Source organism: Lysinibacillus sp. FSL M8-0134 (assembly GCF_038069745.1).
In the GTDB taxonomy this organism is placed as follows: domain Bacteria; phylum Bacillota; class Bacilli; order Bacillales_A; family Planococcaceae; genus Lysinibacillus; species Lysinibacillus irui.
Genome location: NZ_JBBPAJ010000001.1, coordinates 1 through 57,671 on the forward strand (window position 1 = coordinate 1; position 57,671 = coordinate 57,671).

Annotated in this window: 56 protein-coding genes, 3 tRNA genes and 2 rRNA genes (1 of these 61 running past the window's edge); 56 read left to right on the forward strand and 5 right to left on the reverse strand. The window is 37.8% G+C overall.

From position 1 onward, the window contains the following. Positions 1 to 200 precede the first annotated feature (200 nt). The 11 genes from MKY49_RS00005 (at position 201) to rsmI (ending at position 8,330) form a co-directional block, all read left to right on the forward strand. Complete coding sequence (locus tag MKY49_RS00005; RefSeq protein WP_274795141.1) at positions 201 to 638, forward strand: SRPBCC family protein; 438 nt, start codon at positions 201 to 203, stop codon at positions 636 to 638. 268 nt (positions 639 to 906) lie between these two features. Then, the gene (locus tag MKY49_RS00010; RefSeq protein ID WP_445928398.1) at positions 907 to 2,331 is read left to right on the forward strand and encodes an aminotransferase class I/II-fold pyridoxal phosphate-dependent enzyme; all 1,425 of its coding nucleotides are present in this window, start codon (positions 907 to 909) and stop codon (positions 2,329 to 2,331) included. Between the two features lie 17 nt (positions 2,332 to 2,348). Continuing rightward, positions 2,349 to 2,978 carry a dTMP kinase gene (tmk, locus tag MKY49_RS00015; RefSeq protein ID WP_274795142.1) on the forward strand — a complete coding sequence of 210 codons (630 nt, stop codon included), beginning with the start codon at positions 2,349 to 2,351 and terminating at the stop codon, positions 2,976 to 2,978. A gap of 158 nt (positions 2,979 to 3,136) precedes the next feature. Beyond that, positions 3,137 to 3,466: a cyclic-di-AMP receptor gene (locus tag MKY49_RS00020; protein WP_155594094.1), complete on the forward strand. Its 330-nt coding sequence runs from the start codon at positions 3,137 to 3,139 to the stop codon at positions 3,464 to 3,466. A 141-nt stretch (positions 3,467 to 3,607) separates the two neighbouring features. Then, complete coding sequence (locus tag MKY49_RS00025) at positions 3,608 to 4,048, forward strand: YaaR family protein (protein ID WP_274795143.1); 441 nt, start codon at positions 3,608 to 3,610, stop codon at positions 4,046 to 4,048. 156 nt (positions 4,049 to 4,204) lie between these two features. Next, the gene (gene holB, locus MKY49_RS00030; protein ID WP_274795144.1) at positions 4,205 to 5,209 is read left to right on the forward strand and encodes a DNA polymerase III subunit delta'; all 1,005 of its coding nucleotides are present in this window, start codon (positions 4,205 to 4,207) and stop codon (positions 5,207 to 5,209) included. Beyond that, positions 5,202 to 6,017, forward strand: coding sequence for a PSP1 domain-containing protein (locus MKY49_RS00035; RefSeq protein ID WP_274795145.1), 816 nt, complete (start codon positions 5,202 to 5,204; stop codon positions 6,015 to 6,017). Before holB ends, MKY49_RS00035 begins: the two co-directional genes overlap by 8 nt. Before the next feature lie 27 nt (positions 6,018 to 6,044). Further along, positions 6,045 to 6,401 (forward strand): DNA replication initiation control protein YabA, encoded by a 357-nt coding sequence (gene yabA, locus MKY49_RS00040; RefSeq protein WP_274795146.1) that lies wholly within the window; start codon positions 6,045 to 6,047, stop codon positions 6,399 to 6,401. A 63-nt stretch (positions 6,402 to 6,464) separates the two neighbouring features. Next, entirely contained in the window at positions 6,465 to 7,214 is a 750-nt protein-coding gene (locus MKY49_RS00045; RefSeq protein ID WP_322605669.1) for a tRNA1(Val) (adenine(37)-N6)-methyltransferase, read from the forward strand. Beyond that, on the forward strand, positions 7,198 to 7,461 hold the full coding sequence (locus MKY49_RS00050) for a GIY-YIG nuclease family protein (protein ID WP_274795148.1): 264 nt from the start codon (positions 7,198 to 7,200) through the stop codon (positions 7,459 to 7,461). The genes MKY49_RS00045 and MKY49_RS00050 overlap by 17 nt, the downstream gene beginning before the upstream one ends. Continuing rightward, complete coding sequence (gene rsmI, locus MKY49_RS00055) at positions 7,458 to 8,330, forward strand: 16S rRNA (cytidine(1402)-2'-O)-methyltransferase (RefSeq protein ID WP_274795149.1); 873 nt, start codon at positions 7,458 to 7,460, stop codon at positions 8,328 to 8,330. Before MKY49_RS00050 ends, rsmI begins: the two co-directional genes overlap by 4 nt. 226 nt (positions 8,331 to 8,556) lie before the next feature. Here the strand turns inward: rsmI and MKY49_RS00060 are convergent, their stop codons facing one another. Continuing rightward, a complete protein-coding gene (locus tag MKY49_RS00060; protein WP_274795150.1) occupies positions 8,557 to 8,835 on the reverse strand; it encodes an AbrB/MazE/SpoVT family DNA-binding domain-containing protein in 279 nt (92 codons plus the stop codon). A gap of 334 nt (positions 8,836 to 9,169) precedes the next feature. Between MKY49_RS00060 and metG the strand changes: the two genes are divergently transcribed. The 25 genes from metG (at position 9,170) to MKY49_RS00185 (ending at position 33,636) form a co-directional block, all read left to right on the forward strand. Next, positions 9,170 to 11,161, forward strand: a complete 1,992-nt coding sequence (gene metG, locus MKY49_RS00065; RefSeq protein ID WP_431811635.1) for a methionine--tRNA ligase — start codon at positions 9,170 to 9,172, stop codon at positions 11,159 to 11,161. 253 nt (positions 11,162 to 11,414) lie between these two features. Next, positions 11,415 to 12,185, forward strand: coding sequence for a TatD family hydrolase (locus MKY49_RS00070; RefSeq protein ID WP_341385368.1), 771 nt, complete (start codon positions 11,415 to 11,417; stop codon positions 12,183 to 12,185). 135 nt (positions 12,186 to 12,320) lie between these two features. Then, positions 12,321 to 13,532, forward strand: coding sequence for a G5 and 3D domain-containing protein (locus MKY49_RS00075; RefSeq protein WP_274795153.1), 1,212 nt, complete (start codon positions 12,321 to 12,323; stop codon positions 13,530 to 13,532). Between the two features lie 410 nt (positions 13,533 to 13,942). Continuing rightward, on the forward strand, positions 13,943 to 14,509 hold the full coding sequence (gene rnmV, locus MKY49_RS00080) for a ribonuclease M5 (protein WP_274795154.1): 567 nt from the start codon (positions 13,943 to 13,945) through the stop codon (positions 14,507 to 14,509). Next, the gene (gene rsmA, locus MKY49_RS00085) at positions 14,502 to 15,383 is read left to right on the forward strand and encodes a 16S rRNA (adenine(1518)-N(6)/adenine(1519)-N(6))-dimethyltransferase RsmA (RefSeq protein WP_274795155.1); all 882 of its coding nucleotides are present in this window, start codon (positions 14,502 to 14,504) and stop codon (positions 15,381 to 15,383) included. The genes rnmV and rsmA overlap by 8 nt, the downstream gene beginning before the upstream one ends. A gap of 156 nt (positions 15,384 to 15,539) precedes the next feature. Continuing rightward, complete coding sequence (gene veg, locus MKY49_RS00090) at positions 15,540 to 15,800, forward strand: biofilm formation stimulator Veg (RefSeq protein WP_004229199.1); 261 nt, start codon at positions 15,540 to 15,542, stop codon at positions 15,798 to 15,800. A gap of 114 nt (positions 15,801 to 15,914) precedes the next feature. Next, positions 15,915 to 16,094, forward strand: a complete 180-nt coding sequence (locus tag MKY49_RS00095) for a small, acid-soluble spore protein, alpha/beta type (protein WP_004229193.1) — start codon at positions 15,915 to 15,917, stop codon at positions 16,092 to 16,094. A 222-nt stretch (positions 16,095 to 16,316) separates the two neighbouring features. Next, positions 16,317 to 17,183: a 4-(cytidine 5'-diphospho)-2-C-methyl-D-erythritol kinase gene (ispE, locus tag MKY49_RS00100; RefSeq protein WP_274795156.1), complete on the forward strand. Its 867-nt coding sequence runs from the start codon at positions 16,317 to 16,319 to the stop codon at positions 17,181 to 17,183. 56 nt (positions 17,184 to 17,239) lie between these two features. Next, the gene (gene purR / locus MKY49_RS00105; RefSeq protein WP_274795157.1) at positions 17,240 to 18,073 is read left to right on the forward strand and encodes a pur operon repressor; all 834 of its coding nucleotides are present in this window, start codon (positions 17,240 to 17,242) and stop codon (positions 18,071 to 18,073) included. Continuing rightward, positions 18,070 to 18,444 carry a RidA family protein gene (locus tag MKY49_RS00110; protein WP_322605665.1) on the forward strand — a complete coding sequence of 125 codons (375 nt, stop codon included), beginning with the start codon at positions 18,070 to 18,072 and terminating at the stop codon, positions 18,442 to 18,444. The genes purR and MKY49_RS00110 overlap by 4 nt, the downstream gene beginning before the upstream one ends. 222 nt (positions 18,445 to 18,666) lie before the next feature. Further along, entirely contained in the window at positions 18,667 to 18,969 is a 303-nt protein-coding gene (gene spoVG, locus MKY49_RS00115; RefSeq protein WP_274795159.1) for a septation regulator SpoVG, read from the forward strand. Between the two features lie 262 nt (positions 18,970 to 19,231). Further along, the gene (gene glmU, locus MKY49_RS00120; protein ID WP_274795160.1) at positions 19,232 to 20,602 is read left to right on the forward strand and encodes a bifunctional UDP-N-acetylglucosamine diphosphorylase/glucosamine-1-phosphate N-acetyltransferase GlmU; all 1,371 of its coding nucleotides are present in this window, start codon (positions 19,232 to 19,234) and stop codon (positions 20,600 to 20,602) included. Between the two features lie 24 nt (positions 20,603 to 20,626). Next, positions 20,627 to 21,586 (forward strand): ribose-phosphate diphosphokinase, encoded by a 960-nt coding sequence (locus MKY49_RS00125; protein ID WP_274795161.1) that lies wholly within the window; start codon positions 20,627 to 20,629, stop codon positions 21,584 to 21,586. A gap of 254 nt (positions 21,587 to 21,840) precedes the next feature. Further along, positions 21,841 to 22,431, forward strand: coding sequence for a 50S ribosomal protein L25/general stress protein Ctc (locus MKY49_RS00130; RefSeq protein WP_274795162.1), 591 nt, complete (start codon positions 21,841 to 21,843; stop codon positions 22,429 to 22,431). A 145-nt stretch (positions 22,432 to 22,576) separates the two neighbouring features. Next, complete coding sequence (gene pth / locus MKY49_RS00135; protein ID WP_274795163.1) at positions 22,577 to 23,143, forward strand: aminoacyl-tRNA hydrolase; 567 nt, start codon at positions 22,577 to 22,579, stop codon at positions 23,141 to 23,143. Positions 23,144 to 23,390: 247 nt separating this feature from the next. Then, on the forward strand, positions 23,391 to 23,618 hold the full coding sequence (locus MKY49_RS00140; RefSeq protein WP_016993788.1) for an anti-sigma-F factor Fin: 228 nt from the start codon (positions 23,391 to 23,393) through the stop codon (positions 23,616 to 23,618). Positions 23,619 to 23,881: 263 nt separating this feature from the next. Continuing rightward, complete coding sequence (gene mfd / locus MKY49_RS00145) at positions 23,882 to 27,394, forward strand: transcription-repair coupling factor (RefSeq protein ID WP_341385369.1); 3,513 nt, start codon at positions 23,882 to 23,884, stop codon at positions 27,392 to 27,394. Positions 27,395 to 27,637: 243 nt separating this feature from the next. Next, positions 27,638 to 28,174, forward strand: a complete 537-nt coding sequence (gene spoVT / locus MKY49_RS00150) for a stage V sporulation protein T (protein ID WP_274795165.1) — start codon at positions 27,638 to 27,640, stop codon at positions 28,172 to 28,174. 157 nt (positions 28,175 to 28,331) lie between these two features. Beyond that, the gene (locus tag MKY49_RS00155; protein ID WP_341385370.1) at positions 28,332 to 29,951 is read left to right on the forward strand and encodes a putative polysaccharide biosynthesis protein; all 1,620 of its coding nucleotides are present in this window, start codon (positions 28,332 to 28,334) and stop codon (positions 29,949 to 29,951) included. A 9-nt stretch (positions 29,952 to 29,960) separates the two neighbouring features. Then, positions 29,961 to 31,421, forward strand: coding sequence for a nucleoside triphosphate pyrophosphohydrolase (gene mazG, locus MKY49_RS00160; protein WP_274795168.1), 1,461 nt, complete (start codon positions 29,961 to 29,963; stop codon positions 31,419 to 31,421). 4 nt (positions 31,422 to 31,425) lie between these two features. Beyond that, positions 31,426 to 31,716: an RNA-binding S4 domain-containing protein gene (locus tag MKY49_RS00165; protein WP_322605661.1), complete on the forward strand. Its 291-nt coding sequence runs from the start codon at positions 31,426 to 31,428 to the stop codon at positions 31,714 to 31,716. A 147-nt stretch (positions 31,717 to 31,863) separates the two neighbouring features. Then, on the forward strand, positions 31,864 to 32,163 hold the full coding sequence (yabP, locus tag MKY49_RS00170) for a sporulation protein YabP (RefSeq protein ID WP_004229167.1): 300 nt from the start codon (positions 31,864 to 31,866) through the stop codon (positions 32,161 to 32,163). After that, a complete protein-coding gene (yabQ, locus tag MKY49_RS00175; RefSeq protein ID WP_312507368.1) occupies positions 32,160 to 32,651 on the forward strand; it encodes a spore cortex biosynthesis protein YabQ in 492 nt (163 codons plus the stop codon). Before yabP ends, yabQ begins: the two co-directional genes overlap by 4 nt. Positions 32,652 to 32,668: 17 nt before the next feature. Continuing rightward, complete coding sequence (locus MKY49_RS00180) at positions 32,669 to 33,073, forward strand: FtsB family cell division protein (protein ID WP_274795170.1); 405 nt, start codon at positions 32,669 to 32,671, stop codon at positions 33,071 to 33,073. Between the two features lie 134 nt (positions 33,074 to 33,207). After that, positions 33,208 to 33,636 (forward strand): S1 domain-containing RNA-binding protein, encoded by a 429-nt coding sequence (locus MKY49_RS00185; protein ID WP_274795172.1) that lies wholly within the window; start codon positions 33,208 to 33,210, stop codon positions 33,634 to 33,636. Positions 33,637 to 33,721: 85 nt separating this feature from the next. Here MKY49_RS00185 and MKY49_RS00190 read toward each other — a convergent pair whose 3' ends face one another. The 4 genes from MKY49_RS00190 to MKY49_RS00205 all read right to left on the reverse strand — a co-directional run bounded on the left by MKY49_RS00190 (position 33,722) and on the right by MKY49_RS00205 (position 34,379). Next, the gene (locus tag MKY49_RS00190) at positions 33,722 to 33,928 is read right to left on the reverse strand and encodes a hypothetical protein (protein WP_341385371.1); all 207 of its coding nucleotides are present in this window, start codon (positions 33,926 to 33,928) and stop codon (positions 33,722 to 33,724) included. Positions 33,929 to 34,139: 211 nt separating this feature from the next. Further along, positions 34,140 to 34,211: transfer RNA gene (locus MKY49_RS00195), tRNA-Glu, on the reverse strand. 5 nt (positions 34,212 to 34,216) lie between these two features. Beyond that, a tRNA-Met gene (locus MKY49_RS00200) sits at positions 34,217 to 34,293 on the reverse strand. An 11-nt stretch (positions 34,294 to 34,304) separates the two neighbouring features. Further along, positions 34,305 to 34,379, reverse strand: a tRNA-Gly gene (locus tag MKY49_RS00205). A 420-nt stretch (positions 34,380 to 34,799) separates the two neighbouring features. On the opposite strand from MKY49_RS00205, the gene MKY49_RS00210 reads away from it, so the two are divergent. From MKY49_RS00210 to MKY49_RS00305, 20 genes are all read left to right on the forward strand, one after another. Then, entirely contained in the window at positions 34,800 to 37,187 is a 2,388-nt protein-coding gene (locus tag MKY49_RS00210) for a SpoIIE family protein phosphatase (RefSeq protein WP_274795174.1), read from the forward strand. Between the two features lie 34 nt (positions 37,188 to 37,221). Continuing rightward, entirely contained in the window at positions 37,222 to 38,628 is a 1,407-nt protein-coding gene (gene tilS, locus MKY49_RS00215) for a tRNA lysidine(34) synthetase TilS (protein ID WP_274795175.1), read from the forward strand. A gap of 67 nt (positions 38,629 to 38,695) precedes the next feature. Further along, positions 38,696 to 39,238: a hypoxanthine phosphoribosyltransferase gene (gene hpt / locus MKY49_RS00220; RefSeq protein ID WP_274795176.1), complete on the forward strand. Its 543-nt coding sequence runs from the start codon at positions 38,696 to 38,698 to the stop codon at positions 39,236 to 39,238. A gap of 281 nt (positions 39,239 to 39,519) precedes the next feature. Then, entirely contained in the window at positions 39,520 to 41,550 is a 2,031-nt protein-coding gene (ftsH, locus tag MKY49_RS00225) for an ATP-dependent zinc metalloprotease FtsH (protein ID WP_341385372.1), read from the forward strand. Positions 41,551 to 41,692: 142 nt separating this feature from the next. Beyond that, positions 41,693 to 42,526, forward strand: coding sequence for an aldo/keto reductase (locus tag MKY49_RS00230; protein ID WP_341385373.1), 834 nt, complete (start codon positions 41,693 to 41,695; stop codon positions 42,524 to 42,526). Positions 42,527 to 42,843: 317 nt separating this feature from the next. Continuing rightward, the gene (locus MKY49_RS00235; protein WP_274795179.1) at positions 42,844 to 43,611 is read left to right on the forward strand and encodes a type III pantothenate kinase; all 768 of its coding nucleotides are present in this window, start codon (positions 42,844 to 42,846) and stop codon (positions 43,609 to 43,611) included. A gap of 21 nt (positions 43,612 to 43,632) precedes the next feature. After that, positions 43,633 to 44,514, forward strand: coding sequence for an Hsp33 family molecular chaperone HslO (hslO, locus tag MKY49_RS00240; protein ID WP_274795180.1), 882 nt, complete (start codon positions 43,633 to 43,635; stop codon positions 44,512 to 44,514). Further along, entirely contained in the window at positions 44,498 to 45,469 is a 972-nt protein-coding gene (locus MKY49_RS00245; protein WP_274795181.1) for a peptidyl-prolyl cis-trans isomerase, read from the forward strand. The genes hslO and MKY49_RS00245 overlap by 17 nt, the downstream gene beginning before the upstream one ends. A gap of 240 nt (positions 45,470 to 45,709) precedes the next feature. After that, positions 45,710 to 46,639 carry a cysteine synthase A gene (cysK, locus tag MKY49_RS00250; RefSeq protein WP_274795182.1) on the forward strand — a complete coding sequence of 310 codons (930 nt, stop codon included), beginning with the start codon at positions 45,710 to 45,712 and terminating at the stop codon, positions 46,637 to 46,639. A 149-nt stretch (positions 46,640 to 46,788) separates the two neighbouring features. Further along, complete coding sequence (locus tag MKY49_RS00255) at positions 46,789 to 48,198, forward strand: anthranilate synthase component I family protein (protein ID WP_396631776.1); 1,410 nt, start codon at positions 46,789 to 46,791, stop codon at positions 48,196 to 48,198. Further along, on the forward strand, positions 48,195 to 48,776 hold the full coding sequence (pabA, locus tag MKY49_RS00260; RefSeq protein ID WP_322605671.1) for an aminodeoxychorismate/anthranilate synthase component II: 582 nt from the start codon (positions 48,195 to 48,197) through the stop codon (positions 48,774 to 48,776). The genes MKY49_RS00255 and pabA overlap by 4 nt, the downstream gene beginning before the upstream one ends. Continuing rightward, on the forward strand, positions 48,777 to 49,616 hold the full coding sequence (gene pabC, locus MKY49_RS00265; protein ID WP_322605659.1) for an aminodeoxychorismate lyase: 840 nt from the start codon (positions 48,777 to 48,779) through the stop codon (positions 49,614 to 49,616). Between the two features lie 13 nt (positions 49,617 to 49,629). Beyond that, positions 49,630 to 50,484, forward strand: coding sequence for a dihydropteroate synthase (folP, locus tag MKY49_RS00270; RefSeq protein WP_341385374.1), 855 nt, complete (start codon positions 49,630 to 49,632; stop codon positions 50,482 to 50,484). Continuing rightward, positions 50,484 to 50,849 (forward strand): dihydroneopterin aldolase, encoded by a 366-nt coding sequence (folB, locus tag MKY49_RS00275; RefSeq protein WP_274795186.1) that lies wholly within the window; start codon positions 50,484 to 50,486, stop codon positions 50,847 to 50,849. The genes folP and folB overlap by 1 nt, the downstream gene beginning before the upstream one ends. Then, positions 50,849 to 51,361: a 2-amino-4-hydroxy-6-hydroxymethyldihydropteridine diphosphokinase gene (gene folK, locus MKY49_RS00280; protein WP_322611851.1), complete on the forward strand. Its 513-nt coding sequence runs from the start codon at positions 50,849 to 50,851 to the stop codon at positions 51,359 to 51,361. Before folB ends, folK begins: the two co-directional genes overlap by 1 nt. Before the next feature lie 92 nt (positions 51,362 to 51,453). After that, positions 51,454 to 52,494, forward strand: a complete 1,041-nt coding sequence (dusB, locus tag MKY49_RS00285; protein ID WP_322605656.1) for a tRNA dihydrouridine synthase DusB — start codon at positions 51,454 to 51,456, stop codon at positions 52,492 to 52,494. Between the two features lie 173 nt (positions 52,495 to 52,667). Next, positions 52,668 to 54,170, forward strand: coding sequence for a lysine--tRNA ligase (lysS, locus tag MKY49_RS00290; RefSeq protein ID WP_274795189.1), 1,503 nt, complete (start codon positions 52,668 to 52,670; stop codon positions 54,168 to 54,170). Between the two features lie 196 nt (positions 54,171 to 54,366). After that, positions 54,367 to 54,648 (forward strand): hypothetical protein, encoded by a 282-nt coding sequence (locus MKY49_RS00295; protein WP_274795190.1) that lies wholly within the window; start codon positions 54,367 to 54,369, stop codon positions 54,646 to 54,648. Between the two features lie 738 nt (positions 54,649 to 55,386). Then, a 16S ribosomal RNA gene (locus MKY49_RS00300) occupies positions 55,387 to 56,938 on the forward strand. A gap of 180 nt (positions 56,939 to 57,118) precedes the next feature. Beyond that, positions 57,119 to 57,671: ribosomal RNA gene (locus MKY49_RS00305) — 23S ribosomal RNA — on the forward strand (it continues 2,375 nt past the right edge of the window). The 16S and 23S rRNA genes sit together here, the layout of an rRNA operon.

The window sequence follows — 57,671 nt, forward strand, 5'->3', positions numbered from 1 at the left end:
AAAAAGAAACCGCTGAGAAATCAGTGGTTTTTTTATATTGAGCTTGAGGTTGCCGATTTCCTATTGTTGATTTGACAAGGATATTTTTCAAGTAAGGGTCAAATAACTGTTACATAAAAAACCTGGTGAAATTGCTTTTTAAACCCATAAAATGCTAAAGTTTAATGGAGTGATTAAAATTCACAAAGGGGTGCAGTGTAATGGCAACAGGGCAATATAGAAAGGATATTGAGGTAGAGAAAGAAAAATTAGAGAGTTTTATTCTAAATAAGGAACGTTGGGCTGTTTTAATACCAGGTTACTTACATCACGAATTACTAAATAAAAATGATATGATTTGGGTCTTCCAAGGTGATTTTGGCGTTATTCAAAAAGCTGTTAAAGTGAAACTTACTCAGACAAAATCAGAGGTTCATCAAGTACTTTTTGATTTAGAGGGGTTATCTGATCCGATTAATGGTGACGGTTCCTTTGAAATAAAACAAAATCCAGATGGATCATTTCTATTAATTGGAAGCTTATCAATGAAGGCTAGCGGTTTTCTAGCAGCGATAATGAATCCCATACTAGATAATTTTGTACCTCGACTCGTAGAACAATTAGTGGAAGAAATGGCGTTTACCGTGGCAAAGGAATAGCTTATGATTTTGATTTAAGAAGAGAACCGATTATTGAAGGTAATGACAATAATCGGTTTTTATATGGAATCAGTACATATTTTTGTTGATTAGAGTAAAGGTTCAACTGCAATAACAATGCAGCGACATTGAGGATAATAAGACATTTTGTTGAAATTTCTATAGGTAACAAATAAATATGGAATGCCTTGTCGAGGGATTGCTTTTTTATCGTGGTATAATCCCGTATAATTAAATGAGAATCTTAACGAAAATGGGTGTGTTTGTTTTGGATAAGAAAAAGCCAATTATAGAGGGATTAGAACGTTTTCGAAAACAACAAAATATTTCCTTTCACGTCCCAGGCCATAAGCATGGCGAGCTGTCCCACCTCCCTCAAGCATTTAAGGATGTTATGCGGTATGATGTAACTGAATTAACGGATCTGGATGATTTACATTATCCAGAGGGAATGATATTAGAAGCAGAAAATTTATTAGCAGATACATATGGAGCCAAAAAAAGCTTTTTTCTAGTAGGTGGCTCTACTGTTGGAAATTTAGCAATGATTTATGCCACTTGTCATAAGGGTGATACTATTATTGTTCAGCGAAATGCACATAAATCTATATTTCATGCCATTGAACTTGTTGGAGCAAAGCCTATATTTGTGTCACCAATATGGGATGACCGGACGTTAACGGCAACACATGTAACTTTTCATGATCTCAAAGAAGCAATAGATAATTATTCAGAAGCGAAAGCAGTAGTTTTAACATATCCTACTTATTATGGGGTCACTTCTAATGAAATACAGCAACAAATTGTTTATTGTCACGAGAAGAGAATCCCTGTATTAGTGGATGAAGCACATGGCGCTCATTTTAGTGCGTGTCATCTATTTCAACCATCTGCTTTGTCGTTTGGGGCAGATGTTGTTGTACAATCAGCGCATAAAACACTACCAGCTATGACAATGGCATCCTTTATGCATGTAAAGTCAGAATTGATAGATGCCGATAAAATACATCACTATTTACGTATGTTACAATCTAGCAGCCCATCTTATGTGCTATTGGCTTCATTAGATGATGCTCGCTACTATGTACAGACATATATGGAGAGTGATGGGGCATATATAATAGAAAAAAAGAAACAATGGGTTGAGGCTTTAAGGTCGATTGGTTCATTGGAAGTAATTGAGGTAGATGATCCATTAAAACTATTGTTACGTGTCGATGGTTATAGTGGTTTTCAGCTACAAGAAGCATTAGAGGCACAACATGTCTATGGGGAGCTAGCTGATGCGAATCAGGTCTTACTTATGTTACCTTTGCTGAAGCAAGGACATACCTACCCGTTTGCTGAAATAAGAGTCCGTATAAAAGAAGCAATAACAACGCTATTAGGCACAGCTAAAATAAATAGCAAAACAGTTTCTCAAACTGCCTATCATTTTGTACCAATTACAGAGCCTACCTTTACCTTTAGTGAGATTGCATCATTAGAAAAAGAATGGTTACCATATATGCGTACAATAGGTCGAATATCTACGAATATGATTATTCCGTATCCACCTGGTATACCGTTACTTGTTCCTGGAGAAAAAATAACAGTGGCAAAGCTAAGTCAATTGGAAGAATTACTAGCTGCAGGTGCAACATTCCAAGGAAATCATCGTTTAGCAGAAAAAATGATTCAGGTCATTAAATAGTGGAGGCAAATAACAACATGAATAGCAATTTATTTATTACATTCGAAGGTCCAGAGGGGGCAGGAAAAACAACAGTCATTCAAATGATTGCAAAGCGACTTACTGAAAAGAATATTGATGTTCTAGCAACGAGAGAACCAGGTGGTATCGAGATTGCGGAGAAAATAAGAACGATTATTTTAAATCCTGAACATACGGCAATGGACGAACGGACAGAAGCCTTATTATATGCTGCTGCAAGAAGTCAGCATTACTTTGAAAAGGTACGACCTGCTTTAGATGCTGGGAAGTTAGTCATATGTGATCGTTTTATTGATTCATCTTTAGCTTATCAGGGTTTTGCAAGAGGAATAGGTGTCGATGAAGTTCTATCTATTAATGAATTTGCTATCGGTAAAAAATTACCTGACTTGACCATTTTATTTGATCTTGCTCCAGAGGTAGGCTTAGCTCGTATTTATGCAACGGACAATCGGGAAGTAAATCGTTTAGATGTTGAAAGTTTGCCATTTCATCAGAAGGTACGTGAAGGATATTTACAATTAGTAGAACGATATCCAGAACGTATCCATGTAGTGAATGCAGACCAAGATATTGAAAGTGTTGTTGAAGATGTATGGTTATTATTATTGAAAGCAATGCAGTAAAAGCATGAAGTTGTCTACAACATTGTGATATAATGATACTATCCATTCATTTATCTTCATACGGATATCTATAGTGGATTATAAATGTTTATAAATGCTGATGCTTAGGAATAGTATTAAACCTAACTAGGTTAATTTTATAAAAGGGGTGAGTGCGAATGAAGTTAGTCGTAGCTGTAGTGCAAGATCAGGATAGCAACCGCTTATCAAATGCTTTAACGAAAAATCAGTTTCGCGCAACTAAATTAGCGAGCACAGGAGGATTTTTACGTTCAGGAAATACGACGTTTCTGATAGGAACTGAAGACTCTCTCATACCCAAACTTTTAGATATTATTCGGGATAATTGTCGAGCACGAGAGCAAATGGTTGCACCCGTTTCTCCATTAGGAGGAAATGCTGATTCCTATATACCTTATCCTGTGGAGGTAGAGGTAGGGGGAGCTACTGTGTTTGTTTTACCAATTGAACAATTCCATCATTTTTAAAATTAGCCTCCTATGTTAAACCACCAGAGGTCATTTAATTAAAGTAGGATAAATATGAAACTAAATAGAAAAGCTTCATATTTATCCTCATGCAATCACGCCAAGGAGAAATAGATAAAGATTAGTGGGGGCGAAACCACCTTGAAGATTAATCAAGATATACGTGTCGGGTTAAATACAAATCGCAAAGAGCCACTACAAAATAATAATCAAAATAACCGATTTGGGGATATGGTCGTCAAGCAAGGGAACAAGTTGCAAACAGAACAACTAACACGTTTGTTAGGAGATATATCGAGTGCAGGAGATCGCGTTGCAAGATCACGTAATTTACGAGAACTTGCTAGATTTAAAATGCTTGTGAAACGATTTCTACAAGAGACAGTAGAACATGGTATGGATTTAAAACAATCACATACATGGAATCGTTTTGGTGAAGGAAGACGCCTTAAAATTATTGAAACTATTGATACGCGTCTCGTTGAACTTGCCCAAGATATTTTAGATGAAGAAAAGGAAGCAATTGACCTCCTCGATAAAATCGGTGAGATTAAAGGCTTACTAATTAATTTATATATGTAAAACCCGTGTCTCGATCTTATTAGGCGCGGGCTTTTTTTCAAATTTGATTTTGGCAAATTGTCAATAACATAGGGACTACAGTAACGTTCCTTTACAGCAAGCAAGGATTGGAAACAATCACACTTTTGTTGTATATATAGGAAGGAAATTAAATTTATGGCCAAGAATGTTGAAGAGCTATTCACGCTACAACCAGTCGTAATGAAGCAACTTCAAACGATTTTTGACAAAAATAGATTAGCACATGCATATATTTTTGAAGGCGAAAAAGGGACAGGCAAGGCTGATATTATGCACTTTTTTGTCAAATTAATGCTATGTGAGCAACCTAGTGAAAATGTTCCATGTGAAACATGTCGAAATTGCAGACGTGTTGATTCAGGAAATCACCCAAATATTCATCATATTTATCCAGATGGTCAATTTATAAAAATTGATCAAATGCGAGAACTCATTGGAGAAATGAAAATGATGGGCGTAGAAGAAGGACGTAAAATCTATGTGCTTCATCATGCAGACCGTCTAAATATAGCTTCAGCAAATATGATACTTAAATTTTTAGAAGAGCCGGATGGAGAGGTAACTGCAATTTTATTAACAGAGCAAATGCAGTCAATTCTCCCAACAATCCGTTCTCGTTGCCAACATATTAAATTCCAAAAAATGCCGCGACATGTTTTACTCAAACATTTACAAGAAAATAATGTTTCGCATTCGATGGCTTCAACAGTAAGCATGATGACAAACGAGCTCGAAATGGCCATATTTTTGGCAAATGATGAGCAGTTTGCACTTGCTCGAAAAACAGTGTTAAAATTAGTAGATGCCATTCAACAAAATGTACATGAAGCGATGCTCGTTGTACATGAAGATTGGTTACCGAACTTTAAAGAAAAAGGCGAGATGGAGCAAGCATTGGATTTACTACTATTTGCTTACCGTGATATAGTGTCAATAAAAGCTAATCCCGAAGCAGCTTGTACTTATCCAGACATGTTACCACTATTTAAAGAAGTTGCGTTATATTCCACTTATGACCGATTATCAAGTCAGCTGGAATCTATTTTGCAAGCACGCGCCTCTTTACAACGTAACATGAATAGGACGTTATTGATGGAGCAGTTAATGCTAAATCTGCAGGAGGGATATACATTTGTATAATGTAGTAGGAGTCCGCTTTAAGAAGGCGGGTAAAATATATTATTTTGATCCGGCATCATTTCTACTAGAAAATAATCAATATGTTATTGTAGAGACAGCACGCGGTGTAGAATATGGAAAAGTAGTTGTCCCTCAAAAAGTGGTAGGTGATAATGATGTTGTATTACCACTCAAACAAGTACTTAGACCAGCCGATGATCGTGATCGTATTCAAGTTGAGGAAAATGCAGCAGAATCGAAACGTGCATTTGATCTCGCTAGTACTAAAATTATAGAGCATAATCTAGAAATGAAGCTTGTAGATGTTGAATATACATTTGATCGTAATAAAATTATTTTTTATTTTACAGCTGAAGGACGAGTTGACTTTAGGGATCTTGTAAAAGATTTAGCTTCGGTTTTTAGAACACGTATCGAACTTCGCCAAATCGGTGTGCGTGATGAAGCAAAATTATTAGGTGGCATTGGCCCGTGTGGAAGAATGCTTTGTTGTTCCACATTTTTAGGTGATTTTGAGCCAGTTTCTATTAAAATGGCTAAAGATCAAAACCTATCATTAAATCCTTCGAAAATATCAGGTCTTTGTGGACGTTTAATGTGTTGCTTAAAGTATGAAAATGATGAATATGAAGAAGCAAAAGAGGGCATGCCAGATATTGGTGAGGTAACGATGACACCAGATGGCCGCGGTAAAGTTGTAGGGTTAAATGTGCTAGAAAGACTGATACAAGTATATTTACAAGAGCAGGAACGCACAGTTGAGTATACACTAGAAGAACTACTAGCATGCGAAAAAAATCTTATTTAAGATAGAGAATTTAACGAGGTGGCTTGGGTGAAGGACCGTAATTTCTTAGATACCGTTATGGAGTTCGAACAACAGCTCGAAGCAATGCAGGAGCAATTCGGTGCATTGAAACAATTTGTAGCGTTAATGATGGAAGAGCATAAAGCGCTTGAGACAGAAAATCATCATCTTCGTACACGTCTAGAAGAACTACTTTCTAATACAAACTCCGTACAAGCTGCTGAAGTAAAGAAAGAGAGTCCGTTAGATATAGGTGAAGGTTATGATAATCTTGCTCGCTTATATCAGGAAGGCTTCCATGTTTGTCATGTTCATTTTGGAAGTTCACGTAAAGGTGAAGATTGTCTGTTTTGTCTATCATTTTTAAATAAACAAAATGCGTAATAGAAGGCTGATTCCCACTAAGGTGGTATCAGTCTTTTGTTTTGTAGAGTAGGAGGAATAAGCATGGAAAACTGGCTAAAGGATGATGAACGATTAGATTATTTGTTGGCTGAGAATTTGCGTATTATTCAAAGCCCCTCCGTCTTTTCGTTTTCATTAGATGCAGTATTGCTTTCAAAGTTTGTTAATATTCCCTACCATAAGGGGAATATTGTTGATTTATGTTCAGGGAATGGTGTAATCCCTCTCTTTTTAAGTGCACGTACAAAGGGACAAATAAAGGGAGTAGAAATTCAGCCACGTTTATTTGATATGGCAGAGAGAAGTATCCGTTATAATCAATTAGAACATCAAATTCAAATGATTCTTGGCGATGTAAAAGAAATACCGAAACAATTAGGCATTGAAAAGTATGATGTTGTTACCTGCAATCCACCTTATTTTTTGGCTCATGAGGCAAGTGATAAAAATCTCAGTGAACATCATGCCATTGCAAGACATGAACTATATTTAACATTAGAAGAAGCTATTCAATCAGCCAGTAAGTTATTAAAGCAAGGTGGCAAAGCTGCATTTGTGCATCGTCCAGGTCGATTATTAGATATTGTTACAGCGATGCGAGCAAATCGCTTAGAGCCTAAAAGGATGCAACTCATTTATCCGAAAGAAGGTAAAGAAGCCAATACATTACTAATAGAAGGAATAAAAGATGGGAAGCCAGATTTAAAAATCTTGCCACCTTTGTATGTCTATGATGCCAATAATGAATATACAGAAGAAGTGAGAGAGATCCTTTATGGAAAAGAGCAATAATCACTACTTTTACGTACTAGAGTGTGCGGATCAAACACTTTATGCTGGGTATACAAATAATATAGAAAAACGTGTTGCTATACATAACGCTGGTAAAGGGGCAAAATATACAAGAGCTAGAGGTCCAGTGAAATGTATTTATAATGAAATGTTTGAGACAAAGCAAGAAGCTATGCGTGCTGAATATGCATTTAAGCAATTAACAAGAACACAGAAAATAAATTATATAAGGAGGGGTGAATCGTGAAATCTCAAAAAAGTACAATACACGATTTGACAGGCTGTTTATATCTGGTAGGAACACCTATTGGGAATTTAGAGGATATGAGTGTACGTGCATTGCGCATTTTAAAAGAGGCCGATATTATAGCAGCAGAAGATACAAGAAATACAAAGAAGCTATGTAATTACTTCGATATTGAAACCCCATTAATCAGCTACCATGAACATAATTTAGCAGTAGGTGGAGAAAAATTATTAACTTTACTACATGAAGGGAAAACAATTGCCTTAGTAAGTGATGCAGGCTTACCTTGTATTTCTGATCCGGGAGCGGATATAGTCGAAAAAGCAATTGCTGAAAACTTTCCTGTTGTGCCTGTACCAGGTCCGAATGCAGCGATATCAGCATTAATTGCTTCTGGATTGACGCCACAGCCATTTTTCTTTTATGGCTTTTTGAATCGTGGAAAAAAAGAACGTCGGCAGCAATTAGAGCAACTAAAAAAACGTCAAGAAACTATTTTATTATATGAGGCACCACATCGCTTAAAGGATACATTAAAAGATATGGAGGCTATACTCGGTAACCGTCGCATTGTCTTAGCCCGAGAGCTAACTAAGAAATTTGAAGAATTTTTACGTGGTACATTGGTTGAAGCTGTAGAATGGTCACAGACAGAGGAAATACGAGGAGAGTTTTGTATAGTCCTTGAAGGTAATAGCTCTGTCGAAGAGGAAAATGAAGAAGAAGCCTATTGGCAAACGATGTCGGTTGTGGAACATGTAGATTACATTATTAATCAATCGAATGTTACATCAAAAGAGGCAATTAAGGAAGTAGCCAAGCTAAGACAAGTCGCGAAGAGAGATATTTATAATGAATATCATAGTTAATAATAGTAAAGGGTTACCTTATTAGGTAGCTCTTTATTTTAATTTGAAGCTTCTTGCTACAAAGCGTCGACATAACTAATTTTAAATTGATAAGAATTGTAAATAATAGTAACCTTGAGTAGAAAGGTCTGACATGGACATTATAAGGGGTATAGAAATTGGGTATATTAATTTGTATACAAATAGAAACACCTAAATCACTGAGTTGATTTAGGTGAGTAAGAAGTTATTTTTTTAAGTTAGCTTGGATTTCTTTTACTAACATTTCAGCGCCTTCTGGACTTAAAATTAATTTGCCTCCAACTAGACGGAAGTTATCATCTGAAACTTCACCAGTAACGGCACATGTCATATTAGGCATATATTTTTTTAAGATGATTTTATCATCATCGACATAGATTTCTAAAGCGTCCTTTTCAGCAATACCTAGCGTACGACGTAACTCGATAGGAATTACTACACGACCTAACTCATCGACTTTACGAACAATCCCTGTTGATTTCATAATAGATTTCCTCCTAATTTATAAAAGTTATATTTGTATTTCGTCAAATTTCGACATTATTTCCTTGTCTGATAGTTATCATACCAAGTAATGCCATAAACGTCAATTAATTAATACACTAATATTATGGTTTTAGAAAAATTTTTTTGAGAAGAATGCAGATATTTTAATTATTTTAAAAGGTTTTTAATAAATATTTTTTATAATAGTAAAAAAGGTTCTTATTTAAGTCATTTAATGGATTGAATATATTATTCGACAATTTTCGCATGTAATAAACTTTCATTGAAACGAATTTCGTACTTCGTTAGAATAGAGAGTATATTGTAGAACAATGGAGGCAGTTCTTGTGAGTGAACAACAAAAAACATTCTATATAACAACACCCATTTACTATCCAAGTGGGAAATTTCATATTGGTACGGCATATACAACAGTTGCATCTGATACTATTGCACGCTATAAACGTTTACGTGGCTATGATGTTCGTTTTTTAACAGGTATGGACGAGCATGGACAAAAAATACAGGAAAAAGCAGCAGAGGCAGGTAAGCACCCTCAAGATTATGTAAATGAAATCGCAGATGCTGCTAAAAAGCTATGGGCTTTAATGGATATTTCTTACGATGACTTTATTCAAACAACGCAAGAACGACATACTAAAGCTGTCGAAAAGATCTTCCAGAAGTTTTTAGATAATGGAGATATTTATAAAGGCGAATATGAGGGCTGGTATTGTACACCGTGTGAATCATTCTTTACAGAGACTCAATTAGTTGATGGAAATTGTCCAGACTGTGGTCGACCAGTGCACAAAGTAAAAGAAGAATCGTATTTCTTTAATATGAAGAAATATGCCGATCGTTTATTAGCTTATTATGAAGAAAATCTAGAATTCATTGAGCCCGAATCACGGAAAAATGAAATGATTAACAACTTTATTAAACCAGGACTTGAAGATTTATCTGTATCAAGAACTTCCTTCGATTGGGGAATTAAAGTACCTGGGGATCCAAAGCATGTCATTTATGTGTGGGTGGATGCATTAACGAATTATATTACATCTCTAGGATATCTTTCAGATGATGAGACATTGTTCAACAAATATTGGCCAGCAGATGTACATGTAGTAGGAAAAGATATTGTTCGCTTCCATACTATTTATTGGCCCATTTTCTTAATGGCATTAGATTTGCCATTACCAAAAAAGGTATTTGCCCATGGTTTTATTATGATGAAAGACGGTAAAATGTCTAAATCAAAAGGAAATGTCATTTATCCAGAAATGCTAATCGAGCGTTATGGCCTAGATGCGACACGTTATTTCCTTTTACGTGAATTGCCATTTGGCTCTGACGGGGTATTTTCTCCAGAATCATTTATCGAACGTACAAACTTTGATTTAGCAAATGATTTAGGTAATTTATTAAATCGAACTATTTCCATGATTAATAAATATTTTGATGGCATTATTCCTACAGAAAATCTTCAACAAACAGAATTTGATGCAGGTTTAAAAGAACAAGCTGAGTCAGTTCGTATTAAATATGAAGAAAGTATGGAAAAAATGCAATTTAGTGTCGTACTTGCTGATCTATGGACACTAGTTTCACGTACTAATAAATATATAGATGAAACCCAGCCTTGGGTGTTAGCAAAAGAAGAAGCGGATAAGCCAAAACTAGGTGCTGTTATGCGAAATTTGGCAGAAAGCTTACACCAAATAGCTGTCATGTTACAACCATTTATGACAACAACACCAAAACGTATGATCGATCAGTTAGGTTTAGATGACAAATTCTTAGCATGGGATACAATTGAAACATTCGGCAATACTATTCCAGCAAACATTAAAGTGGTAGAAAAAGGGATACCTATTTTCCCACGCTTGGAAAATGAAGTTGAAATTGCTTATATTCGTGAGGAAATGCGTGGTTCTGTGAAAACACCACAAGAAGAAGAAACTAATAAGGTTGCCAAGTCTAACGAACATCCAGATATTCCTGAAATTACTATTGATGATTTTATGAAAATTGATTTGCGAGTGGCAACTGTAACTGCATGTGAAACCGTCCCAAAAGCTGATAAATTATTAAAGCTTCAAGTTGATCTAGGATACGAGCAACGCCAAGTTGTTTCAGGTATTGCGAAATTCTATAATCCCGATGAATTAATTGGTCAAAAGGTGATTGTCGTTGCGAATTTAAAACCAGTTAAATTACGTGGAGAGTTGTCACAAGGTATGATTTTAGCTGGTGAAAAAGATGGAATTTTAAAATTAGCATCAGTTGATCCGAAACTTGAAAATGGTGCAAAGGTAAAGTAAAAAAACTATGAAAGGCCTGCTGAATAGAAAATATTCGGCAGGCTTTTCAAATCTGGTTGTAAAAAGGACTATTTATTATTCTGAAATAGTTTGTGCGTTGTGAAATAAAGGGATTTTTAGGTATTTTGTATTATAAGTAGAGTTGTCGATTAAGTGTAATGTCACATTACCAAATAGTTTGTAACAAATTTGTAATGCTTACGAAAAATATGAAATAATAAATTTTAATAAAATCGATGTTAGGAGAATGAAGATGTTTATAGATAGCCATGTACATTTAAACGCAGATCAGTATGATGAAGACCTTCAGGCGGTAATAGATAGAGCCCTTGAAGCTAAAGTAGAGAAAATGGTTGTAATTGGTTTTGACCGTAAAACCATTGAAAGAACTATGCAATTGATAGAGCAATATGATTTTGTTTACGGTGTTATTGGCTGGCATCCAGTAGATGCCATTGATTGTACGCAAGAAGATTTGGAATGGATTGAAAAGTTAGCATCACATCCAAAAATAGTTGGCATTGGTGAAACTGGGTTGGACTACTATTGGGATAAATCCCCAAAAGACGTTCAACAAGCACTTTTCCGCAAACAGATTCATTTAGCACAAAAGATCGGTTTGCCAATTATTATTCATAACAGGGATGCAACAGGAGATGTTGTAAGAATATTACGCGAAGAAAACGCAGCATCAGTAGGAGGTGTTATGCACTGCTTTAGTGGGAGTGTAGAAACAGCGCGTGAATGTATAGCTATGAATTTTATGATTAGTCTTGGTGGACCAGTAACATTCAAAAATGCACGTCTGCCAAAGGAAGTGGCTACAGAAATACCTCTAGAGCACTTGATGATCGAAACAGATGCCCCTTACTTGGCGCCACATCCACATCGAGGTAAGCGCAATGAACCAGCATTTGTACCCTTAGTTGCGGAGGAAATTGCGCGTTTAAAAGGGTTGACAATTGAGGAAATTGGACAAGCAACTACAGACAATGCGAAAAAATTTTTTGGGATTGACAATTAACTAGCTTAGATGCCTCCAATACAGGGTTTATGGTTGGCAAAAACAAAGAAGTCAATTTTCAGAGAAATACTTTCGGGTTGACAGTGCCAAAACTAGTCCGTATAATCCAACCTTGTATTAAGGAGGCGTTTTTTCATGTCAAATAATTCCATGAAAAACTTGTTCTTAGGATCATTGAGGAGTAAGCAAACAGTGATAAGAATTATTTCACTTGTCCTGTTTGTATCTGTAATCTCTTTCGTACTCTACCAAGGTACGAAAAAAGCCGTAACGCTTGAAGCAAACGGAGAAACAATCGAAGTATCAACACATGCCAAAACTGTAGAACAATTATTACAAGATCAAAATATAGATGTAGCAGAGCATGACAAAATATCACCCTCTCTGAACACCAAAATTGTTAATGGATTAGCAATTCAATGGGAACAGGCAAAAGAAGTAACTATTTCAGTTGATGGAAATCAGTCAAAAGTTTGGACAACTGAAACACTTGTGAAAGACATTTTGAAGGAAGCAAATATTAAAGTATCTGAACATGACACTTTAGCACAGGGTCTAGATACTGAACTAGGTGCAGAAAACAAAATCGATATTCAAAAAGCGTTTCAAGTAGCGCTTGTCGATGGCGTAAATAAAAGACAAGTATGGTCCACTTCGACTACGGTCGCTAACTTTTTAAAACAACAAGGAATTCAGTTAAATGAATTCGATCGTGTCGAAAATAACCTGGAGGACGTTATTACTCCGGCGAGTAAAATCACAGTAGTTCGCGTAGAAAAGGTTATCGATGTAGTGGAAGACTCTTTAGATTTCGCAGTTGAAAAGAAGCAGGATGCTTCATTGCAAAAGGGTAAACAAAAGGTAGTGGCAACAGGCGAGAATGGCTCAGTTTCTCGTACGTATGAGATTGTCAAAGAAAATGGTAAGGTTGTAGCGAAAAATTTACAATCTGAAAAAGTTTTAAAAGAGCCGAAAAAGAAAGTCGTTGCAGTTGGCACTAAAACAGTTGTTGCAAGTGCACAAACTGTATCACGTGGTTCAGCAGAGCCAGCTAGCGGCAAAGAATTTTATGTAACGGCAACAGCTTATACACCATATTGTGACGGTTGTTCAGGTACATCAGCAACTGGTATAAACTTACGTTCAAATTCTGGATTAAAGGTAATTGCAGTTGACCCATCTGTTATTAAATTAGGCTCAAAAGTATGGGTTGAAGGCTACGGTACAGCTATTGCTGGGGATACTGGTGGCGCAATTAAGGGTAATAAGATCGATATACTTGTACAAACAGATGCCCAAGCACGTAACTGGGGACGTAAGAAAGTGCGTATTAAAGTATTAAATTAAAAAAATTGTAAAATTAATCAAAATGTTTTTTCACAAATGGAGCTTTCCTGTTTTGACTGGCAGGAAAGCTTTTTAATTTGACTATGAAAATTGATAATGCAAGGAAAAGAGTCAAGTACATAAGATTTTTTGTTCTTGAGGGGCAGGTATAGTAGAAAAAATCACGGGTTTTGCTGCGTATTTGCTGTCTCAATTCAATTAGCTTTAACTGCTATTGGTCAGAAAAATCGGCACAAGCAAGGCAAGGCATTTTGAGCTATTTAGCAAAAGATTTTGTAAGCACTGTATAATGATAAACTCTGTAAGCTGAAATGATATTAGGCTCGTTCCAGCCTTGTATTTCTGTACAAACAGTATCATGCAGTTGTAAAATGGTCAGAAGATAAGGTAGATAGAAAAGAGGAGCCTTTTTGCAAATAAAAGAAATCATAGTTGTTGAAGGAAAAGATGATACGACTGCTATTAAGCGTGCCGTACATGCAGATACTATAGAAACAAATGGGTCTGCTATCTCTGAGGAAACATTGAAGCGAATTCAGCATGCCCAAGAAAAACGTGGTGTTATAGTATTTACGGATCCTGACTATCCAGGACGTCGAATACGTGCCATTATTGAAGAGCATGTTCAAGGTGTGAAACATGCCTTTTTACCAAAAGCCAAAACGATTGCCAAGAACGGTAAAGGGTTAGGGATTGAACATGCTGCTGACGAAGATATAAGAGAAGCTCTACAACATGTTTATACCCCTCAGCATGATGTGCCAAGTGAAGATGATATTACACTAGAAGATTTAATGACAGCACGATTGATTGGGCACCCTCAATCTAAGCAGCGTCGTGATCGTCTAGGAGAAATCTTAAATATTGGAGCAACAAACGGTAAACAGCTTCATAAAAGGTTAAAAATGTTTCAGATTACAGAAAAGCAATTTGGTGCGGCGGTCGCACAGCTAGATCAGGAGGAAAATAATGCATAAGGATATTGCAACACCTATTCGTACTCAAGAAATTTTAAAAAAGTATGGATTTTCATTTAAAAAAAGTTTAGGTCAAAATTTTTTAATTGACCCTAACATTTTAAGAAATATAGTGAGTCATGCAGATTTAACAGAAAACAGTGGTGCAATTGAAGTTGGTCCTGGTATTGGAGCATTAACAGAGCATCTGGCAAGAAGTGCAAAAAAGGTTGTTTCCTTTGAAATTGACCAACGCTTATTACCGGTACTAGAAGATACACTTAGTCCATATAATAATGTGTCTATTATTCATTCTGACATACTTAAGGCTGATGTCGCGAAGGTTATTGCAGATGAAATGCCAGGAATTGAAGATATTATGGTCGTTGCCAATCTACCGTATTATGTCACTACACCAATCTTAATGAAATTGCTCAATGATCGACTGCCAATTCGCGGTTTTGTTGTTATGATGCAAAAAGAGGTAGCTGATCGTATAACGGCTAAGCCAGGAACGAAGGAATATGGTTCATTATCTATTGCGATTCAGTATTATGTGAAGGCCGATATTGCTATGACTGTGCCAAAAACAGTTTTCATGCCACAACCAAATGTAGATTCAGCAGTACTTCGTCTTATCAAGCATGATGAACCACCTGTAAAAGTAATAGATGAGGACTTTTTATTTGTCGTGACTCGTGCTTCATTCGTACAGCGCAGAAAAACAATTTATAATAACCTACAATCAGGGTTGCCAAACGGTAAGGCACATAAGGATTCGATCTTAGAGGCATTAGAGGCAGCTAATATTGAACCAACTCGTCGTGGAGAAACACTTTCTATTCAAGAGTTTGGAAAATTAGCAGATGCACTGTATCCTGTGTTTGCAAAGTAAAAATTTTTGTTAACAATTTTTCTTTGATGTAAAAAAATATATATTTTTTATAAAAAATAAGTTGACAAGTTTTATAAGAGGCTGATAAAATATTATATTTTGTTGACATTTTTGGGCGTTTCGCTTATACTAGTTATTAGTGAGGTGTAAGCGAAAATGCCAAAAACTTTAGCGGACATTAAAAAGTCGTTGGATTGTCATTTGGGTAAACGTTTGCAATTAAAAGCAAACGGTGGTCGCAAGAAAACGGTTGAGTGTGCAGGGATATTACGTGAAACATATCGCGCTATCTTTGTAGTAGAGCTCGATCAAGAAGACAATACGTGCAAGCGCGTATCGTATAGTTACACAGATATTTTAACTGAAGCAGTAGAGATTACATTTTTAGACGAAGCAAAGGCTGCTGTCGCAAAATAGTTTCTAGTACTTATTTCTATATTTTCAAAACACTCATGTATGTTAAAAACTACATGAGTGTTTTGCGTTTTCGCGGGCATACTAAATTCGTCAGTTGTTAAAGGAGGAGTTTATATGCCTAGAAAAGGTATCATGTCACCTCGATTAAAAGAAGAGATCGCAAAAGAACTTGGATTTTATGATGTTGTGCAAAAGGAAGGCTGGGGCGGCATAAAAGCTCGAGATGCTGGTAATATGGTTAAACGTGCCATTGAAATGGCTGAACGGGCAAGTAGTGAGCAAGAGCGTAAGTAGGCTATTTTTGTTAAAGTAGGCGACTTATAAAGTTTCATTCAGCAGGGATGAAAATCCTTACTGACACAACAAATACAACTGACGAAAGAGAACCGATACACCGAAGAGGGTATACGGTTCTTTTTTTCCATTTTCGTATGCCCAATATGGTAAAATAAAATGAATAACCTTGCGCGAAAAAAAGGAACTGTTTATACGTGTAGCTATAAGGGAGGAAGAAATATGCTTTATGTAAAGGCGCCTGCAAAAATCAATTTAACATTAGATGTGCTTTATAAAAGACCAGATAATTTTCACGAAGTAGAGATGGTCATGACAACAGTCGATTTAGCTGATCGTATTAGTCTTGAATCTCGAGAAGATGGAGAAATCCAAATAATCTCTACTGATAATTTTGTACCAAACGATCATCGTAATTTTGCTTATCAGGCAGCGCGTCTCATTAAAGATACATACGGCATTAGACAAGGTGTATCCATTACAATTGAAAAGGAAATTCCCATTGCAGCAGGGCTAGCGGGCGGTAGTAGTGATGCAGCCGCTACTTTAAAGGGTCTCAATGAGCTGTGGGATTTAGGTTTATCGATAGATGAATTAGCAGAATTGGGAGCTAAAATTGGCTCTGATGTTTCATTTTGTGTCTATGGCGGCACAGCATTAGCTACAGGCCGTGGGGAAAAAATAAAGGAATTACCAGCCCCACCAAACTGTTGGGTGGTCTTAGCAAAGCCTAAAATTGGTGTATCTACAGCTGAGGTATATGGAGGATTGAAGGTTGAAGGCTTAGAACACCCAAATACTAAGCAGATGATACAGGCTATTGAAACAAAAGATTATGAGCTATTATGCTCTTCATTAGGTAATGTTCTGGAAACTGTAACATTTAAGTTACATCCAGAAGTTGTGATGTTAAAGGAACAAATGAAGCGTTTTGGTGCAGATGCCACATTGATGAGCGGAAGCGGTCCGACGGTGTTTGGTCTGGTGGATAGTGAAGCTCGAGTAAGCCGCATCTATAATGGTTTACGTGGTTTTTGTGAGGAAGTTTATGCAGTTCGGATTTTAGGTGAGCGAAATACACTTGCTTAGAAACGCAAATTTGTGTTAATTTTACCTATAAATATTCGTGTTTAGGAGAGGGTCGCATGAAATGGAAACGTAGTGAACGACTAGTTGATATGACGTACTATTTACTAGAACATCCACATCAGCTGATCCCGCTAACTTATTTTTCAGAATTATATCAATCTGCGAAGTCATCCATTAGTGAGGATTTAACGATTGTAAAAGAAACTTTCGAAGAAAAAGGAATCGGGTTATTGATGACAGTGCCGGGCGCCGCAGGAGGAGTAAAATATATTCCGAAAATGTCCGAGACTGAAGTACGTTTAGTAATTCAGGATTTAAAGGCAGAGCTTGAACATTCAGATCGATTATTACCAGGTGGGTACCTATTCATGACAGACTTGCTAGGGAACCCAGATTTAATTAATAGAGTAGGGAAGGTATTTGCCTCTGCTTTTGCTGATCAACAAATTGATGTCATAATGACTGTAGCAACAAAGGGTATTTCTATTGCTCACGCGATTGCAAGACATTTAAATGTACCAGTGGTTGTTGTGAGAAGAGATAGTAAAGTAACCGAGGGCTCTACAGTAAGTATTAACTATGTATCTGGTTCTTCCAGAAGAATTCAGACAATGGTATTATCAAAAAGAAGCATGAAAAGTGGACAACGTGTTTTAATTACTGACGACTTTATGAAGGTCGGTGGTACGATGAACGGTATGAAAAATCTATTAGAGGAGTTTGATTGTCAGTTAGCAGGTATAGCGGTGCTTGTAGAGGCTGAACATGCGGACGAAACTTTAGTAGATGATTATTATTCACTTGTAAAGCTTCATGAAGTTAATGAAAAAGATCGAACAATTGCATTAAGTGAAGGTAACTATTTTTCTAGAAGGGGACATGACAAATGAAAGTAGTAGCAACAACAAATGCACCAGCAGCAATTGGACCATACTCACAAGGAATTATTGTTAACGGAATGTTTTATAGCTCAGGGCAAATTCCATTAACAGCATCAGGGGAATTGGTAGAGGGCGATATAACAGCTCAAACAAATCAAGTTTTCGCTAATTTAAAAGCAGTTTTAGCAGAAGCAGGATCTTCTTTAGAAAATGTTGTAAAGACAACTGTTTTTATGAAGGATATGAATGACTTTGTAGCTATGAATGAGGTTTATGCAAGTCATTTTGGTGATCATAAACCAGCTCGTTCAGCGGTAGAGGTAGCTCGACTTCCGAAAGATGTAAAAGTAGAAATAGAAGTAATTGCTATCGTTAAATAAACATAAATTGATAAGCTCACTAAAGGGAACTACGCGTTCTGTTTAGTGAGCTTTTTTAATACTGACAAACAATTGTCAAAAATTCCGTATATAAGAAAAAATATTATTCTAATAAGTATTCAAATTTTTTAGAAAATTTGATAGACTATAAAAAGGAAAATATTCGGTAATCGAGAATATGATATTTTCAATTAGGCATCTAAGAAGAGAGGTGGTGAGAAAATGGAAGTTACTGATGTGAGATTACGTCGGGTACAGACGGATGGTCGCATGCGTGCGATTGCTTCCATTACACTTGACAATGAATTCGTTGTTCACGATATTCGTGTAATTGATGGAAATACTGGTTTATTCGTCGCAATGCCAAGTAAAAGGACGCCGGACGGGGAGTTTAGAGATATTGCACACCCAATTAATTCGGATACTCGCAATAAAATTCAGGAGATCATTTTAAACGAGTATCATAACTCTAGTGAAATAGAGGAAACGACTAAAGAAGAAGAATTAGAAGGAATTGGTGTCTAATCAAAAGGAAATAAATACCTCACTGGGGATTTGCTACAAAATGAATCTATGAAAAGATATAAAGAACTCTTCATGTATGAAGGGTTCTTTTTATTTTGATAAAAAGAGAATATGAGCAGTTTTAGGATATACTTCATGACATTCGAGCATATGGTGCAGTGGTTTTTGTAATTCATCTTTTTGTCAACTCTACATGCCTTGAAAATAGATGAATTTTGCTATATAGTCATAAGAGAAAATGAGCGTATTGGAGGACTTACAGATGAGCAATGTTTTTGCTGTCATTTTGGCTGCAGGTCAAGGTACACGTATGAAGTCCAAATTATATAAAGTGCTCCATCCAGTATGTGGGAAACCAATGGTACAACATGTGGTGGATCATATTCAAACGTTAGATGTAAATCGCATTGTAACGGTTGTAGGACATGGTGCAGAAAAAGTGCAATTACAGCTAGGAGATAAAAGTGAGTATGTTCTGCAGGCAGAACAGTTAGGGACAGCACATGCTGTTCAACAGGCTGAAGAAATTTTAGGTAACGAAGAAGGTACAACTTTAGTTGTCTGTGGAGACACACCCCTTATTCGACCTGAAACAATGCAGGCTTTATTCGAACATCACCAAGCTAAAAATGCTAAAGCAACAATTTTAACAGCGATTGCTGAAAATCCAACTGGCTATGGTCGTATTTTACGTGGCGAGAACGGACAGGTGGAACAAATTGTTGAGCAAAAGGACGCATCGGCAGAACAGCAATTAGTAAAAGAAATAAACACTGGCACATACTGCTTTGATAACAAACTGTTATTTGAAACATTAAAGCTTGTGAAAAATGATAATGCACAGGGCGAATTTTATTTACCTGATGTCATTGAAATTTTACAAAAACAAGGCGATATTGTAGAAGCATATGTGACGGATGATTTTGAAGAAACGTTAGGTGTCAATGATCGTGTAGCTTTGTCACAGGCAGAGACATTAATGCGTGCAAGAATTAATGAAAAACATATGCGTAATGGTGTGACGATTATCCACCCAGAAACAACTTATATTAGCGCAGATGCAGTAATTGGTCGTGATACAATCATTCAACCAGGTTCAATGATTGAGGGTGCTACTGTTATTGGTGAGGATTGCATTATTGGACCAAACACTCAAATTGCAGATAGTCGTATCGGTGATCGTACAACTGTACATTCCTCTGTAGTACGTGAAAGCGCTATTGCAGAAGATACAGCAATTGGACCATATGCTCATATTCGACCGCTTTCAGAGATCGGTAGTCATGTGAAAATTGGTAACTTTGTAGAAGTGAAGAAAAGCAAGCTAGATAATGACACGAAAGTATCGCATTTAAGTTATATTGGTGATGCTGAAATCGGTAGTAACGTCAATATTGGCTGTGGTTCCATTACAGTAAACTATGATGGAAAAAATAAGTTCAAAACGATTATTGAAGATGATGTATTTGTAGGATGTAATACTAACTTAGTAGCACCAGTGAAAGTTGGAAAAGGTTCATTTATTGCAGCAGGTTCTACAATTACAAAAGAAGTTCCTGAAGATGCACTTGCAATTGCGCGTGCAAGACAAGAAAACAAACCTAATTATGTAAGCAAACTAAATTCAAAATAATTATCAACTAAACAGGAGGCCATCATGCCGTATCATTATGCAAACTCACAATTAAAAATATTTTCTCTTAATTCTAATAATCCATTAGCTCAAGAAATTGCGCAGGAAATGGGTGTTGAATTAGGAAAATCTTCTGTTAAGCACTTCAGTGATGGAGAGATTCAAATTAGCATTGAAGAAAGTATTCGTGGTTGTGATGTGTTTATCGTGCAGTCTACTTCTGCACCTGTAAACGAACATTTAATGGAGCTTTTAATTATGGTGGATGCAGTTAAACGCGCATCTGCTCGTACAGTAAACGTTGTAATGCCTTATTATGGCTATGCACGCCAAGACCGAAAAGCAAAAGCGCGCGAGCCAATTACAGCTAAATTAGTGGCGAACCTTCTAGAGACTGCTGGTGCAACACGTGTAATCGTACTAGATTTACACGCACCTCAAATTCAAGGTTTCTTTGATATCTTAATCGACCACTTAATGGCAGTACCTTTATTATCAGATTACTTCAAATCTAAAGGTATTCCAGCAGAAGAAATCGTTGTTGTTTCACCTGACCATGGTGGGGTAACACGTGCTCGCAAAATGGCTGAACGTTTAAAAGCACCGATTGCAATTATTGACAAGCGACGTCCAAAACCAAATGTGGCGGAAGTTATGAACATTGTTGGTAATGTAGATGGTAAAGTGGCAATCTTGATTGATGATATTATTGACACAGCAGGTACGATTACAATTGGTGCTGACGCATTACGTGCTGCTGGTGCAAAGGAAGTTTATGCATGCTGTTCTCACCCTGTATTATCTGGTCCAGCAATCGAACGTATTGAGAACTCTGCTATTAAAGAGTTAGTTGTGACAAATACAATTCAGCTTGCAGACGAGAAAAAGTCTCCGAAAATTACTGAGCTTTCTGTAGCAAAATTGATGGCTGATGCGATTTCTCGCGTTTATGAAAACAAATCTGTAAGTACACTATTTGATTAATAATAAATATAGACAAATCCATCTTTTTAGATGGATTTGTTTTTTTTATGTTAAATGATTCGGACATAAGTTCATCTTGGGAATAAATAATCGAGTGTTTTTTGTGTGATTCTTCATATAAAGGGGTATAATAGAAAATGTGACTTAATAATATTTACTCTATCAAATAATAAGAGATAAATATTATCATAGCCTACAACATATTGCTTGTTGATAAGGCGTAAATAATTTTCTTGGAAGGGGAATAAAGAAGTATGAGTACAGTATTAAGTGTTAAAAAGCGCGAAACTGGGCATCGTTCGACATTAACCCAACTTAGAAAAGGGGGAGCCATTCCTGCGGTTATTTACGGCTATAAATTAGATTCAACCCCAATTTCTATTTCTGCAAAAGAATTTGTTAAGTCCATTCAGAGAAATGGACAAAATAGTGTGTTTTCACTTGAGTTAGAGGGGCAAAAAGTGAATGCTGTTGTGTCAGAAATACAGCAATGTTCATTAAAGGATGAAGTAAATCATGTCGACTTTTTAGCCATTAATATGGCTGAGGAGTTAGAAGCTGATGTTCCGATTAAACTAATGGGTCAGTCAGTCGGTGTGAGTGAGGGCGGTATTTTAATGCAGCCTAACTTAGAATTGAAAGTGAAGGTAAAACCAGCAGAGTTACCTGAATCGATTGATGTTGATATTTCAACATTGAAAATTGGAGAATCCTTAACTGTAAAAGATATTCGAGATCATATACCTGTTGAAGTTATTGATGAAGATGATTATATATTAGTAACGATTATAGCGCCTGCTTCAGTAGAAGAAGAGACTATAGACGGTGTGGAAGAGCAAGAATAAAAATAAATAATAGGTAAGGCTAGTAAGAAAGTTGAGCTTTCTTATTAGCCTTATTTTTTATGCGGTTTAAGAATTGTACAAAATGCTTTCTATGTGTGCTGTATGGTAAAATAATGACTATTAGATTGAAAGAAGAGAGGTACTTATGAAAATTATTGTTGGTTTAGGAAACCCAGGTAAACCTTATGAGCATACAAGACATAATATTGGCTTTGATGTAATTGATGCGATAGCAGAAAAATGGGGGACGCCTTTAACAAATTCAAAATTTAATGGAATGTACACAACTGTACATCGACCTGAAGGAAAGGTTCTACTTGTTAAACCTTTAACATATATGAATTTATCAGGGGAATGTATTGGTCCCCTTATGGATTATTTTGATATTGATGTAGAGGATTTAATTGTAATTTATGATGACTTAGATTTAGAAACAGGAAAATTGCGTCTGCGACAAAAAGGTAGTGCAGGCGGCCATAACGGCATTAAATCTTTAATTCAACATTTAGGTACCCAGGAATTTAATCGTATTCGAGTAGGAATTAATCGTCCACCTGCGGGCATGAAAGTTGCAGACTATGTCTTAGCGAAATTTTCAAAGGACGATCAGGTTCTTATGGAAGAAGCCATCGAAAAATCTGTAAATGCAGTCGAAGCATCTCTTTCAAAGCCGTTTCTTGATGTGATGAATCACTTTAACACTAGCAAATAAATGGAACACAACTAAAAAATTTTTGTTAAAGTCAGTGGATAATTGGAATGGTTTAAGGATGAGCTACAATGTGCCTTATACTATAACCGCAGCTAAATGCTTGTTTTGAATAGTGTTAACTACAAGCACAAAATAATTCTCTAATTTTGAAGTGATTGCAATGTTGACGACATTGGAAAGTGCATAATCCTTTTTATAAATGTCTATACTTTAAGTAGAAAGTTGCTTAAAGGAGGATGATTTGGAGATGTCAGTTCGCTACCGATGTCGGCATTGTGAAGTAGAAATAGGGACACTACCATTTGATGCAGATGATACAATTCGAAAACTGCATATTTTCGAATTGGGAGAAGCAGATGATTATGTTGAGAAAGATCAACATGGACAAACGACTGTGCACTGCATTTGTGAGCAATGTGAGGATTCGCTGAGACAATATCCAGATTATCACGCACTCAATAAATGGATTCAATAATTGGAAGGATGCTTTGACGCACTCATGTGTGTTCAAGGCCTTTTTCCATTTTATAAAATAGCCAATAATAGAGATATTTAAAATAGCACTAGAGTAATAGAAAGACTACGCCTCGGTGCTATGTATAGAATTTTTCATGCTTGATCGAAAAATTCTGCGATCACACTGAAAAAATGAATACAAGTATCTTCCCTTATAGAAGTATGAGAAGAATACTGAAAAAAGATACAAATAGAAATTTATGCTGAAAGGAGCTTTTGACTGTGGAGGTTTTACGACAACTTGTGTCGCAGGATAAACATATTACATCATTTTTACAGGAAATTCAGAGCGGTCAAACTGCATCACAGCTTATTACAGGTTTAACAGGAAGCGCACGACCAGTAATGGTTGATGCGTTATTTGAATATGTTAAGAAGCCCATCTATATTGTTTCTCCTAATCTATTGCAGGCACAAAAAATGGTTGATGAGCTTGCTGGATTATTAGGTGAAGAATATGTACATTATTACCCTGCTGATGAATTCATTGCAGCAGATCTTTCTGTGGCATCACCTGAATTACGTGCAGAGCGAATTGCAACACTTGATTGTTTAGCTAGAGGTGAGAAGGCTATCTATGTAATACCCGTAGCAGGTTTAAGGAAAATTATGCAGCCAAAGGAACATTGGCAACAATATTTTTTACAAACAGCTATAGGTGATGATATCGAAATTGATAAGTGGTTACAAACATTAGTTGAGATGGGTTATGTTCGTAATTCAATGGTGACAACACCTGGAGAATTTGCGTTGCGTGGAGGCATTTTAGATATTTATCCTCCTTATTTAGAATCGCCTATTCGTATTGAATTGTTTGATACAGAGGTTGACTCTATACGGACATTTTCAGCAGACGACCAACGCTCTATTGATAAATTGCAAAAAATTCGTATTCTTCCTGCTGCAGAGGTTATTCTGACTAAAGCAGAAAGACAGTCGCTATCTGGTCGTTTGGAATCCGCCTTAGCAGCCAGCTTAAAGAAGGTCAAAAAGCAGGAAACTAAGGAGTTACTGTATCAGCATATTCAGTATGATATTGAACTGTTACAACAAGGAAACTTACCTGATTACGTCAACAAATATGGTTCATTATTATACGATAAAACGGCCTATCTGGGAGATTACTTTGCACAGGATGGCATTGTGCTTTTCGATGAGCTTGGACGCATTCAAGAGGTTATGGATGCATGGGAACGTGAAGAGGATGAATGGTTTTTATCATTAATTGAAGAAGGAAAAATGGTTCATGATGTCAAACCCGCCTTCACGCTAAAAGAAATACTAGCGATGTTGCCACAACAAAAGCTTTCGTTTTCGTTATTTTCACGAACATTTTCAGGGATCACATTTAATAAAACAACTAATTTTTCTTGCAAGCCAATGCAGCAATTTCACGGGCAGATGGCATTGCTACAAAGTGAAGTAGAACGCTGGTTCCTTGGTAAATTTACGGTACTAATTGTTGCAAGGGATAAAGAACGTGTGAAACGGGTTCAGCAAATGCTTGAAGAATACGATATTCATACAACAATAGATGAACCAGCAGAACCTGGTATTTATATTGTTGATGGTGGCTTATCGAGTGGCTTTGAATTACCGTTGCAGCGCTTAGCAATTGTGACAGAGGATGAGCTCTTTAAGCAGCAGGCAAAGAAAAAAGCGCGAACAAAAAAAATGACCAATGCTGAACGGATTAAGAGCTATACAGAAATTAAGCCGGGTGATTATGTTGTGCATGTTCATCATGGGATTGGTAAATATATTGGTGTGGAAACGCTAGAGGTCAATGGTACACATAAAGATTATTTGCATATTCGATACCGTGCTGACGATAAATTGTATGTACCTGTAGAGCAAATAGACTTAATCCAAAAATATGTGGCATCAGAAGATCGTGAACCAAAGCTACATAAATTAGGTGGAGCAGAGTGGAAAAAAACTAAGGCGAAGGTATCCTCTGCTGTACAGGATATTGCTGATGACTTAATTAAGCTTTATGCCAAGCGAGAAGCAGAGAAAGGGCATGCTTTTACACCTGATAATGATGATCAGCGTAATTTCGAGGCCATGTTCCCTTATGAAGAAACAGAGGATCAGCTTCGATCTATTGTTGAAGTAAAGCGAGATATGGAGCGAGAACGCCCCATGGATCGTTTAGTATGTGGTGATGTAGGCTATGGTAAAACAGAGGTAGCCATTCGCGCAGCATTTAAGGCTATTCAAGATGGTAAGCAGGTAGCTTTCCTTGTCCCTACTACTATTTTGGCCCAGCAGCATTATGAAACAATCCGTGAGCGCTTTCAGGACTTTGCTATTAATGTTGGATTATTATCCCGTTTCCGCACTAAAAAAGAGCAAACTGCAACATTAAAGGGTTTAAAAGAGGGGCAAGTCGATATAGTTATTGGAACACACCGAATTTTATCTAAAGATTTAATTTTCCAAGATCTTGGTTTGTTAATTGTTGATGAGGAACAGCGTTTTGGTGTGACACATAAGGAAAAAATTAAGCAATTAAAGACTAATGTCGATGTCTTAACTTTAACGGCTACACCAATCCCACGTACTCTTCATATGTCTATGGTAGGTGTTCGGGATTTGTCTGTTATTGAAACACCACCAGCCAATCGTTTCCCAGTCCAAACGTATGTAATGGAACATAGTGGAGCATTAGTGCGAGAAGCAATTGAGAGAGAAATGGCACGTGGCGGACAAGTGTTTTATTTATATAATCGAGTTGAAGATATGGCCCGTAAGGTAGAGGAGATTCAGGTACTCGTTCCTGAGGCGCGAATAGGTCATGCGCATGGAAAAATGACAGAGTCAGAATTGGAATCAGTGATTTTAGCCTTTTTAGAGGGTGACTATGATGTCCTTGTTACGACAACTATTATTGAGACAGGTGTTGATATACCGAATGTGAATACATTAATCGTCCATGATGCTGATCGAATGGGCTTGGCCCAGCTTTATCAATTACGTGGACGGGTTGGACGTTCAAATCGGGTAGCATATGCGTACTTTATGTATCAACGAGACAAAGTATTGACAGATGTAGCCGAGCAGCGTTTACAGGCAATTAAAGAGTTTACTGAGCTTGGCTCAGGCTTTAAAATTGCCATGCGGGATTTATCTATTCGAGGCGCAGGTAACTTACTCGGAGCGCAGCAACATGGCTTTATTGATTCAGTCGGCTTTGATTTATATTCTCAAATGCTTCAAGACGCCATTGCTGAACGACAAACAGGTGTAAAAAAAGAAGAGAAGCCAGATATCGAAATATTGCTAAGTGTTGATGCGTATATTCCTGACGTCTATATTCCGGATGGATATCAAAAAATCCAAATGTATAAACGCATTAAGGCAATGGATCAAGTAGAGGAATATGATGAAATCATGGAGGAATTAGAGGATCGATTTGGCGATCTTCCAATTGAAACAGAGCGTTTACTGCGAATAGCACGAATGAAGGTTTGGGGTCTTGGCGCAGGAGTAGTATCTGTAAAGGAAAAGCAAAAACTGATTACAATTCTGTTGTCTGAACAGGGAACAGCCAATGTTGATGGCAGTAAAATCATTGAAGAATCGATGAAATTTGAACGTGCTGTCGGTTTTGGTATGGACGGCATGCAGTTAAAATTAACAATAGATGAGCGAAAGTGTGGAAAATATCAACCATTTGATTTGTTGGAAGAGCTCATGCAAATTATTGATAAAGCAAAAAAACAGCACTAGCAAAAAGGCCGGTCTTATCTTTTTCGGAAAAGATAAGATGGCCTTTTTATATACATTTTTTATGAATTAATTATAGAAACTTATTCCTTGGGCAAACTAATATGGAGTTGATTGACGTAATAGCTTATGAAAAAAATTGTTGGTTGCGAAATCCTTTTTCATCAGTTTTTGCATAGATTACTTAAATAAAAACCATACTATAGTTGAATAAAAATTTCATTGTAGCGAAAGCGAGGCATTAGAATGAAGGCAACAGGAATTGTTCGTCGTATTGATGATTTAGGGCGTGTAGTTATTCCAAAAGAAATTCGTAGGACGCTACGTATTCGTGAAGGCGACCCTCTTGAAATTTATACGGACCGTGAAGGTGAAGTCATATTAAAAAAATATTCTCCTATCAATGATTTAGGGGAATTTGCAAGAGAATATGTTGAGACACTTTATGAAACATTAGGAACACCAGCATTTGTCACTGACCGTGATGAAGTAATTGCTGTAGCAGGGATTGGTAAAAAAGAATATATTAATCGTCGCATTACATCCTTTGCGGAAGGTTTCATGGAAGAGCGATCAACAAAAATTGAAAAAATGGAAACAACGATTGAAATTGTCCCTGGACAATATGAGCAGGTAAAATCGTATTGTGCGACACCTATTATGGTGAACGGTGATCCGATAGGCTGTATTATTGTCTTATCAAAAGTACACTTTGTCGGTGAGGTAGAAGTCAAAGTAGTGGAAACAGCTGCCAACTTCTTAGCTAAACAAATGAATAGTTGATGCATGGAAAAGTTATTGCGATGACCTTTTAGGCTGAACAATAACTTTTTTTGCGTACATAAATAAGTCATTATAGGAACAGTAGTGCTACCTGGCGCGTCAAACTTTGGAGATATGCTATACTATGGGCATTGTTAAGAAGGAAAGAGGGCAATTTATGTCGCAACGTTTTGGCATGAAAAGCTACATGAAGGGTGCAGCTTTATTGACAGTTGCTGCCCTTATTGTAAAGGTTCTTAGTGCAATTTATCGTGTACCTTTTCAAAATCTAGTTGGAGATGAAGGCTTTTATATCTATCAACAGGTGTATCCCGTTATATCAATTTTCGTTGTTTGGACATCTAGTGGCTTTGCTGTGGCCATTTCTAAAATGCTTGCAGATAATGATTGCATTGCTGATACAGTAGAACGTCAGAAACGACGAAACACCATAATGCGTGTGGTTTTCCGATATTTGACGATATTATCGCTATTATTTTTTGCAATTTTATTTGGAGGTGCTGAAATTATAGCCCAGTGGATGGGTGATGTTCAATTGGCACCTTTAATACGTACAGGCTCCCTTGTAGTATTGGTTATGCCAGCACTAGCAATTATGAAAGGTGGCTTTCAATCTAGAGCCATTATGGAGCCTATTGCATATGCCCAAGTTCTCGAACAAACGATTAGAGTAACTGTTATTTTAATAGGCACCTTTATTATAATGACAACAACAAAATCACTTTATGATGCAGGGAAAATGGCTGTTATCGGTACAGTAATTGGTGAAGTTACGGCCCTGTTATTGCTTGCTTATATCTTTTATAAACGATTTGGACTTCGAAATAATCAACACCTACATCAGGTGAAAAGTATTTCAATTATTAAAGAAGTAACATGGTTGAGCTTAAGTGTCAGCATGAGTGGTCTACTATTACTTGGATACCAGCTGGTCGATTCATTTACGATTTATACATCATTGATTGACAATGGTATGGCACCTACATTAGCGAAGGAAACGAAAGGTATTTATGATCGTGGACAGCCGTTAGTACAATTAGGGGTTGTTATCGCTTCTTCGTTGTCGCTTGCTATTGTGCCACTTGTTGCTCATTTGTCGAAAAAACAAGAGGGGCGAAGTGCTATACCATTTATACAGTTAACATACAAAGCATCGATACTATTTGGCTGGTCAGCCTCATTAGGTTTAATGCTTGTCATGCCTTATATAAATGAAATGCTTTTTAAAACCAATACTTTATCAGAAGTTTTAATCGTCTATGTATTCCAAATCGTCCCATTGTCAATTATTCTTACATTTACGGCAATCTTACAAGGATATGGTAAATTAAAAAAGCCAGCATTATTTTTAATCATTGGCTTTTTGTTAAAAATCATATTGAATGTACGGTTAATTGGTTGGTTGGGTGTATTAGGTGCAGCTGTTGCGAATGATATTGGATTATTAGTAACAGCCTTCTTGCTTATTGTTTATTTGAAAGGATTGACTGGTATTCAATTTGCATCAGGAGACTTTTATAAAAAAGTAGGGGTGGCATCATTAAGTATGGCAGCTGTTGTACTCGTATGGTTACAAATAGCATCAGCGTTTTTAAGCCATTTGATGTCTTCACGTTTGATGGCGGTGGTGGCAGGTCTAACAGCTGTATTTTTTGGCGCATTTGCTATGCTAACGATTATTGCTAAGAAACGAGTGTTAGTAGAAAAAGAGTGGTATTTATTGCCGTTTGGACGCAGAATGGCTGTCTACCAATTATGGCTAAATTCAAAGAAGTAGGTGTGAATATTGAATACATTAACAATTATAGGCTTAGGTGCGGGGGATTTTAATCAGCTGCAAATGGGCGTTTATAGAAAATTAAAGGCTGCTAAAAAATTATATGTACGAACAGTGGATCATCCAGTATTAAAGGAATTAGAAGCTGAGGGAGTACAATTCGAAAGCTTTGATAAGGTTTATGAAAAACATGATGCATTCCAGCCAGTCTATGCAGAAATTGCAGATGCTCTTATTGAAGCTACTGCTGTTGAGGATATTATGTATGCTGTGCCAGGCCACCCATTGGTTGCAGAACAAACAGTACAATTACTTATTGCAGCGGCTAATAATAGTCGAATTAATTTAGTCATTGAGGGTGGTCAAAGTTTCCTGGACCCAATCTTTGGCGCATTAAAAATTGACCCAATTGAAGGCTTCCAATTACTTGATGGTACTAGTTTTTCAATGCATGACATCAACATGCGTCAACATATCTTAATTGCTCAAGTATACGATACATTTAGTGCTTCAGAAGTGAAGCTAACATTGATGGAAAAATACGCTGATGAGTACCCTGTGACAGTTGTTACGGCTGCAGGGTCTTCACAAGAAAAGATTGTAACGGTACCTCTCTATGAGCTCGATCAAAGTGTCGAAGTAAATAATTTAACAACAGTGTACGTTCCGCCTGTAAAATCTCAGGAAGAAGCATTGAGAGATTGGACAACATTCCGCCAAATTATTGCCACGCTAAGAGGTCCGAATGGCTGTCCTTGGGATCAAAAACAAACACATGAGTCATTAAAAAAATATTTACTTGAAGAAGCACATGAATACTTGGCTGCTGTAGATGCTGAGGATGATTTTGCAATGATTGAGGAACTTGGTGATGTGCTATTACAAATATTTTTACATGCCCAAATTGGTGAAGATCAAGGCTACTTTACACTAGAGGATGTTTTAGCTTCAATTAGCGAAAAAATGATTCGTCGCCATCCGCATGTTTTTGGTGATGTAGCAGTAGAGGATGCTGATGCTGTAGTTGCCAATTGGGAGGTAATCAAAGCTAAGGAAAAGGGTACTAGCGATAAACCATTATTAAAAGAAGAGTATAGAGCATCCTCTTCATTACAGACAGCCTATAACTACCAAAAAAGAGCTGCCAAAGTAGGTTTTGATTGGCCTGATGTGGAGGGAGCATGGGATAAGTTTGCTGAGGAATGGCAGGAATTCCGCCATGAGGTGACAAAAGGCTCAAATGCCTCCCGTCTTGATGAGTTTGGTGATGTATTGTTTACATTAGTGAACTTAGCGCGTTTTTACAAGCTGTCTCCAGAAGAGGCCATGTTACATGCAAATGAGAAATTTGCTAGACGATTTGGTTATGTAGAGGAACAGGTGAAAATTAGTGGAAAATCATTTGCTGATTTTACATTAGAACAATTAGATGCATTCTGGAATGAAGCAAAGCAATTAGAAAGGGAGTAAAAAGATGAGACTAGATAAATTTTTAAAAGTATCCCGTTTAATAAAACGCCGCACTTTAGCTAAAGAGGTGGCAGATCAAGGGCGTATTACAGTCAATGGAAAGGTAGCAAAAGCTAGTAGTGCTATAAAAGCTGGGGATGAGCTAGCTATCCGTTTTGGTCAAAAAATAGTAACAGCTCGTGTTGAAGAATTACGTGATACAGTGAAAAAAGAAGATGCAGCAAAAATGTTTACAATTTTGAAAGAAGAAAGACTAGAAAAAGTTGAACCTGAATTTATCGATGATGAAGAATAGCGTTAATTTTATTTTCTAACTTACCTAATGTTGCCCTACCCTTCTTTTGTGGATGAAAGTAATGCACAACTTAAATAAAGTTTGTCATGCTTTGAAGGTTGTCCGCATAAAGTGAACAGAAGCTAGGACGACTAAAGGAGGAAGAAAATGACGCTACATCAAGAAAGTAATCGTTACACAATTCCATCTGGAGAGCATATTTTAACGATTCGTAATCGTAAAAGAATGGACATGACTTCTGTAAAATCAATTGAACGCTTTGATCAGGAAGAGTTTTTTATTAAGACGTCCCAAGGGCACTTGTTAATTCGTGGTGAGGAACTGCATATCGTTCATTTAGATGTTGACAAAGGATTATTGACACTTGAAGGAACTGTAAAAACCTTACAGTATGACGAGGAGGAAAGTGGCTTCTCGAAAGGTTTCCTTCATAAGTTATTTGGATGATTGTTAGTGAACAATTTTATCAATTAATTGTCATGGTTTTGAGCGGTATAGCAGTTGGTTTCATAATTGATAGTGTAAGACTTATTGTTTTTTCAACTCCAAAAAGGTCAAGCCTTCGCAAGTGGATGATGATTTTTGAAATATTAACATGGATTCTACTTGGAGGATTGACATATTATTTATTATTTTGGCTAAAAGACGGCGCTTGGCGGGCTTATGACCCGCTAGCGCAAATAGCCGGAATTTTTTTGTATCAATCGTTTTTTCAAACTTTTTTACGTTTCGTAGCTAGAATTTTGGTGAATATAACATGGAGGCCCTTCTGGTTCATTGTACGTTTCATTGTCACTGTAATTCGACATATTTTGCAGCTATTATTAAATATAGTAATGTTTGTTATAAGACCTTTTGTCAAAATTTATTCGTATTTGTCCTACACTTTTTTTAAAAAATTACGATATTTGAAGTATAATAAAAAGCAACAATAATTTTCGGAGGTGCGGGCATGACTAGACGTCATTCATCAAATGATGAACAACAGAACTTCACAAAGCTTGATAATGACTATGTCCGTAACACGGATAGAGCTATAAATCGCAAACAACAAGCTCGTAAACGTAAAATGCGTCGTATTGTCTTTTTTGCGATTGTACCAGTCATTATTATCGCTCTTCTCTTAAATGTGCTGTCACATCAAAATGAAACATTAGCGGCAAAAGAGAAATCAAAAGAAGAAGCGAATAAGCATCTCACTGAATTGAAAGAGGAACAAGAAACATTAAACCTTAAAATCAAACAATTACAGGATGATGAATATATCGCGAAACTACTAAGAAAAGAGTATTACTTATCCGAAAAAGGTGAAGTTATTTTCATTATGCCAGATAAGAAAGATAAAAAGGACGACTGAAAAGCTATGTATTGTTGACACTCTTTTATTGTTATATATAATGAAAAGAGAAGCTTATAGTAGTAAAAGGTTTGATTAAATTGATTACATGGCTCAAAAGAGTCGCTTAATTTTTAAGGAGGAGCATTTTTTTTATGTCAATTGAAGTAGGCAGCAAGGTACAAGGTAAAGTAACAGGAATCACAAATTTTGGAGCATTCGTTGAGCTGCCAGATGGCAAAACAGGCTTAGTTCACATTAGTGAAGTTGCTGACAATTATGTAAAAGATATCAATGAGCATCTAAAAGTTGGAGATGAAGTTGAAGTAAAAGTGATGAATGTTGAAGCGGACGGAAAGATTGGTCTTTCAATCCGTAAAGCAAAGCCTCAAGCTGAGAGACCAGAGCGACCAGCACGCCCACGTCGTGAGAATCGTTCTAATGATCGCAACGAACGCCACCAGCCAAAAGAAAATTTTGAGCAAAAAATGGCACGCTTCTTAAAAGATAGTGATGAACGTCTAGCAACACTTAAACGTGCTACAGAATCAAAACGCGGAGGTCGCGGAGCTAGAAGAGGGTAGTTTGCTGACTGTTTTAATCGTAGAAAAAGTGTATGAAATAGAGTTGGGATTAGCTTGTTCATAGCTAATCCCTTTTTTCATGTCCCTATAGAGTAGAAGAAGGCCTTCTCTTCTTTTTTATAGGTGTTATATCCTTTTCGTCAGCAGGAGTGATAATTGCCTTTTCTGCTGGATGGGTCACCATTTTGACAAGTAAAAAAACACCATATATACTTACCGCAAGTCCGCAAAGTAATAGTGCTATTTGAACAAAAAAAGGTAAATTAATAAGAATTGAAATTAAAATAATCATCGAGCCGCTCCCACAAATTAAAGCAGCCTTCGTTAATGCGCCCAAGGAAAATGAACCCCCCTAAAAATAAATCTTTTATTCAGTATGCCATATTTTAAACTTTGTTACATAGAATTTTCAACGTAATGAGTGAATTCTAGGAGTCCATAGCTTACATTTTTAGAATAAAAATAGGCGCCTCAGAAGTAGATTCTGAGACGCCTATTTGAGATGACCCGTACGGGATTCGAACCCGTGTTACCGCCGTGAAAGGGCGGTGTCTTAACCACTTGACCAACGGGCCTACTATGGTGGCGGCCGAGGGGATCGAACCCCCGACCTTACGGGTATGAACCGTACGCTCTAGCCAGCTGAGCTAGGCCGCCAATATAGTAAATGGAGCGGAAGACGAGGTTCGAACTCGCGACCCCCACCTTGGCAAGGTGGTGTTCTACCACTGAACTACTTCCGCATGTCGTTAAGCAACAAGTTAAATAATACAAGCCAATTGCGTTAGTGTCAAGTAAGTTTATTAAAAAAATAATAAAAAATATAATTAATAAAAATTAGTGTAGAAGTGTTATTTTAGCGGATTTTTTGTTCTTACGTAGAAATGTATCGGTGCAGTAGTTTAATGAAGTACGAGATAGTACATAGAATGCCATTTAAGTATGGTGAGGGTAAAAGTATAGACATTATTATTTTGTATCAATAAGGTGGTTTTTCAACGTTTTTCATAAATATAAGGCAACTGTGAAAGAAATTGTTGCCAGTTCTCGTATTTATGTATATCTATTAGTCGAAATATTTTAATTTTTTTCTGTCAACGTCAGACAATCTTTCCACACATAATTTTTTATAATAGCCAAAAGTGCGGAAAGGGGAAAGTTATATGACAAGTATTGAATGGTATAATACAACGAATGTAGAAGGCCGAAAAATAGGTATAAAAAAGAAACAAATACTGATAGGCTCTCTATTTTTCTTAACCGCTTTTTTTCTAGCTCAATCCGTTGTGTTCGAAGCAGCTGTACCGTTCTCAGTTCCTTTTTGGGCCATCATTCGAACGAAATATAGGGAGTATGCAAAATATGTTCTATTTGGTAGTTTAGTTGGTTGTTTTTTCCTTGGCTTTGGACAAGTCCTTATTCTAGCTTTACAGATCGTTATGTATGAATGTATTATGCGTTTCCGTTACTGGCAGCTGCCACAAAGCATTGCCGTATCTTTAGCTGTATTGCTAGTACAAATAATGTGGCAAGGAGTGATGTATCAAGGCTTACCACCAGTGCTTGTACAATTTTATGTAGGCTGTGAGGTAGCTCTAGCTCTTATTATGACGCTGTTTATGCAAGTGCTGTTTGTTAACTCGTATGAATGGTTTACGAGTCATTGGACATATGAGAAGCTGGGTTCTGGATTAGTGGTGTTTGCCGCCATGCTTACAGGGATGCAAGCAGTTGTGTTTAGCTATTTTTCTCTCCCCATTTTTTTATTGCAACTCTTTATCTGTTTTGGTGCATTAGTTGGGAGTGTTCCCTTGGCAACTGTAATCGGGGCTGTGCTAGGGACGCTAATCGGTGTGGCAAAGCTTTCATTTACCGGCATGCTCTCAGTTGCAACTTTAACAGGGCTGTGTGCGGGTATGGGAGCGAAGGGTGGTAGATTTGGGGTTGCCATCGGAAGTATTTTACCAAGTGTGTTCTTTTTATTTTATGACGCCACATTGCCTTTAGATAGCGTTTATTTTACCTCTATTGCTATTGGTAGTCTTCTTTTTCTAATGATTCCTAAAAAATATTCAGATAAGGTAAGGGACAAGCTCTTCCCACAACGTGAGGAGGTTTTACTGGCACGTCAGAACTGGTTAACAGATCATGTAACATATAAGTTAGAGCATTTTCAGCATTTTGTTCAATTCATGAAGGAGCTTGTGTTTGATCGTTTTATGACGGCACCGGTTGAAGAAGCGAAGGAAGTTTCTCCAATGAATACTTGTTTAAGTTGTTTCAGATACGAACATTGCTGGGGAGCTAAAAATAATGGGATGGACAAGCTGATGACTGATTGGTTTCATATGAAAGGAGTAGGTAAAGAATCAGCTATCCACCGTGTAGAAGAACAAATACGCTATAAATGTGTGAAATCGACGAAGATTTTTGAGGAGTTAGATACGGAGCTCTATAGAGAACGGATTAACGGGCAGTATTTCCATGGCAAAAAAATGATTGCTCTGCAACTTCGTGATATGAGTAATCATTTAAACCAGTTAATTGCTGAGATGAAGGAGGATACGATTTCATTTGTAAGTGTTGAAAAAGACATCGCTGAACGTTTAAAGGAGGCCCATATTGAATGTTTTCAACTTGATGTGCTTAGCAATAAGCCAGGAGCAAGAAAAATTGTCTGTGCTTTAGCGCCAGCACGGGTCAACTGGGAGGAAGATACGACACTAGCTGAACGTATGATATTGCCAATTCTTTATGAAATTTTTGATGAACCTTTTGAAATTGAAAAAGTAACAGCCTGTGAAATACCGTTTCGTCATGTACAAATATGCTTTAGATCAGCTATTAGCTTTGAAGTAGAGTATGATATATATAGCATGTCTAAAAATGCTACCTTATACTCTGGGGATTCACATGCCCTCTTCCAATTGCATCCAGGGTTATTTGCGATATTGTTGTCTGATGGTATGGGGCAAAGTAAAGAAGCACAACATGAAAGTAGAAAATTGATACATTTGATGAGAGAGTGTCTCAATTACAATATGAATCCGGAAACTGCGATGCATACATTGCATTATGTCATGTCATTAAAGCAACAAGATGATATGTACGCAACACTTGATTTTGCTCTCGTTGATTTACAGCATGGTGATTTGTGGTCGTGGAAGGCTGGAGGAATGTCGACCTATATTTTACGTGGGAAAGAAGTACTGAAAGTTGAAAGTAATGCAGCACCTGTAGGATTCTTATCAATTTCAGCAGTGGAGGCTGAGAAAAGGAAACTGAAGGCAGGAGACGTCATTTTAATGCATTCAGATGGTCTATTTTCAAGCGTAGCTGATTGGAGTGAGCAGGAGGAGGCGTTTTTAGCTTTTGCACAGCAGGTCGCAAGTACAAATAAAACCATTCAAGAAAAGTTAACTACGATTATGCAATCATTCCAAAGTTATTATGACATTGAGGACGATTGTACAGTACTAATGTTAGAGGTGACACATGTTGTACCGACATGGTCTGTTTTTAGACCAGCTCAATATTCTATGAGTCACTGATAATCAATAACAACGAAAAGGGGAGGAGAAGCGTTTGTCATTTGAATTAAAGGTCAAAACATTTATTGAAGAAGAGCAATTATTACAGCAAGGCGACCATCTTCTCATCGCCGTTTCGGGTGGAGTGGACTCAATGGCATTACTCCATTACTTTGTACAGACACAGGAGCAGTGGAATATTCAAGTAGAAGCAGTGCATGTTGACCATATGTTGAGAGGACAAGCTTCAGCTGAAGATAGAGCGTTTGTCCAAAAGTATTGTGACGACAATGGTGTTTCCTTACATGCTACCGAGATTCCAGTACCTGCAATTATGGCACAGGAAAATGGTAATACACAGCTCATTTGTCGTAGAGAAAGGTATCGATATTTCAAAGAAATCTTGGGAAAAATAAATGCAAATAAGCTTGTAACTGCACATCATGCGGATGACCAACTGGAGTCAGTATTAATGGCCCTTACGAAAAACGCAACAATGAATAGTATGCAAGGCATACGTCCCCAACGACTTTTTGAAGGAAAATCATTAATTCGTCCGTTTTTAACGGTTACAAAGTCTGAAATAAGGGAATATTTACTTAGAAAAGGTTTGGATTATCGAGAAGATGCTAGCAATTCCAAAGATACTTATGTACGCAATCGATTTAGACATCATGTAGTGCCTTTACTGGAGGCGGAAAATCCTCGGGTAACTGAACAAATCACCCATTTTACAAAGCATTTACAAGTAGACGACGCCTTTTTAATGTCATTAGCCCAAGATGTATTTTCTCAAACCGTAATAAGAAGTAACGAAAATACATATAGCCTAGAAATTGAGGCTTTTCAATTGATACCACTTGCTTTACAAAGGAGGCTCATTTTAATACTATTAAACTATCTTTACAAAGATTCAAATACGATACAAAGTTTTGCTTTATTGACTTCAATTTTAAAGCTTTGTGATACAACAGCAGGGTATGCTGAAATTCACTTGCCTGAAGATTTTCTAGCAGTTCGCCGTTACGGGAAATTAACGATTCAGAAGAATAAACCATTAGAGGATCAAACATCTCCTGAGAAACAGATTATTTCAATTGCTAATGGATGGACAACACTGATAAATGGTGAACGCTTATGCGTAGTCAATTTGCATGATTTATCGTCTGAATTGCTGACGGATACTGCACAACTTTTTTATTTTAACGCTAGCAAACTCCATCTACCGCTTTACATTCGAGCACGGAAGGATGGAGATAAAATGCTGTTAAAAGGAATGGATCAGCCAAAACGCTTATCTCGCCTTTTTATAGATGAAAAGATTCCTTTAAATGAGCGAAATAGCTGGCCGTTACTGATTTCTCAAACTGATGAGGTGGTAGCGGTAATTGGTGTGCGTATGGGAATATTTTTTTCAACCACTCCGCAACCAAACGATGATACAGTGCTCATCGTAGACTAAGGTCTTTGTAAAATATTTCAACGTAATAGGTTGAAGATTTTTTGATACATCACGAGGAGGAATCGATATGTTACAAAATGACATCGAAAAAATTATGATTACAGAAGAACAATTGCAAGAAAGAATTGCAGACTTAGGAGCACAACTAACAGCGGAATACAAAGATGCATTCCCATTAGCTGTAGGTGTTCTTAAAGGGGCAATGCCATTTATGACTGATTTAATGAAACGTTTCGATTCTTTCATTGAATTAGATTTTATGGATGTTTCTAGTTATGGTAACGCTACTGTTTCTTCTGGTGAAGTAAAGATTTTAAAGGATTTAAATACAAGCGTTGAGGGACGTGACGTATTAATCATCGAGGATATTATTGATAGTGGTTTAACGTTAAGCTATCTAGTGGATTTATTTAAATATCGCAAAGCAAAATCCATCAAAATTGTTACATTACTTGATAAACCATCAGGTCGCAAAGTAAACCTATCTGCTGATTATGTTGGCTTTGAAGTGCCAGATGGCTTCGTTGTAGGGTATGGTTTAGATTACGCAGAAAAATATCGCAACTTACCTTATATTGGTATCTTGAAGCCTGAAGTTTATTCTTTCTAAGATACAAAAAGACCAGCTATTAAAGTAAGACCTCCAGCGCAAGTCACGTATTTTTCGTTATGTTTAACATAATTCAAAATCTTGACACAATGTTCAGCTAAATCAAGTCCAAGGAACAGGTACAATTACGCTGGGACGTATAAAGATGGCCTAAAAACTGTTTTGATAACGGCAAAAAGTGAACGAAACATTTTTTAAGTAGGGCTTTTCGTTGTATGATGAAATCATGATATGTTAAGATTTTACTTATAATTTTTCTGTTTGTAATGAGGAGGCTGGAGATGAATCGAATATTTCGATATACCATATTCTATCTACTGATTTTCCTAGTGATTATCGGTATTTTTGGTACTTTCAATGGTGGAAATTCACCAACGAAAGAATTATCTTATCATGAGTTTCAAGAAGCTCTAGATAAAAAAGAAATAACAAGTGCAACAATTCAACCTGATAAATCAGTTTACGTCGTTGAAGGTACACTGAAAGGTTATGAAAAGGGTCAAAGCTTTACAACGAATATCCCTCGTGATAACCAATCTTTAATGGACCGTATCGATGAGGCTGCTAGGGATAAAGATAGTAATATTAGTTATTTAGCAGCACCAGAAACAAGTGGATGGATTCAATTCTTTACGGGAATTATTCCTTTCATTATCATCATTTTCTTATTCTTCTTCCTAATGAGTCAATCTCAAGGCGGCGGAAATAAAGTGATGAGCTTTGGTAAAAGTAAAGCTAAGCTTTATGACGATCAAAAGAAAAAAGTACGTTTTACAGATGTAGCAGGTGCTGATGAAGAGAAAGCAGAGCTTGTTGAGGTTGTAGAATTTTTAAAAGACCATCGCAAGTTTACTGAAATTGGTGCGCGTATTCCAAAAGGTATCTTACTTGTAGGTCCTCCAGGTACAGGTAAAACATTACTTGCCCGTGCAGTAGCAGGTGAAGCAGGCGTTCCTTTCTTCTCAATTTCGGGTTCTGATTTCGTAGAAATGTTTGTAGGTGTCGGTGCATCACGTGTCCGTGATTTATTCGAAAATGCTAAGAAAAACGCACCATGTATCATCTTTATTGATGAGATTGATGCGGTTGGTCGTCAACGTGGCGCAGGTCTTGGTGGTGGACATGATGAGCGTGAACAAACACTTAACCAATTGTTAGTTGAAATGGATGGTTTCGGAGCAAACGAAGGTATTATTATTATCGCTGCAACAAACCGCCCAGATATTTTAGATAAAGCGTTATTACGTCCTGGTCGATTTGACCGTCAAATTACAGTAGGACATCCTGATGTAAAAGGACGTGAGGCGATTCTTAAAGTACATGCACGCAATAAGCCATTAGCAGATACAGTTGATTTAGCAGCAGTTGCACAACGTACGCCAGGTTTCTCAGGTGCAGATTTAGAAAACTTATTAAACGAAGCAGCGCTTGTTGCGGCTCGTAAAAGTAAACGCACCATCAATATGGCAGATATCGATGAAGCTTCTGACCGTGTAATCGCTGGTCCAGCTAAAGCTAGCCGTGTATATTCAGCCAAGGAGAAGAAACTTGTATCCTTCCATGAAGCCGGCCACGTAGTTGTTGGTCTTGAGCTTGATGAAGCAGATACAGTACACAAAGTAACAATTGTTCCGCGTGGTCAAGCGGGTGGGTATGCGATTATGTTACCGAAGGAAGAGCGCTTCTTTACAACAAAGCAAGAGCTTTTAGATCGTATTGCAGGTCTCCTTGGTGGTCGTGTAGCTGAAGAAATTGTTCTTGGTGAAGTTTCTACTGGGGCACATAATGATTTCCAAAAGGTTACAAGCATTGCTCGTGCAATGGTTACTGAATACGGAATGAGTGAAAACCTTGGTGCTATGCAATTTGGTTCAAGTCAGGGCGGTAATGTATTCCTTGGTCGCGACTTTAATTCAGACCAAAACTACTCTGATTCTGTAGCTTATGAAATCGATAAAGAAATGCAAAAAATTATTGATACTCAATATGAGCGTACAAAACGTATCCTAACGGAAAAACGTGAGCTGCTTGATTTAATTGCCAATACTTTAATGGAGAAAGAAACGTTAAATGCACAGGAAATCGAGCATTTGCGTGACCATGGTGTTTTACCAGAGCCAGAGGCTGCAGAAAAAATTGAGGATAATACGCCGAAAATTGAAGCGAAGCCAACATTAGATACAATTGGTAAACCAGTTGTTGAAAAAGAGCTACTGAGTAAAGAGCCGAATCCAACAACTCTTGATTTAGCTAAAGAAAATAAAGAACAACAAAATGATGCTCCTAAAGGTATCGATGAAAAACGTGATTAAAAGTAGGAAGACTGTTTACTAATTTGGTAAGCAGTCTTTTTCTTTGCCTTTTATTACTAATAAGCATTAGGATATAGGAGTGAAAGATAAGCTCTATACGAATCTTCGTTAGAGGATATTTTATAGATAGGAGTGTTTAAGCATGGGAAATGTAACATTGAATAATGGACTTAAAATGCCTTTAGTTGGTTATGGCGTTTTTAGAGTACCTGAAGGAGATGACTTAGCTGAAGCTGTAAAAACAGCAATTGCAAAGGGTTATCGTAGCATTGATACAGCACAGGTATATCGTAATGAAGAAAGTGTTGGACGAGGAATACGTGCAGCCATAGAAGAAGGTTTAGTAACTCGTGATGAACTATTTATCACATCAAAAGTTTGGAACGATGGTCTTTCCTATGACGAAACACTTGCTGCTTACGATAGTAGTTTAGAAAAAATCGGGTTAGACTATTTGGATTTGTATTTAGTGCACTGGCCAGGGATTGACGAAAATTACATTGACGTTTATAAAGCACTAGAAAAAATATATCAAGATGATCGAGTACGTTCAATTGGGGTTAGTAATTTCCACGTACACCATTTAGAAAAGCTTTTGAAGGAAACTACTGTTGTCCCTGTTATTAATCAAATCGAATTCCATCCGCATTTAACACAAGAGGAAGTTCGTGCTTATTGTCAGGATAAAGGCATACAGGTGGAGGCGTGGTCTCCATTGATGAATGGTTCCCTACTAGAGGAAGCCTTAATTCAAGAGTTAGCATCTAAATACGATAAAACGCCTGCGCAGATTGTATTACGCTATGATGTACAACATAATGTAGTTACGATTCCAAAAACGATGACACCTACACGTATGGTCGAAAATCTAGATGTTTTTAACTTTTCTTTAACAGATGAGGAAATGGCGCAGTTAGATGCGTTAAATGATGGATTACGTTGCGGTCCAGATCCAGAAACATTTAATTTCAAATAATTTCAATGGGGCTTCCTACTTTAAGGAAGCTCCTTTTTAAAGAACAATGTTTTTTGATTACTCTTCAAAATTTATGACATTCATAAGAGGTATTGAGGTAAATGTGGGCTTTTGACGGTGTTCCGTTTTTCTGCGTGTGTTTGACAACTGATTATCAAACAAAAAGCGTTCATTTCCACCATTTAGACGAGAGGGACATCTGCTGAATCAAGATAAAAAGTGTGGTATCATTTTCTAAAGTATATTCACTTTTTTTAGACAAAAGTTGTAACAATAGAGTGGCGAAAGTTACAATGACGATATGGGAGGTGTTAGCCTTGATTTTAGTTTTAGATGCAGGGAATTCTAATATTGTATTAGGTGTCTACAATGACAACGATCAATTAGCCTTCCATTGGCGTATGGTAACAGACCTTCATAAAACAGAAGATGAATATGCTATGCAAGTTCTTTCTTTTTTTAATCACGCAGGCATTTCATTTGAACAAATTACAGGCATTATTATATCCTCAGTTGTGCCACCAATTATGTTTTCATTAGAGGCAATGTGTCAGAAATATTTTCAAAAAAGGCCTTTGGTAGTTGGTCCTGGTGTAAAAACAGGTTTAAATATTAAATACGAAAATCCGCGTGAGGTAGGGTCTGACCGCATTGTGAATGCCATAGCAGCTCTTGATTTATATAAAGCCCCTTGTATCATAGTTGATTTTGGTACAGCGACAACCTATTGTTATTTGAACGAAAAGGGCGATTACATGGGTGGTGCTATTGCACCGGGCATAACTATTTCTACAGAGGCTCTTTATACACAAGCTGCGAGATTGCCGCGTATTGAAATAGTTCGACCTACACATATTATCGGGAAAACGACCGTTTCTGCCATGCAGGCAGGAATTTTTTATGGCTTTGTAGGACAAGTGGAGGGCATTGTAAACCGAATGAAAGCACAAAGTAAAGAGGAGCCGTTAGTGATTGCTACAGGTGGACTAGCAAATCTGATCGCAGGGGAGACACAAATAATTGATGTTGTGGATCCATTTCTAACTTTAAAGGGTTTATATAAGCTATATAAACGTAACCAATAGGAAATGAGGGACATTCTATTTATGAATGATTATTTAGTAAGAGGTTTAGGTTTTAATGGTCAAGTACGTGTATTTGCAGCCCGTACAACAGCCACAGTAGGAGAAGCACAACGTCGTCATAATACATGGCCGGTTGTATCAGCAGCTTTAGGTCGTTCAATGACAGCCGCTGTCATGATGGGAGCTATGTTAAAAGGCGAAGAGAAAATCACTATAAAAATTGAGGGTAATGGCCCAATTGGACCAATGGTGATTGATAGTAATGCACATGGTGAAGTACGTGGGTTTGTGACAAATCCTCATGTTCACTTTGATTTAAACGAACATGGTAAGTTAGATGTTCGTGCAGGTGTTGGAACAGAAGGAGCTCTTACAATCGTAAAAGATCTTGGATTAAGAGATATGTTCTCTGGACAAACACCAATTGTTTCGGGTGAAATTGCTGAAGATTTTACTTATTATTTTGCTACTTCTGAGCAAGTACCGTCATCTGTTGGATTAGGTGTACTCGTTAATCCAGACAACACTATTCTTGCAGCTGGTGGATTTATTTTACAATTAATGCCTGGTTGTGAGGAAGAAACGATCAAAGAAATTGAACAACACCTTGCTACAATAGAGCCTGTTTCAAAAATGATTGAAAAAGGGTTTACGCCAGAGCAAATTCTAGAAGCTGTTTTAGGAAATGGTCACCTGCAAATTTTAGATTCCATGCCAATTGAATTTAAATGTCAATGTTCTAAAGAGCGGTTTGGTGCAGCAATTTTAGGTTTAGGAACTGCAGAAATTAAAGAAATGATTGAAGAGGATGGCGGAGCTGAAGCAGAGTGTCATTTCTGCTTAGAAAAATACAGCTTCTCTAAAGATGAGTTAGAAGGGTTTATCGATGAGCTCAACGCGTAATCGAAGACCCTCAACCACTGTATCACCAAACCAAACGCCTTTACTGCAACGTCGTTTAAAGACAAAACCTGCTTTAGCTGTTATATCGATTTTGTTATTAGGAAATATTTTGTGGTTCATTAGTTGGTTGATCCCGAATAAAGGTCAGGAAATTGGTAGCGATGAGCAGGTCGCTACCATTGACGGGGATGTAATTACACGCCAAGAATGGATGATTGCCATGGAAGAACGATATGGTAAAGAAACACTCCAAAATTTAGTGAATGAATCGGTCATGGAAAAGGCGGCTAAAACATATAAAATAAAAGTTACAGACAAAGAAATTGACCTTGAACTAGCGCTAATGCGTTCTGCTCAAGATAAGTTTGATACGGCCATGCAAAATCTTTCAGCAGAGCAGCTACGCCAAAAAATTCGATCACAGCTTATATTGGATAAAGTACTCACAAAGGACGTAGTGATAGAAGAAGAAAGTGTTGAAAAGTATTATGAGGAAAATCAAGGATTATATAATACAAAAACAAGCTATCGTACCAATTTTATTGAAGTCGATTCAAAAAAGGCTGCTGACGAAGCATTGGGTGAATTAAAAAATGGCTCTGATTTTATGGTGCTGGCACGTGAAATTTCCGTTGATAGTGCCTCAGCTAGTCTAGGGGGAGATATTGGCTACCTTACAGAGAATCAGGAAAATATAGACCCCGCAATTATTAATGCTGTGAAATCTCTTAAGACAAAAGAGGTAAGTAAGGCCTTTAAATTAGATAATGGTCATTACGGAATTGTTCAAGTGCAAGAGGTATTAGAAGGACAATCCTTTACATATGACGATGTGAAAGAACATATAGAGCGGGAATTGGCTTTAGAGCAATTACCACAATCCGTAACACCAGAAGCATTTTGGTCTGAATTTAATGCTACTTGGTATTATGGTGAGTCTAAAAAGGAAAAGTGATAAACGAAAAGAGTCTGCAATTTTTTGTGGGTACAACGAGTCTGATCAAACTTGCAGGCATTTGTAGTGACAAACCCAAATAAAAGAGGCAGATTCTTTTTATCTTTATTTAAAAACAAAGTATCAGATAAATATTCTGAAAATATACGGTTTATTTATTGACAATCGAATGGAAAAATTGATAAAATACAAAATAAGTAAAACCTATAAAAATAGTAGGGATTGGGAGTGGATTATTAAATGAGTAAAATAGCAAACTCAGTAGCTGAATTAGTTGGTAAAACACCAATCGTAAAATTAAATCATGCAACAAGTGAAAATGAAGGTACTGTATATGTAAAATTAGAATATTTTAATCCAGGTAGTTCAGTAAAAGACCGTTTAGCCTTAGCAATGATTGAGGCGGCCGAAAAAGATGGGACATTAAAACCTGGCGGTACAATTATTGAGCCGACATCCGGTAATACAGGTATTGGTCTTGCAATGATTGCAGCTGCTAAAGGATATAAAGCCATTTTAGTTATGCCAGAAACAATGAGCTTAGAGCGTCGTAACCTTTTACGAGCTTATGGCGCAGAGCTAGTGTTAACTCCAGGTCCAGCAGGTATGAAAGGTGCAATCGCTAAAGCAGAGGAATTATCTGCAGAGCACGGCTACTTCCTGCCACAACAATTTACAAACCCAGCGAACGCTGTTATTCACCGTCTAACAACTGGTCCTGAAATTGTAGAAGCATTTGATGGTCTAACACTAGATGCATTTGTAGCTGGTGTTGGTACGGGTGGTACAATTACGGGTGCTGGTGCTGTATTAAAAGAAAAGTATCCAAACATTGAAATCATTGCAGTTGAGCCAAAGGATTCACCAGTACTTTCTGGTGGTCAACCAGGGCCACATAAAATTCAAGGTATTGGTGCTGGATTTGTTCCAGCAGTATTAGATACTGACATCTATTCTTCAGTATTCCCTGTTGAAAATGAGATTGCTTTTGAAGTAGCGCGTAAAGTGGCTCGTGAAGAAGGGATTTTATGTGGTATCTCATCTGGTGCTGCTATCTATGCTGCAATTGAAGCAGCAAAACGTTTAGGTAAGGGTTCAAATGTTCTTGCGATTGTTCCTTCAAACGGTGAGCGTTATCTATCAACACCTTTATACCAATTTGAAGATTAATTTTTAATTTTTATGTTAGGACTCCTTTATAAAAGGGGTCCTTTTTAATGCCTAGAAATGGACACTATTAAAATTATAAAAATATTCGCTTCTATGTACTATTCAAGTTAAGATGGAATCACATCATATGTTTAAAGGGGAAAGAAGACTTGAAGACTATACTTACGAAAACATTAACGATGGATGCAGATTCATTTTTTTATAGCTACAAGAAACAAACAGAGACACAACAAGCACATGTATTTTTAGAAAGTGGACGTGGTGGACATTTTACGATTGCTGCTTGGAATCCATTAGCCATTGCACAATCGGTAGAGGATGGACTGTCAGTCAATTGGAGAAATGGTAGACACGAAGTTTTACAGGGTGAATCTCTGGCCTTACTGGAAGAGCTCGTGGCAGAATATAAAATTCCTTATCATGCGGAGCTTCCTGTTTTTCAAGGGGGAGCCATTGGATTTGTCACATATGATTATGCACGTAAAATTGAAGTGCTTCCTAATACAGCGAAGAATGACTTAGAAATACCAGACAACTATTTTTATATATTTGATTGCTGGGCAGTGCATGATGTGAAGACCAATATAGTGACGCTTATGAAGATAGACGAAAGTGATGTTAACTTGGAACAGTGGGCTCATAACTGGCAGGTTGCAGCACAAGATGGACTAGCTACGCGAAAATTTGAAAAAACAAACGCTGTAGAAGTTATCAATGATGAAAATGAACTACTTGTTTCATTTGCTGGAACAGATTTTGAGGCAGCCGTAAAAAAAATACAAACCTATATAGCACAGGGTGATGTGTTTCAAGTGAATTTGTCTGTTCGACAGTCCAAGAAATTAAATGCTTCAGCTATGGATGTCTATGAGGCATTACGAGCATTTAATCCATCACCGTACATGGCTTATATTGAAGCACCAGATTTTGCTGTTGTTTCTGGATCCCCGGAGTTATTAGTCAAACGCCATGGAAATGAATTATCTACAAGGCCAATTGCTGGTACTCGACCAAGAGGGAAATCAGAGGCGGAAGATTTAGCATTAGCACAAGAATTAATTGATAATGATAAAGAACGTGCTGAGCATGTGATGCTAGTGGATTTAGAGCGCAATGATTTAGGTCGGGTGTCAACCTATGGAACAGTGGAAGTGGACGAGTTTATGGTCATTGAGCGCTATTCTCATGTAATGCATATTGTGTCGAATGTACGAGGCGAAATAGCGGAAGGTAAAACAAATGCGGATGTTATTCGTGCAATGTTCCCAGGAGGGACAATTACAGGAGCTCCGAAGATCCGCACTATGGAAATTATTGAGGAACTAGAGCCTGTGCGCCGTGGTTTATATACAGGTTCGATTGGTTGGCTCGGCTTTACAGGTGACATGGAGTTTAATATTGTCATTCGGACAGCGTTTATAAAAGATGGAGTTTCACATATCCAGGCAGGGGCAGGCATTGTCATTGACTCTGTTCCCGAAAGAGAGTATCAGGAATCGTTAAATAAAGCGAAGGCAATGTGGCAGGCAAAGGCAATGGCAGAGGAGCGAGCAAAATGATTTTAATGATTGATAATTATGATTCTTTTATCTATAATATCGTCCAATATTTGGGTGAATTTGGTCATGAGATAGTGGTGAAGCGCAATGATGTTATAACGGTAGAGGAGATAGAACAACTAGCACCAGATATAATTGTTATTTCACCGGGACCATGTAGCCCAAATGAAGCAGGTGAAAGCTTGAACATTATTAAATATTTCGCAGGAAATATTCCGATTTTGGGTGTTTGTCTTGGTCATCAGGCGCTTGCACAGGTATTTGGCGGCAATGTCATACGGGCCGAGCGTCTAATGCACGGAAAGACATCACCTGTACTCCACGCTGAAGTAGGTTTGCATAAAGGCATGCCAAATCCATTCCTGGCGACTCGCTACCACTCCCTTATTGTAGAGAAAGAGACATTACCAGCTTGTCTTGAAATCACAGCTTGGACTGAGGAGGGAGAAATTATGGGGCTACGTCATAAAGAATATCCAATTGAGGGTGTACAATATCATCCAGAATCCATTATGACTGAGCAAGGTAAAAGACTCCTTCGCCAATTTATAGAAACCCACGTCGAAGGGGTGAAATAGATGCAATGCTGGATGAATGGGCACTATGTGGCTGCACGGGATTTGCGTATTTCTCCATTTGATCATGGATTTTTGTACGGATTGGGTTTTTTTGAAACGTTTCGGACATATGGAGGTCAGGTATTTGGCTGGGAAGAACATATGGAAAGATTACAGCTTGCATTATCACAATACCACATTCATTTAACCTATCCTGAAAATGTTTTACTAGAGGTAGTGCAGCAATTAAATGAACTTGCAGGCGGGCAAGATGGCTACTTCCGTTTAAATGTATCAGCTGGAGAGCATAATATTGGACTACAGCCAACCGAATATAAACAACCCAATGTCATCATCTTTCGTAAAGAACTTCAGGACATACCGCGGGGGACTGAGAAAATAGCCCAATGGCTTTCAACTCCACGCAATACACCTGAACAAGGATTACGTGTTAAATCACATCATTATGGCAATAACGTACTCGGTCGCTTTGAAATGCCGTCATTGGCACAGCAAGAAGGTTTCTTTTTAACGCAAGAGGGTTATGTAGCTGAAGGGGTAACATCAAATGTTTTTTGGGTAAAAAATGATATACTATATACGCCTTCTTTAGAGACAGGCATTTTACCAGGGATTATTCGAGCATGGGTCTTAGAGAAGGCCAATGCTCTTGGTCTTAAGGTGATGGAAGGCTTTTATACAAAAGAAGAGTTACTACGAAGTACAGAATGCTTCATTACCAATTCTGTGCAAGAGCTTGTGCCTATAAGTAGCTTAGAAAACCTACAATTTTTAGGCAATAAAGGGCCAATTTATTCGTGTTTACATGAAGCATTTGTTCAAGAAGTGGAGCAAGGATAGAAGGAGCGTTTTCATGCTAGAAAAATATACGAAACCATTAACCATTAATGGTATTACATTAGACTATACAAAAGAAACATTTGTTATGGGCATTCTAAATGTTACACCAGATTCCTTCTCAGATGGTGGCAAGTATAACAATGTTGAAGCTGCTGTTGCTCAAGCGAAAAAAATGGTTGCTGATGGAGCTAAAATAATTGACGTTGGTGGGGAATCTACTCGTCCAGGGTACGAACGAATTTCAGATGAAGATGAGATTGCACGGATCGTACCTGTTATTCAAGCGTTAGCCAAAGAAGTAAAGGCGATTATTTCCGTTGATACGTATAAAGCAAATGTAGCACGTGCCGCAATTGAAGCGGGGGCACACATCATTAATGATATATGGGGAGCAAAAGCGGAGCCGGAAATTGCCCAAGTTGCTGCAGATTTGCATGTTCCCATTATTTTAATGCACAATCGTGAAAATATGGACTATGGTATTGATTTTTGGGCCTCGGCAAAAGCGGATTTAGAAAGAAGTATCGCTATTGCACATCAAGCCGGCGTTCCTGATCATCATATCATCTTAGACCCAGGTATCGGCTTTGCTAAAAATACTGCACAAAATATTGCTATGATGCAACATTTAAGGGATTTAGTAGCTATGGGCTATCCAGTGTTATTAGCGACATCACGGAAATCAATGATTGGCAATGTCTTGAACCTACCTGTCGAGGAGCGTCTAGAAGGGACTACTGCAACAGTAGTTTACGGTATTGAAAAGGGTTGTCATATGATAAGAGTCCATGATGTAAAAGAAATGGCACGTGCGACGCATATGACTGATATTTTAGTAGGAAAACGTTTGTTTAAGGAGGAAGCGTGATGGATTATATTCACTTAAAGGACATGCAGTTTTACGGCTATCATGGTGTATTAGCAGCAGAAACGACTCTTGGTCAACGCTTCAGAGCAAATGTTTCTCTTGCTGTAGATATGACAAAGGCTGGGGAAACTGATGATCTCTCTTATACAGTCAATTATGCAGAGGTATATGCGATATGTCGTGATATCGTAGAGGGCGATCCATTAAAGCTTATTGAAGCTCTTGTTGTGAAAATAGCGAATGCAGTATTAACAACCTACCCTGATAAAGTAAAGGGCGTTCGAGTAGAGCTAATTAAACCAGACCCACCTATTCATGGTTATTATAAAGAGGTGTCTGTTGAGGTAACGAGAGGTGATTTCTAATGAAGGATGTCTACCTATCTATCGGAACTAATATGGGAGAGAGATATGAGAATCTTCAGCATGCCGTTGCCCTATTAAAGGAAAAAAGTAATATTGAGGTTGTTCGTATTTCATCTGTTTATGAAACAGCTGCAGTGGGGTACACAGATCAGGCAGATTTTTTAAATATAGCTGTTCATATAAAAACGAATGTCTCATCTGCTGATATGTTGGAGATTTGCCAATCAATTGAACAGGAATTAGGGCGTATAAGAGAATTCCGCTGGGGCCCACGAATCATTGACCTTGACATTTTGCTTTACAATCACGAAAATATTAAAACTGAGAGCTTAATTGTTCCCCATCCAAGAATGTACGAGCGAGCGTTTGTCTTAGTACCCTTAGTTGAGATTACACCATCACCTCTTGGTGAACAACTACAACAAGCACATAATCTGTTGCAGCAAATGGATTGCGAAAATGAAGGTGTAACCTTATGGAAAACGTTTAAAGAACCTTCGACGGTACATTAAGCTATAGAAATACAGTATCAATGAATTTTAATGCACAGCATTAACATAGATAGCGAAGAAGAGGAAAGAGCCTTTAGAGGAGGAAGACAACGTTGAGTCATACAACAGAGAAGCCATTTCAAATTGGCGATATTGTTATGGACAATCGAGTAGTTTTAGCGCCCATGGCAGGGATTTGTAACTCTGCTTTCCGATTAACAGTTAAAGAGTTCGGAGCAGGGCTTGTCTATGCCGAAATGATTAGTGATAAGGGCATTGTCCAAAAAAATGAGAAAACATTAGGTATGCTTTATATCGATGAACGTGAAAATCCTCTGTCACTACAAATTTTTGGTGGAGATAAAGCAACCTTAGTGGAAGCGGCGAAGTATGTGGATGAAAATACTACTGCTGATATTATTGATATCAACATGGGGTGCCCAGTTAATAAAATTATAAAATGTGAAGCAGGAGCTCGCTTGTTATTAGATCCAAATAAAGTATATGAAATGGTGGCAGCTGTTGTTGATGCAGTTAAAAAACCTGTCAGCGTAAAAATGCGTATTGGCTGGGATGATGAACATATTTTTGCCATTGAAAATGCACAAGCTGTTGAGCGTGCAGGTGCCTCTGCAGTAGCAGTCCATGGACGTACTCGTGTACAAATGTACGAGGGTAAGGCGAATTGGGATATCATTCGCCAAGTAAAGGACAACGTGAAGATTCCTGTGCTTGGTAATGGTGACGTGGAAACGCCACAAGATGCTAAACGGATGCTCGATACAACAGGAGTAGATGCTGTTATGATTGGTCGTGCAGCATTAGGTAATCCATGGATGATTTATCGTACTGTTCAATACCTAGAAACTGGTGAGCTAAAGGAAGAACCAAGTATCCGTGAAAAGATAGATGTATGTCTATTGCACTTTGAACGTTTACTCCAGTTAAAGGGCGAAGGAATAGCAGTACGTGAAATGCGTAAACATGCTTCATGGTACTTAAAAGGAATTCGCGGTAATGGTAAAGCGCGTAATGCGATTAATCAAACTGAAACAGCAGCGGATCTTCGTGTACTATTAAATAGTCTTGTACAGGAATATGAAGAGGTCGAATCTAATTTAATTGTTCCTGAAGCAAAAGAATTAATAATATAGTTTTTTATGGCGTCTCACTATTATAAGAGACGCCTTTTTGTGCTGACTTTAATTTTTAGAATTATTAATCATCTTGTGTTGAATTGAAAATAAACTGAAAGAGATGATTACAGCACTAAAATTGTGTACAATAGAAATATTATGGACGTAAACACGGACAATTTACTTAAGGAGTGAAACAAGTGTCAAATATAGAAGAATTAAATGATCAGCTATTGGTGAGACGCCAAAAAATGACGACGATACTAGAAAACGGACAAGATCCATTTGGAAGCCGTTTTGAGCGTACACATTTATCTGCAGAAGTACGTGAACAATTTGCAGACCAAACAAAAGAACAACTTGAAGAAAACCTTCAAGAGGTGATTATTGCGGGACGTATTATGACGAAACGCGGTAAAGGAAAAGCTGGTTTTGCCCATATTCAAGATTTAGCAGGACAAATCCAAATTTATGTTCGCCAAGATCATGTAGGTGAAGAAGCATATGAGTTGTTTAAACAGGCTGACTTAGGGGATATCGTAGGTGTACGTGGAAATGTATTCCGTACGCAAGTTGGAGAGCTTTCAGTAAAAGCTGAGGACTTCACATTCCTTACAAAAGCTTTACGTCCTATGCCGGAGAAATTCCACGGCTTACAGGATGTTGAGCAACGTTATCGCCAACGTTATTTAGATCTAATGACAAATGAAGATAGCAAAAAAACGTTTATCACTCGTTCTAAAATTATCCGTGCAATCCGAAATTATTTAGATAACGCTGGATATTTAGAAGTAGAAACACCAATGCTTCATACAATTGCTGGTGGCGCAGCTGCTCGTCCATTTATTACGCATCATAATGCACTTGATATGGAATTATATATGCGAATCGCCATCGAATTGCATTTAAAACGTTTAATAGTTGGTGGTTTAGAAAAGGTTTACGAAATTGGTCGTGTGTTCCGTAACGAAGGAATCTCTACACGTCACAATCCAGAGTTTACAATGATTGAGCTATATGAAGCATATGCTGATTATCAAGATATCATGTCTCTAACTGAAAACCTTATTGCACATGTTGCTCAAGAAGTGCTTGGTACAACAACGGTTCAATATGGAGAAGATGAGATCAACCTTGCAGTAGGATGGAAACGAGTTCATATGGTAGACGCTGTAAAAGAGGCAACTGGTGTGGACTTCTGGCAGCCAATGACAAAAGAACAAGCTCAAACACTTGCTAAAGAGCATGGAGTAGAAGTAAAAGATGTTCATGAAGTAGGTCATATTATCAATGAATTCTTTGAACAAAAGGTAGAAGAGACACTTGTACAACCTACATTTGTATATGGCCACCCAGTAGAAATCTCTCCTCTAGCGAAGAAAAATCCAGAGGACGAGCGTTTCACAGATCGCTTTGAGTTATTTATCGTTCGTCGTGAGCATGCAAATGCCTTCACAGAGCTAAATGATCCTATCGACCAACGCCAACGTTTTGAAGCACAATTAGCAGAAAAAGCGGCAGGTAACGATGAGGCACATGAAATGGACAATGATTTCATTGAAGCGTTGGAATACGGTATGCCTCCAACAGGTGGTTTAGGAATCGGTATTGACCGTTTAATTATGCTCCTTACAAATTCACCATCAATTCGTGACGTATTATTGTTCCCAACAATGCGCCATATTACAAAGTAGTTGGTTTTTTTCATAGAGCAATAAAACAAAAGAAATAAATAAAGAGGAGAATTCACGGGATAAGTGGGTTCTCTTTTTTTATGCTTTGAAAAAAATTAAGTTGTTTAAAGGTTGATTAAATTTAGGTTATACTTTTATAGTTCTATGTTTTTTAAATTACTAAGTAAAAAAAGAAGTATTTTATTGGGGGCTTATAATGAATTACAAAATTATTAACAAACAAGTGTTTGAACAGGCACAATTACGATCAGTTTCTGATGTTCCATTTACTGAAGAAGAACTTGAGCATGGTATGAAATTAGTAGTGGCTAAGAAAGACGAAAACCTTACATTATATTTAGTGGAGATAGACGGTCAGAAGAAATTCGACGTGCGTTGGGATGATTCGTCGGAAATTTTCAGTGGCTGGTATTCCGCTTGGGATAATTTCTTATGGTGCTTAAATATAGTTGATCCTCAAAGTGACGATTTAAAATAGGACATAATAGAAATAAGCGCTAAAGTGTAGTAAAAGCACTTTAGCGCTTATTTTCGATACGGTACATATAAAACGTGTACATGTAAATACGTTGTTGCCTTGAATGAAAAAAGTTTGTATGAAATGAACGACACAATAACATTTGCTCTATCGAAAGCCTTTAGTTTTCTAGAGGTTTTCTTATATAGTAAACTGTAATGCACTTTTGATTTGAAAAATAGTAGGATAAAATGTTGTGATTTGAAAGAAAGAGATGTATAGTAAAACAAATAATTAAGTGGGCAAAGGAGAATATATAATTTTCGTATTCTCGTAAATGCGTAAAATAGCTTATTAATTCGTTATTTTTAAATAAAGTAGATTTTGTTTAAAAAAACACTTGCGATGTCTAAGTTAACATGATAAATTATTACTTGTCGTTAAGACGATGCAAGAAAACAACATCAAAGAAATTTAGATGAAAAAGATGTTGACTTACGAAAATGATTATGATATAGTTTAAGAGTTGTCTCTTCGGACTTAAAAACTTTTTAAAAAAGATGTTGACAACGAAAAACGAAATATGTTATAATTTAAAAGTTGCTGTCGATGAGATGGTTAACAAAATGAACCTTGAAAACTGAACAAGCAAAACGTAATCAATAAAGTTTTAAGTAACTAGTTTCGGCTAGTGAACAAAACAAAATTTTGGACATCAAAATTGATGCCAGCAAAACAATTTGAGCTAATCAAATTTCTTTTATGGAGAGTTTGATCCTGGCTCAGGACGAACGCTGGCGGCGTGCCTAATACATGCAAGTCGAGCGAACAGAGAAGGAGCTTGCTCCTTTGACGTTAGCGGCGGACGGGTGAGTAACACGTGGGCAACCTACCTTATAGTTTGGGATAACTCCGGGAAACCGGGGCTAATACCGAATAATCTGTTCCACCTCATGGTGGAACACTGAAAGACGGTTTCGGCTGTCGCTATAAGATGGGCCCGCGGCGCATTAGCTAGTTGGTGAGGTAACGGCTCACCAAGGCGACGATGCGTAGCCGACCTGAGAGGGTGATCGGCCACACTGGGACTGAGACACGGCCCAGACTCCTACGGGAGGCAGCAGTAGGGAATCTTCCACAATGGGCGAAAGCCTGATGGAGCAACGCCGCGTGAGTGAAGAAGGTTTTCGGATCGTAAAACTCTGTTGTAAGGGAAGAACAAGTACAGTAGTAACTGGCTGTACCTTGACGGTACCTTATTAGAAAGCCACGGCTAACTACGTGCCAGCAGCCGCGGTAATACGTAGGTGGCAAGCGTTGTCCGGAATTATTGGGCGTAAAGCGCGCGCAGGCGGTCCTTTAAGTCTGATGTGAAAGCCCACGGCTCAACCGTGGAGGGTCATTGGAAACTGGGGGACTTGAGTGCAGAAGAGGAAAGTGGAATTCCAAGTGTAGCGGTGAAATGCGTAGAGATTTGGAGGAACACCAGTGGCGAAGGCGACTTTCTGGTCTGTAACTGACGCTGAGGCGCGAAAGCGTGGGGAGCAAACAGGATTAGATACCCTGGTAGTCCACGCCGTAAACGATGAGTGCTAAGTGTTAGGGGGTTTCCGCCCCTTAGTGCTGCAGCTAACGCATTAAGCACTCCGCCTGGGGAGTACGGTCGCAAGACTGAAACTCAAAGGAATTGACGGGGGCCCGCACAAGCGGTGGAGCATGTGGTTTAATTCGAAGCAACGCGAAGAACCTTACCAGGTCTTGACATCCCGTTGACCACTGTAGAGATATAGTTTCCCCTTCGGGGGCAACGGTGACAGGTGGTGCATGGTTGTCGTCAGCTCGTGTCGTGAGATGTTGGGTTAAGTCCCGCAACGAGCGCAACCCTTGATCTTAGTTGCCATCATTTAGTTGGGCACTCTAAGGTGACTGCCGGTGACAAACCGGAGGAAGGTGGGGATGACGTCAAATCATCATGCCCCTTATGACCTGGGCTACACACGTGCTACAATGGACGATACAAACGGTTGCCAACTCGCGAGAGGGAGCTAATCCGATAAAGTCGTTCTCAGTTCGGATTGTAGGCTGCAACTCGCCTACATGAAGCCGGAATCGCTAGTAATCGCGGATCAGCATGCCGCGGTGAATACGTTCCCGGGCCTTGTACACACCGCCCGTCACACCACGAGAGTTTGTAACACCCGAAGTCGGTGAGGTAACCTTTTGGAGCCAGCCGCCGAAGGTGGGATAGATGATTGGGGTGAAGTCGTAACAAGGTAGCCGTATCGGAAGGTGCGGCTGGATCACCTCCTTTCTAAGGATTATTTCGGAATACAAACCTTGGGTTTGTAAGATTACGTTTTGCGTTCAGTTTTGAAGGTTCATTCTTCCGAATGAAATACTTCAAAACTTGTTCTTTGAAAACTGGATAAAACGACATTGAAATTGTAACAAACACATTTATTTTTTAAGTTTTTTATAGGCTTAATAACTTGGTTAAGTTATTAAGGGCGCACGGCGAATGCCTTGGCACTAGGAGCCGAAGAAGGACGGCACTAACACCGATATGCTTCGGGGAGCTGTAAGTGAGCTTTGATCCGGAGATTTCCGAATGGGGGAACCCACTACGTTTAATCGCGTAGTATCTTGACGTGAATACATAGCGTCTTGAAGGCAGACCCAGGGAACTGAAACATCTAAGTACCTGGAGGAAGAGAAAGAAAAATCGATTCCCTGAGTAGCGGCGAGCGAAACGGGAAGAGCCCAAACCAAGAGGCTTGCCTCTTGGGGTTGTAGGACACTCTATACGGAGTTACAAAAGAGCGAGTTAGATGAAGCGACTTGGAAAGGTCCGCCAGAGCAGGTAAAAGCCCTGTAGTCGAAAGTTCGTTCTCTCCTGAGTGGATCCTGAGTACGGCGGAACACGTGAAATTCCGTCGGAATCCGGGAGGACCATCTCCCAAGGCTAAATACTACCTAGTGACCGATAGTGAACCAGTACCGTGAGGGAAAGGTGAAAAGCACCCCGGAAGGGGAGTGAAAGAGAT

Excerpts from the sequence above, each read along its gene's own strand:
- folB (WP_274795186.1), top strand. The coding sequence starts at position 50,484 with ATGGATTATATTCACTTAAAGGACATGCAGTTTTACGGCTATCATGGT.
- MKY49_RS00050 (WP_274795148.1), top strand. The coding sequence starts at position 7,198 with ATGGAAAAGAGCAATAATCACTACTTTTACGTACTAGAGTGTGCGGAT.
- MKY49_RS00190 (WP_341385371.1), bottom strand. The coding sequence starts at position 33,928 with ATGATTATTTTAATTTCAATTCTTATTAATTTACCTTTTTTTGTTCAA.
- ispE (WP_274795156.1), top strand. The coding sequence starts at position 16,317 with ATGCTTTATGTAAAGGCGCCTGCAAAAATCAATTTAACATTAGATGTG.
- spoVT (WP_274795165.1), top strand. The coding sequence starts at position 27,638 with ATGAAGGCAACAGGAATTGTTCGTCGTATTGATGATTTAGGGCGTGTA.
- MKY49_RS00130 (WP_274795162.1), top strand. The coding sequence starts at position 21,841 with ATGAGTACAGTATTAAGTGTTAAAAAGCGCGAAACTGGGCATCGTTCG.
- pabA (WP_322605671.1), top strand. The coding sequence starts at position 48,195 with ATGATTTTAATGATTGATAATTATGATTCTTTTATCTATAATATCGTC.
- yabP (WP_004229167.1), top strand. The coding sequence starts at position 31,864 with ATGACGCTACATCAAGAAAGTAATCGTTACACAATTCCATCTGGAGAG.
- MKY49_RS00245 (WP_274795181.1), top strand. The coding sequence starts at position 44,498 with ATGAGCTCAACGCGTAATCGAAGACCCTCAACCACTGTATCACCAAAC.
- MKY49_RS00095 (WP_004229193.1), top strand. The coding sequence starts at position 15,915 with ATGCCTAGAAAAGGTATCATGTCACCTCGATTAAAAGAAGAGATCGCA.
- MKY49_RS00230 (WP_341385373.1), top strand. The coding sequence starts at position 41,693 with ATGGGAAATGTAACATTGAATAATGGACTTAAAATGCCTTTAGTTGGT.
- folK (WP_322611851.1), top strand. The coding sequence starts at position 50,849 with ATGAAGGATGTCTACCTATCTATCGGAACTAATATGGGAGAGAGATAT.
- pth (WP_274795163.1), top strand. The coding sequence starts at position 22,577 with ATGAAAATTATTGTTGGTTTAGGAAACCCAGGTAAACCTTATGAGCAT.
- veg (WP_004229199.1), top strand. The coding sequence starts at position 15,540 with ATGCCAAAAACTTTAGCGGACATTAAAAAGTCGTTGGATTGTCATTTG.
- MKY49_RS00155 (WP_341385370.1), top strand. The coding sequence starts at position 28,332 with ATGTCGCAACGTTTTGGCATGAAAAGCTACATGAAGGGTGCAGCTTTA.
- MKY49_RS00045 (WP_322605669.1), top strand. The coding sequence starts at position 6,465 with ATGGAAAACTGGCTAAAGGATGATGAACGATTAGATTATTTGTTGGCT.
- MKY49_RS00165 (WP_322605661.1), top strand. The coding sequence starts at position 31,426 with ATGAGACTAGATAAATTTTTAAAAGTATCCCGTTTAATAAAACGCCGC.
- MKY49_RS00180 (WP_274795170.1), top strand. The coding sequence starts at position 32,669 with ATGACTAGACGTCATTCATCAAATGATGAACAACAGAACTTCACAAAG.
- tmk (WP_274795142.1), top strand. The coding sequence starts at position 2,349 with ATGAATAGCAATTTATTTATTACATTCGAAGGTCCAGAGGGGGCAGGA.
- ftsH (WP_341385372.1), top strand. The coding sequence starts at position 39,520 with ATGAATCGAATATTTCGATATACCATATTCTATCTACTGATTTTCCTA.
- MKY49_RS00070 (WP_341385368.1), top strand. The coding sequence starts at position 11,415 with ATGTTTATAGATAGCCATGTACATTTAAACGCAGATCAGTATGATGAA.
- glmU (WP_274795160.1), top strand. The coding sequence starts at position 19,232 with ATGAGCAATGTTTTTGCTGTCATTTTGGCTGCAGGTCAAGGTACACGT.
- MKY49_RS00185 (WP_274795172.1), top strand. The coding sequence starts at position 33,208 with ATGTCAATTGAAGTAGGCAGCAAGGTACAAGGTAAAGTAACAGGAATC.
- holB (WP_274795144.1), top strand. The coding sequence starts at position 4,205 with ATGGCCAAGAATGTTGAAGAGCTATTCACGCTACAACCAGTCGTAATG.
- MKY49_RS00020 (WP_155594094.1), top strand. The coding sequence starts at position 3,137 with ATGAAGTTAGTCGTAGCTGTAGTGCAAGATCAGGATAGCAACCGCTTA.
- rsmA (WP_274795155.1), top strand. The coding sequence starts at position 14,502 with ATGCATAAGGATATTGCAACACCTATTCGTACTCAAGAAATTTTAAAA.
- yabQ (WP_312507368.1), top strand. The coding sequence starts at position 32,160 with ATGATTGTTAGTGAACAATTTTATCAATTAATTGTCATGGTTTTGAGC.
- hslO (WP_274795180.1), top strand. The coding sequence starts at position 43,633 with ATGAATGATTATTTAGTAAGAGGTTTAGGTTTTAATGGTCAAGTACGT.
- cysK (WP_274795182.1), top strand. The coding sequence starts at position 45,710 with ATGAGTAAAATAGCAAACTCAGTAGCTGAATTAGTTGGTAAAACACCA.
- MKY49_RS00295 (WP_274795190.1), top strand. The coding sequence starts at position 54,367 with ATGAATTACAAAATTATTAACAAACAAGTGTTTGAACAGGCACAATTA.
- MKY49_RS00005 (WP_274795141.1), top strand. The coding sequence starts at position 201 with ATGGCAACAGGGCAATATAGAAAGGATATTGAGGTAGAGAAAGAAAAA.
- pabC (WP_322605659.1), top strand. The coding sequence starts at position 48,777 with ATGCAATGCTGGATGAATGGGCACTATGTGGCTGCACGGGATTTGCGT.
- MKY49_RS00210 (WP_274795174.1), top strand. The coding sequence starts at position 34,800 with ATGACAAGTATTGAATGGTATAATACAACGAATGTAGAAGGCCGAAAA.
- purR (WP_274795157.1), top strand. The coding sequence starts at position 17,240 with ATGAAATGGAAACGTAGTGAACGACTAGTTGATATGACGTACTATTTA.
- MKY49_RS00125 (WP_274795161.1), top strand. The coding sequence starts at position 20,627 with ATGCCGTATCATTATGCAAACTCACAATTAAAAATATTTTCTCTTAAT.
- hpt (WP_274795176.1), top strand. The coding sequence starts at position 38,696 with ATGTTACAAAATGACATCGAAAAAATTATGATTACAGAAGAACAATTG.
- MKY49_RS00060 (WP_274795150.1), bottom strand. The coding sequence starts at position 8,835 with ATGAAATCAACAGGGATTGTTCGTAAAGTCGATGAGTTAGGTCGTGTA.
- folP (WP_341385374.1), top strand. The coding sequence starts at position 49,630 with ATGCTAGAAAAATATACGAAACCATTAACCATTAATGGTATTACATTA.
- MKY49_RS00110 (WP_322605665.1), top strand. The coding sequence starts at position 18,070 with ATGAAAGTAGTAGCAACAACAAATGCACCAGCAGCAATTGGACCATAC.
- metG (WP_431811635.1), top strand. The coding sequence starts at position 9,170 with ATGGAGGCAGTTCTTGTGAGTGAACAACAAAAAACATTCTATATAACA.
- MKY49_RS00140 (WP_016993788.1), top strand. The coding sequence starts at position 23,391 with ATGTCAGTTCGCTACCGATGTCGGCATTGTGAAGTAGAAATAGGGACA.
- spoVG (WP_274795159.1), top strand. The coding sequence starts at position 18,667 with ATGGAAGTTACTGATGTGAGATTACGTCGGGTACAGACGGATGGTCGC.
- MKY49_RS00075 (WP_274795153.1), top strand. The coding sequence starts at position 12,321 with ATGTCAAATAATTCCATGAAAAACTTGTTCTTAGGATCATTGAGGAGT.